General features: G+C 40.3%; 66 protein-coding genes and 1 tRNA gene (1 of these 67 running past the window's edge). 30 read left to right on the top strand and 37 right to left on the bottom strand.

Features of this window, described 5'->3' with window-relative positions:
• The 3 genes from DIU38_RS05860 to DIU38_RS05850 form a co-directional block, all read right to left on the bottom strand.
• Positions 1-619: the 5' portion of a hypothetical protein gene (locus tag DIU38_RS05860; protein ID WP_146752303.1), read on the bottom strand. It extends 29 nt beyond the left edge of the window; the window shows 619 of its 648 coding nt (coding positions 1-619); its start codon is at positions 617-619; the stop codon falls past the left edge of the window.
• A 25-nt stretch (positions 620-644) separates the two neighbouring features.
• A complete protein-coding gene (locus DIU38_RS05855) occupies positions 645-1,991 on the bottom strand; it encodes a hypothetical protein (protein ID WP_112658489.1) in 1,347 nt (448 codons plus the stop codon).
• A gap of 63 nt (positions 1,992-2,054) precedes the next feature.
• Positions 2,055-2,312, bottom strand: coding sequence for a hypothetical protein (locus tag DIU38_RS05850; RefSeq protein ID WP_112658491.1), 258 nt, complete (start codon positions 2,310-2,312; stop codon positions 2,055-2,057).
• A 147-nt stretch (positions 2,313-2,459) separates the two neighbouring features.
• On the opposite strand from DIU38_RS05850, the gene DIU38_RS05845 reads away from it, so the two are divergent.
• Complete coding sequence (locus DIU38_RS05845) at positions 2,460-2,876, top strand: helix-turn-helix domain-containing protein (RefSeq protein WP_112658493.1); 417 nt, start codon at positions 2,460-2,462, stop codon at positions 2,874-2,876.
• Between the two features lie 293 nt (positions 2,877-3,169).
• Here DIU38_RS05845 and DIU38_RS33810 read toward each other — a convergent pair whose 3' ends face one another.
• Positions 3,170-3,328, bottom strand: coding sequence for a helix-turn-helix domain-containing protein (locus DIU38_RS33810; protein WP_243770807.1), 159 nt, complete (start codon positions 3,326-3,328; stop codon positions 3,170-3,172).
• 252 nt (positions 3,329-3,580) lie between these two features.
• Between DIU38_RS33810 and DIU38_RS05835 the strand changes: the two genes are divergently transcribed.
• Positions 3,581-3,796 carry a hypothetical protein gene (locus DIU38_RS05835; protein WP_146752304.1) on the top strand — a complete coding sequence of 72 codons (216 nt, stop codon included), beginning with the start codon at positions 3,581-3,583 and terminating at the stop codon, positions 3,794-3,796.
• 350 nt (positions 3,797-4,146) lie between these two features.
• On the opposite strand, the gene DIU38_RS34800 is transcribed toward DIU38_RS05835, so the two are convergent.
• The 14 genes from DIU38_RS34800 to DIU38_RS05765 all read right to left on the bottom strand — a co-directional run bounded on the left by DIU38_RS34800 (position 4,147) and on the right by DIU38_RS05765 (position 12,700).
• Positions 4,147-4,296: an ATP-binding protein gene (locus DIU38_RS34800; protein WP_149354217.1), complete on the bottom strand. Its 150-nt coding sequence runs from the start codon at positions 4,294-4,296 to the stop codon at positions 4,147-4,149.
• Positions 4,245-5,207: a CBS domain-containing protein gene (locus tag DIU38_RS05825; protein ID WP_149354041.1), complete on the bottom strand. Its 963-nt coding sequence runs from the start codon at positions 5,205-5,207 to the stop codon at positions 4,245-4,247. Before DIU38_RS05825 ends, DIU38_RS34800 begins: the two co-directional genes overlap by 52 nt.
• A gap of 13 nt (positions 5,208-5,220) precedes the next feature.
• Positions 5,221-5,496, bottom strand: coding sequence for a hypothetical protein (locus DIU38_RS05820; RefSeq protein ID WP_112658503.1), 276 nt, complete (start codon positions 5,494-5,496; stop codon positions 5,221-5,223).
• Positions 5,497-5,728: 232 nt separating this feature from the next.
• A complete protein-coding gene (locus DIU38_RS05815; protein WP_112658505.1) occupies positions 5,729-6,352 on the bottom strand; it encodes a hypothetical protein in 624 nt (207 codons plus the stop codon).
• A 30-nt stretch (positions 6,353-6,382) separates the two neighbouring features.
• Positions 6,383-7,354 carry a relaxase/mobilization nuclease domain-containing protein gene (locus DIU38_RS05810; protein WP_112658507.1) on the bottom strand — a complete coding sequence of 324 codons (972 nt, stop codon included), beginning with the start codon at positions 7,352-7,354 and terminating at the stop codon, positions 6,383-6,385.
• Entirely contained in the window at positions 7,335-7,733 is a 399-nt protein-coding gene (locus DIU38_RS05805; protein ID WP_112658509.1) for a plasmid mobilization protein, read from the bottom strand. The genes DIU38_RS05810 and DIU38_RS05805 overlap by 20 nt, the downstream gene beginning before the upstream one ends.
• Before the next feature lie 292 nt (positions 7,734-8,025).
• Positions 8,026-8,286, bottom strand: coding sequence for a helix-turn-helix domain-containing protein (locus tag DIU38_RS05800; protein WP_112658511.1), 261 nt, complete (start codon positions 8,284-8,286; stop codon positions 8,026-8,028).
• Between the two features lie 13 nt (positions 8,287-8,299).
• The gene (locus DIU38_RS05795) at positions 8,300-8,566 is read right to left on the bottom strand and encodes a MerR family transcriptional regulator (RefSeq protein WP_112658513.1); all 267 of its coding nucleotides are present in this window, start codon (positions 8,564-8,566) and stop codon (positions 8,300-8,302) included.
• A 163-nt stretch (positions 8,567-8,729) separates the two neighbouring features.
• Positions 8,730-9,491: a hypothetical protein gene (locus tag DIU38_RS05790; protein WP_112658515.1), complete on the bottom strand. Its 762-nt coding sequence runs from the start codon at positions 9,489-9,491 to the stop codon at positions 8,730-8,732.
• Between the two features lie 237 nt (positions 9,492-9,728).
• A complete protein-coding gene (locus DIU38_RS05785; RefSeq protein WP_112658517.1) occupies positions 9,729-10,313 on the bottom strand; it encodes a cation transporter in 585 nt (194 codons plus the stop codon).
• Positions 10,314-10,394: 81 nt separating this feature from the next.
• The gene (locus tag DIU38_RS05780) at positions 10,395-10,697 is read right to left on the bottom strand and encodes a helix-turn-helix domain-containing protein (protein WP_112658519.1); all 303 of its coding nucleotides are present in this window, start codon (positions 10,695-10,697) and stop codon (positions 10,395-10,397) included.
• A complete protein-coding gene (locus DIU38_RS05775) occupies positions 10,681-11,031 on the bottom strand; it encodes a type II toxin-antitoxin system RelE/ParE family toxin (protein ID WP_112658521.1) in 351 nt (116 codons plus the stop codon). The genes DIU38_RS05780 and DIU38_RS05775 overlap by 17 nt, the downstream gene beginning before the upstream one ends.
• A gap of 78 nt (positions 11,032-11,109) precedes the next feature.
• The gene (locus tag DIU38_RS05770; protein ID WP_112658523.1) at positions 11,110-12,339 is read right to left on the bottom strand and encodes a site-specific integrase; all 1,230 of its coding nucleotides are present in this window, start codon (positions 12,337-12,339) and stop codon (positions 11,110-11,112) included.
• Between the two features lie 287 nt (positions 12,340-12,626).
• Positions 12,627-12,700 (bottom strand) — tRNA-Pro (locus DIU38_RS05765).
• 225 nt (positions 12,701-12,925) lie between these two features.
• Between DIU38_RS05765 and DIU38_RS05760 the strand changes: the two genes are divergently transcribed.
• The 4 genes from DIU38_RS05760 (at position 12,926) to DIU38_RS05745 (ending at position 15,712) form a co-directional block, all read left to right on the top strand.
• Positions 12,926-14,128 (top strand): NAD(P)/FAD-dependent oxidoreductase, encoded by a 1,203-nt coding sequence (locus DIU38_RS05760; protein WP_112658525.1) that lies wholly within the window; start codon positions 12,926-12,928, stop codon positions 14,126-14,128.
• A 39-nt stretch (positions 14,129-14,167) separates the two neighbouring features.
• Positions 14,168-14,605, top strand: a complete 438-nt coding sequence (locus tag DIU38_RS05755) for a helix-turn-helix domain-containing protein (RefSeq protein WP_112658527.1) — start codon at positions 14,168-14,170, stop codon at positions 14,603-14,605.
• 49 nt (positions 14,606-14,654) lie between these two features.
• Positions 14,655-15,068 (top strand): VOC family protein, encoded by a 414-nt coding sequence (locus DIU38_RS05750; protein ID WP_112658632.1) that lies wholly within the window; start codon positions 14,655-14,657, stop codon positions 15,066-15,068.
• A 107-nt stretch (positions 15,069-15,175) separates the two neighbouring features.
• Entirely contained in the window at positions 15,176-15,712 is a 537-nt protein-coding gene (locus DIU38_RS05745) for a DinB family protein (protein WP_112658529.1), read from the top strand.
• Here the strand turns inward: DIU38_RS05745 and DIU38_RS05740 are convergent.
• Positions 15,686-17,098, bottom strand: a complete 1,413-nt coding sequence (locus DIU38_RS05740) for an MFS transporter (RefSeq protein ID WP_112658531.1) — start codon at positions 17,096-17,098, stop codon at positions 15,686-15,688. The two genes, DIU38_RS05745 and DIU38_RS05740, sit on opposite strands and share 27 nt — an antisense overlap.
• Positions 17,099-17,223: 125 nt before the next feature.
• On the opposite strand from DIU38_RS05740, the gene DIU38_RS05735 reads away from it, so the two are divergent.
• Both DIU38_RS05735 and DIU38_RS05730 read left to right on the top strand, forming a co-directional pair.
• Complete coding sequence (locus DIU38_RS05735; protein WP_112658533.1) at positions 17,224-17,712, top strand: Lrp/AsnC family transcriptional regulator; 489 nt, start codon at positions 17,224-17,226, stop codon at positions 17,710-17,712.
• A 175-nt stretch (positions 17,713-17,887) separates the two neighbouring features.
• Positions 17,888-18,982: a pepsin/retropepsin-like aspartic protease family protein gene (locus DIU38_RS05730; protein WP_112658535.1), complete on the top strand. Its 1,095-nt coding sequence runs from the start codon at positions 17,888-17,890 to the stop codon at positions 18,980-18,982.
• Positions 18,983-19,132: 150 nt separating this feature from the next.
• Here DIU38_RS05730 and DIU38_RS05725 read toward each other — a convergent pair whose 3' ends face one another.
• Together DIU38_RS05725 and DIU38_RS05720 are read right to left on the bottom strand one after the other, a co-directional pair.
• Complete coding sequence (locus tag DIU38_RS05725; RefSeq protein WP_112658537.1) at positions 19,133-19,933, bottom strand: hypothetical protein; 801 nt, start codon at positions 19,931-19,933, stop codon at positions 19,133-19,135.
• A 49-nt stretch (positions 19,934-19,982) separates the two neighbouring features.
• Positions 19,983-20,585 (bottom strand): hypothetical protein, encoded by a 603-nt coding sequence (locus DIU38_RS05720; protein ID WP_112658539.1) that lies wholly within the window; start codon positions 20,583-20,585, stop codon positions 19,983-19,985.
• A 539-nt stretch (positions 20,586-21,124) separates the two neighbouring features.
• Here DIU38_RS05720 and DIU38_RS05715 point away from each other — a divergent pair.
• The 3 genes from DIU38_RS05715 to DIU38_RS05705 all read left to right on the top strand — a co-directional run bounded on the left by DIU38_RS05715 (position 21,125) and on the right by DIU38_RS05705 (position 23,184).
• The gene (locus DIU38_RS05715; protein WP_090526723.1) at positions 21,125-21,322 is read left to right on the top strand and encodes a hypothetical protein; all 198 of its coding nucleotides are present in this window, start codon (positions 21,125-21,127) and stop codon (positions 21,320-21,322) included.
• 90 nt (positions 21,323-21,412) lie between these two features.
• On the top strand, positions 21,413-22,090 hold the full coding sequence (locus DIU38_RS05710; RefSeq protein WP_149354040.1) for a tetratricopeptide repeat protein: 678 nt from the start codon (positions 21,413-21,415) through the stop codon (positions 22,088-22,090).
• A complete protein-coding gene (locus DIU38_RS05705) occupies positions 22,048-23,184 on the top strand; it encodes a sensor histidine kinase (RefSeq protein ID WP_149354039.1) in 1,137 nt (378 codons plus the stop codon). The genes DIU38_RS05710 and DIU38_RS05705 overlap by 43 nt, the downstream gene beginning before the upstream one ends.
• Here the strand turns inward: DIU38_RS05705 and DIU38_RS05700 are convergent.
• The gene (locus DIU38_RS05700) at positions 23,179-23,820 is read right to left on the bottom strand and encodes a response regulator transcription factor (RefSeq protein WP_112658543.1); all 642 of its coding nucleotides are present in this window, start codon (positions 23,818-23,820) and stop codon (positions 23,179-23,181) included. The genes DIU38_RS05705 and DIU38_RS05700 overlap by 6 nt on opposite strands.
• 209 nt (positions 23,821-24,029) lie before the next feature.
• Between DIU38_RS05700 and DIU38_RS05695 the strand changes: the two genes are divergently transcribed.
• The 4 genes from DIU38_RS05695 (at position 24,030) to DIU38_RS05680 (ending at position 30,799) form a co-directional block, all read left to right on the top strand.
• The gene (locus tag DIU38_RS05695; protein WP_146750281.1) at positions 24,030-24,449 is read left to right on the top strand and encodes a hypothetical protein; all 420 of its coding nucleotides are present in this window, start codon (positions 24,030-24,032) and stop codon (positions 24,447-24,449) included.
• A gap of 725 nt (positions 24,450-25,174) precedes the next feature.
• On the top strand, positions 25,175-28,414 hold the full coding sequence (locus DIU38_RS05690) for a SusC/RagA family TonB-linked outer membrane protein (protein WP_112658545.1): 3,240 nt from the start codon (positions 25,175-25,177) through the stop codon (positions 28,412-28,414).
• A gap of 29 nt (positions 28,415-28,443) precedes the next feature.
• Positions 28,444-29,883, top strand: a complete 1,440-nt coding sequence (locus tag DIU38_RS05685; protein WP_112658547.1) for a SusD/RagB family nutrient-binding outer membrane lipoprotein — start codon at positions 28,444-28,446, stop codon at positions 29,881-29,883.
• A 22-nt stretch (positions 29,884-29,905) separates the two neighbouring features.
• Positions 29,906-30,799, top strand: coding sequence for a BT_3987 domain-containing protein (locus tag DIU38_RS05680; protein WP_112658549.1), 894 nt, complete (start codon positions 29,906-29,908; stop codon positions 30,797-30,799).
• 322 nt (positions 30,800-31,121) lie between these two features.
• On the opposite strand, the gene DIU38_RS05675 is transcribed toward DIU38_RS05680, so the two are convergent.
• Complete coding sequence (locus tag DIU38_RS05675) at positions 31,122-32,345, bottom strand: CehA/McbA family metallohydrolase (protein WP_112658551.1); 1,224 nt, start codon at positions 32,343-32,345, stop codon at positions 31,122-31,124.
• A gap of 221 nt (positions 32,346-32,566) precedes the next feature.
• On the opposite strand from DIU38_RS05675, the gene DIU38_RS05670 reads away from it, so the two are divergent.
• Positions 32,567-33,502 (top strand): DUF5996 family protein, encoded by a 936-nt coding sequence (locus DIU38_RS05670; protein ID WP_112658553.1) that lies wholly within the window; start codon positions 32,567-32,569, stop codon positions 33,500-33,502.
• Between the two features lie 125 nt (positions 33,503-33,627).
• Complete coding sequence (locus DIU38_RS05665; RefSeq protein WP_112658555.1) at positions 33,628-33,876, top strand: hypothetical protein; 249 nt, start codon at positions 33,628-33,630, stop codon at positions 33,874-33,876.
• On the opposite strand, the gene DIU38_RS05660 is transcribed toward DIU38_RS05665, so the two are convergent.
• Together DIU38_RS05660 and DIU38_RS05655 are read right to left on the bottom strand one after the other, a co-directional pair.
• Entirely contained in the window at positions 33,877-34,431 is a 555-nt protein-coding gene (locus DIU38_RS05660) for a hypothetical protein (RefSeq protein WP_112658557.1), read from the bottom strand.
• 157 nt (positions 34,432-34,588) lie between these two features.
• Positions 34,589-35,137, bottom strand: a complete 549-nt coding sequence (locus DIU38_RS05655) for a fasciclin domain-containing protein (RefSeq protein WP_112658559.1) — start codon at positions 35,135-35,137, stop codon at positions 34,589-34,591.
• A gap of 226 nt (positions 35,138-35,363) precedes the next feature.
• Here DIU38_RS05655 and DIU38_RS05650 point away from each other — a divergent pair, with 226 nt between their 5' ends.
• Positions 35,364-35,594: a helix-turn-helix domain-containing protein gene (locus DIU38_RS05650; protein WP_112658560.1), complete on the top strand. Its 231-nt coding sequence runs from the start codon at positions 35,364-35,366 to the stop codon at positions 35,592-35,594.
• A gap of 282 nt (positions 35,595-35,876) precedes the next feature.
• Here the strand turns inward: DIU38_RS05650 and DIU38_RS05645 are convergent, their stop codons facing one another.
• The 5 genes from DIU38_RS05645 to DIU38_RS05625 form a co-directional block, all read right to left on the bottom strand.
• A complete protein-coding gene (locus DIU38_RS05645; RefSeq protein ID WP_167516089.1) occupies positions 35,877-36,488 on the bottom strand; it encodes a TetR/AcrR family transcriptional regulator in 612 nt (203 codons plus the stop codon).
• Between the two features lie 55 nt (positions 36,489-36,543).
• Positions 36,544-38,091, bottom strand: a complete 1,548-nt coding sequence (locus tag DIU38_RS05640; RefSeq protein ID WP_112658562.1) for a DHA2 family efflux MFS transporter permease subunit — start codon at positions 38,089-38,091, stop codon at positions 36,544-36,546.
• A gap of 586 nt (positions 38,092-38,677) precedes the next feature.
• Positions 38,678-39,049 (bottom strand): VOC family protein, encoded by a 372-nt coding sequence (locus DIU38_RS05635; protein WP_091162444.1) that lies wholly within the window; start codon positions 39,047-39,049, stop codon positions 38,678-38,680.
• 119 nt (positions 39,050-39,168) lie between these two features.
• The gene (locus tag DIU38_RS05630) at positions 39,169-41,733 is read right to left on the bottom strand and encodes a DUF7133 domain-containing protein (protein ID WP_208057577.1); all 2,565 of its coding nucleotides are present in this window, start codon (positions 41,731-41,733) and stop codon (positions 39,169-39,171) included.
• A 162-nt stretch (positions 41,734-41,895) separates the two neighbouring features.
• Positions 41,896-42,753, bottom strand: a complete 858-nt coding sequence (locus DIU38_RS05625) for a 3-keto-disaccharide hydrolase (RefSeq protein WP_112658564.1) — start codon at positions 42,751-42,753, stop codon at positions 41,896-41,898.
• 348 nt (positions 42,754-43,101) lie between these two features.
• Between DIU38_RS05625 and DIU38_RS05620 the strand changes: the two genes are divergently transcribed.
• On the top strand, positions 43,102-43,422 hold the full coding sequence (locus tag DIU38_RS05620; protein WP_112658566.1) for a two-component regulator propeller domain-containing protein: 321 nt from the start codon (positions 43,102-43,104) through the stop codon (positions 43,420-43,422).
• A 13-nt stretch (positions 43,423-43,435) separates the two neighbouring features.
• On the top strand, positions 43,436-44,269 hold the full coding sequence (locus tag DIU38_RS05615; RefSeq protein ID WP_112658568.1) for a glycoside hydrolase family 16 protein: 834 nt from the start codon (positions 43,436-43,438) through the stop codon (positions 44,267-44,269).
• 241 nt (positions 44,270-44,510) lie between these two features.
• Here the strand turns inward: DIU38_RS05615 and DIU38_RS05610 are convergent, their stop codons facing one another.
• The 3 genes from DIU38_RS05610 to DIU38_RS05600 all read right to left on the bottom strand — a co-directional run bounded on the left by DIU38_RS05610 (position 44,511) and on the right by DIU38_RS05600 (position 46,595).
• Complete coding sequence (locus DIU38_RS05610; RefSeq protein WP_167516088.1) at positions 44,511-44,894, bottom strand: GNAT family N-acetyltransferase; 384 nt, start codon at positions 44,892-44,894, stop codon at positions 44,511-44,513.
• A 503-nt stretch (positions 44,895-45,397) separates the two neighbouring features.
• Entirely contained in the window at positions 45,398-46,159 is a 762-nt protein-coding gene (locus DIU38_RS05605) for a tRNA(His) guanylyltransferase Thg1 family protein (RefSeq protein WP_112658572.1), read from the bottom strand.
• A complete protein-coding gene (locus DIU38_RS05600; RefSeq protein WP_112658574.1) occupies positions 46,149-46,595 on the bottom strand; it encodes an AAA family ATPase in 447 nt (148 codons plus the stop codon). Before DIU38_RS05600 ends, DIU38_RS05605 begins: the two co-directional genes overlap by 11 nt.
• Positions 46,596-47,023: 428 nt before the next feature.
• Between DIU38_RS05600 and DIU38_RS05595 the strand changes: the two genes are divergently transcribed.
• The 7 genes from DIU38_RS05595 (at position 47,024) to DIU38_RS34395 (ending at position 50,875) form a co-directional block, all read left to right on the top strand.
• A complete protein-coding gene (locus DIU38_RS05595) occupies positions 47,024-47,806 on the top strand; it encodes a hypothetical protein (RefSeq protein ID WP_112658576.1) in 783 nt (260 codons plus the stop codon).
• Positions 47,807-47,977: 171 nt separating this feature from the next.
• Entirely contained in the window at positions 47,978-48,244 is a 267-nt protein-coding gene (locus DIU38_RS05590; RefSeq protein ID WP_112658578.1) for a helix-turn-helix domain-containing protein, read from the top strand.
• A gap of 16 nt (positions 48,245-48,260) precedes the next feature.
• Positions 48,261-48,521, top strand: a complete 261-nt coding sequence (locus tag DIU38_RS05585) for a helix-turn-helix domain-containing protein (RefSeq protein ID WP_112658580.1) — start codon at positions 48,261-48,263, stop codon at positions 48,519-48,521.
• The gene (locus DIU38_RS05580) at positions 48,518-48,826 is read left to right on the top strand and encodes a hypothetical protein (protein ID WP_112658582.1); all 309 of its coding nucleotides are present in this window, start codon (positions 48,518-48,520) and stop codon (positions 48,824-48,826) included. Before DIU38_RS05585 ends, DIU38_RS05580 begins: the two co-directional genes overlap by 4 nt.
• A gap of 283 nt (positions 48,827-49,109) precedes the next feature.
• A complete protein-coding gene (locus DIU38_RS05575) occupies positions 49,110-49,676 on the top strand; it encodes a BfmA/BtgA family mobilization protein (protein WP_146750282.1) in 567 nt (188 codons plus the stop codon).
• A gap of 9 nt (positions 49,677-49,685) precedes the next feature.
• Positions 49,686-50,660 carry a DUF5712 family protein gene (locus DIU38_RS05570; protein ID WP_112658588.1) on the top strand — a complete coding sequence of 325 codons (975 nt, stop codon included), beginning with the start codon at positions 49,686-49,688 and terminating at the stop codon, positions 50,658-50,660.
• 86 nt (positions 50,661-50,746) lie between these two features.
• Positions 50,747-50,875, top strand: a complete 129-nt coding sequence (locus DIU38_RS34395; RefSeq protein WP_262714281.1) for a hypothetical protein — start codon at positions 50,747-50,749, stop codon at positions 50,873-50,875.
• A gap of 317 nt (positions 50,876-51,192) precedes the next feature.
• Here DIU38_RS34395 and DIU38_RS05565 read toward each other — a convergent pair whose 3' ends face one another.
• The 4 genes from DIU38_RS05565 to DIU38_RS05550 form a co-directional block, all read right to left on the bottom strand.
• Entirely contained in the window at positions 51,193-51,567 is a 375-nt protein-coding gene (locus DIU38_RS05565; RefSeq protein ID WP_112658634.1) for a response regulator, read from the bottom strand.
• A gap of 276 nt (positions 51,568-51,843) precedes the next feature.
• A complete protein-coding gene (locus tag DIU38_RS05560) occupies positions 51,844-52,707 on the bottom strand; it encodes a sigma-70 family RNA polymerase sigma factor (protein ID WP_112658592.1) in 864 nt (287 codons plus the stop codon).
• A complete protein-coding gene (locus tag DIU38_RS05555; protein ID WP_112658594.1) occupies positions 52,707-53,717 on the bottom strand; it encodes a fatty acid desaturase in 1,011 nt (336 codons plus the stop codon). Before DIU38_RS05555 ends, DIU38_RS05560 begins: the two co-directional genes overlap by 1 nt.
• 15 nt (positions 53,718-53,732) lie before the next feature.
• Positions 53,733-54,095 (bottom strand): hypothetical protein, encoded by a 363-nt coding sequence (locus DIU38_RS05550; RefSeq protein WP_112658596.1) that lies wholly within the window; start codon positions 54,093-54,095, stop codon positions 53,733-53,735.
• Positions 54,096-54,321: 226 nt separating this feature from the next.
• Between DIU38_RS05550 and DIU38_RS05545 the strand changes: the two genes are divergently transcribed.
• From DIU38_RS05545 to DIU38_RS05535, 3 genes are all read left to right on the top strand, one after another.
• Positions 54,322-54,516 (top strand): cold-shock protein, encoded by a 195-nt coding sequence (locus tag DIU38_RS05545; RefSeq protein ID WP_112658598.1) that lies wholly within the window; start codon positions 54,322-54,324, stop codon positions 54,514-54,516.
• A gap of 71 nt (positions 54,517-54,587) precedes the next feature.
• Positions 54,588-55,028, top strand: a complete 441-nt coding sequence (locus DIU38_RS05540; protein WP_112658600.1) for a cold-shock protein — start codon at positions 54,588-54,590, stop codon at positions 55,026-55,028.
• 14 nt (positions 55,029-55,042) lie between these two features.
• Complete coding sequence (locus DIU38_RS05535; RefSeq protein ID WP_146750283.1) at positions 55,043-55,516, top strand: hypothetical protein; 474 nt, start codon at positions 55,043-55,045, stop codon at positions 55,514-55,516.
• The last annotated feature ends 57 nt before the right edge of the window (positions 55,517-55,573 follow it).

Raw genomic sequence — 55,573 nt, 5'->3', positions numbered from 1 at the left:
AACAGCCGTAATCTTTGGTATTGATGCGTTTTAATTTCGGATAGCCCTTTTTTTTCGTCATATCCTGCAATGCAGTTTGTACGTGCATAGGATTAAGCGATGAACCGGAAATACTCTGGCAACGCAGATAGATGCTTAAAGGTGTTTCACGGCTTAAAAACAATGATCCCTCGAAAAGCAAGTTTAAAATCCCGACTGTTTCTTTAGTTGCTGTTTGATGTGAATTGGAGTATTTTATTTTTTTATACTCAGGGTTTTCCTCAAATAAATGAAATACAGGCTTTAATGTCTTATCCTGCTGAATTTCAAACATTTCATGATGTATGACTTCCTGTTCAGTCGTTTTCACAAGCTGATAGTCAGAAAATTCCTTTTTATTGAGATCACTGAAAATAATACCGGTCAGCCCGTCTACTTCGAGCGCATTGTGGTAACGCTGTATATCAGACATGGTGAATGCGGTACCAATAAGTTCCTCCCGGCTTTTGATGAAATCATCCGGGTATCCCATAAGAAATGATACATCGGCGGTACTATAGCCCTTTGCTATTCGTGCGACCATCAAACTGTAGAGGATACAAACATTTACTGCCGACATATTGGCCTTGAATGTTTCCATTGGGGATGTTTCGGAATTAGGCGAATTAAGCTCCATGATTTTTTGAATTGGTTTTTATAACATTATTAAACTCGTATGGAATTATCTTTTTAGTCCCGAAAGCTTGGTAGGCTACCGGGTAACATTCGCTTAGTGGTTTTAAGAACCTGTTATGGAAATCAACAAAATGTTCTGTTAATACAGTTGACATATTGGCGCGCCTATAAAAGAAATTAATTAGCTTCTCGTCTTGCAGCGAATTGACCAGGTGAAAAGTATTGTCTTCTTTATCTATTACAAATAAAGGTGCCTTGTTAAGATTGGTTATATCTTTTTCCCCTGCTTTAACAATAATTTCGAAAGTAAAATAATCGTTCCTGTCTTTAAGGATGAAGCTTATAGATAATTCTCCGGCAGACAATTGGCACTTTTCCGTGTCCATTTTTCTCGGTCTGTCGTTCATCGGGTTCAAACCATAGGAATTAGTACTAACCAGGTAACGTTGATTTTTAAGTACCGGGATGATCTGCTGCCATATTTCGAAAAGCTTAGGTCGGGCATTTATCCAATTCTCTGTATATTTACCATCAGCTTGCCTGCCAACCGATTTAGATAGCTTAAACATATCATTGTCAATTTCGTTGAGGTAGATTTGTTCTTCGGTTAAATTTTGATGATGATGAAAAGGTTTGTCGTTTCTCAAATAACGATGATAAGAGAAAATATCATCGCCGCCCAAGTTTGTTTTCCCTATAAATGGGATGATAAACGGCAAATGAACAGACCACAATGTTAACCATGTCCATACCATTGCGTATCCTAATATTTCCTGATTTCCGTAAGAGGGAATGATTTTTTGTTCTATTTTCTTTTCAAATGTGGGCGTTTCAAAGAAGTTGAAACCCAAGCCCAACCTGTATAAATTTCCATACTCCTTTTTAGGTTCAAAAGAAACATTATGACCGTTAACTGTAATATCTAAATAGGTGTTCTTATTTTTTTTCTGATGGTTAAAACCCGGCCAGTAGTAACGTTTCAGATCAATATCCCTATAATGCATTAACTTAAACAAACCGTAATAGGCATGTTGGCAAAGTAAGCCACCGGGCATACCGCACTCGCAAGAAACACTTATTTCATCCCTGCCTATATGAACCATCAGATTTTTACGCTGCTCATATCTCACAGTCACCTCAACTGTAAAAATATCATTGCCGTAAATAATCGAGCCTATCGTTGTGCGGTCTGTATGCCTTTTCGTTTTAAGTGGTGATTCAAAGTGTTTATACAGTACCTCCTTAGTTAGAATGAGGTCGTCGTTTTCAAAAGGGATGATATAAAAGAACGTATCAGGTGGTATGATCGTCTCCAACTGTATATTTTTAGCTGACATAGATTTTATTTTGATTTGTAAACAATTAATTTGGGCGCAAAAAATTTGATAGGCTATAAAAATCTATTCATTATTGCGTTTGTCTAAAAGCTCCTTTATTTCGAGTTCGTTTTGTAAAATGCGTTCTTCTAACTGCGCAATTAAAGGGTGGTCTTTATTATCACAGACAACAATATGGGGAATGAAGTCGTTTAAATCAGTTTCATTTGCTGCATGGCTATGCAAGTCGAAATTGTTACCACTGATATTTATTTTATTATCGTGGATATGATTTATTGTGACGTTGTTGTAAAAATTAATGGTGTTGATTATTATTTTCATGTCGCGACTACTTTACTGTTCAGTCAAATTTCAACCGATTATGCTGTCTATCGAAGTCAACAAGCGACTGTTTTACCCATTTAGGCGACTATTTTAGTAACAGTATATTTTGTATCTTTAGGGTTTGTAAACTTGTATATTTGATCTATGACAACATCTGAAAAACCCATTAACCAACATATAGGAAGAAAAATAGGCCGTATCCGTGAACTAAGAGGGATTAAGCAAGAGGATTTGGCTACGCAATTAGGCGTAAGTCAAAAAACGGTTTCCCGTATGGAGCAAAGCGAAGTGATTGAAGAAGACGTTTTAGAAAATGTAGCAAAAATATTAGGAGTTACGACCGATGCCATTAAAAATTTTACTGAAGAAGCTGTGGTAAACTATTTTAACAATTTCAATGACCATAGCTTTAGCAATAGCCTTGCAACCTTTCATGCAACACATTGTACTTTCAACCCAATAGACAAGTTGGTTGAATTATTTGAAGAGAATAAAAAGCTGTATGAACGTTTATTAGCCAGCGAAAAAGAAAAAATAGAGTTATTAAAAGATAAAAAATAGCATACCAAATAATGGTGATACTCCTGAAAGTATATGTTACAGAAGTGCTTGGCAACGGGAAAAGTGGTTTTCGCTTCCTACTTGGAAGCTCATATTGTCATGTTTAATCTTAAATGGGGATATAAAAAGCATAAGGATATTCACGGTAAGCGCATTAAACACCGTCAAGGCAAACCGGAACAAAAAAGGGCATATTTCTGTACTTATTGCAACGGTTACCATTTGACTAAATGGAATGCCAATGATTTTAATATTTATTCTGAAAGGTCGGTGAGTGGAGATTTATCTTAGTTTCAGGTGGATTGAGTATCGAACTTTCTGAAATCTAACAATTCCCTGGGTTCTACATCCAATGCTTTAGCAAGTTCGGCAAGTGAAAGGAGAGTAATATTTTGCTTCCCGGTTTCATAACGTTGAATATCTGCGTATTCCACATTGCATAATAAGGCCATTTTGCGCAAGGTCAGGTTTTTAGACTGTCTTAAAGATTTAAGACGTTTTCCGAATTGTATTAATATTCCTCTATCTAAATCACTAACCATTTTCGCTTTTAAATGATTAGGAAAATTGAAATAATAATATATAAAAATTGTTGTGGTAAGTCACAACAAAACCTAACTTTGATAGATGCGGTTAGAATAGGGTTGCTAAAGTGCTGATTTAAAAATCGATATTGTTTTAAAATGAGTAATGGGTTATCAGTTTTGGAAAGAAAAATAGAAGATTTGTTTAAGGAAGAACCGTTTGATCAGGTTGATGAAGAACTTTTTAAATGGTTAATATTCTCCTATTTTCAAAAAGGAAATGGGATAAAGAATTTGAATAGTTTGGATTTTGAAAGATTCAAAGAAAAGCTTGCGGTTTTGGTTGATGCAATTTATCAATGGCACCAGGAACGGAAGGACCTCGAAAAAACATAAAAAGGATACCCAAAACAAATCAGAATTGGCACATTTTTGGTAGGCTCATAGGTATTAATTAAACTGTGTAAGTTTAAAGTTTGAACCTTTCAGGCTTACAGCCTTTCCATATATCATCTACCTATGAAAAAAGCTTCCTTTTGGGAAGCTTTTTTGTCGTATAGGGATTTAATTAGGGGGAATGCAGTGTTTTTTTGCAATAAATATAAAATAATTCTGTATTTGTTATTCAATCTCAAGCTGTTTTTGTCCAAACCTGACGCTATGAATTTGAAGTGATATACAATTTTTTTAATGATTAAAGGTAAATATATTTTTTTAAAACTAATTATTAAATACCTTTTATTGACTTACAGGCTTATATAAAACTTTGTTCCTTTACCCTCTGTGCTTTTAAAAAAAATACTACCATTGTGCTGTTCTATACACTGTTTACTAAAACATAAACCTAAACCTGTTGAAGCTTCCCCTGGGTTCCGGGCCTTTGTGCTTTTGAAAATTTATTGAAAACTTCGGGTTGTAAATGTTCGGGGATACCTATACCTGCATCCACTATTTTTAAGACTAATTGATTCTCGACAAACTTACTTGAAATTTTGATAATGCTATCGGGATAGGAAAATTTCACAGCGTTGCCAATTACGTTTTGCACCGCCCTTTTAAAATGGCTGCGGTCAATATTTCTTATTATAGGTTCTGTAGATAGATCGGTTATAATTTGTATGTTTTTAAGCAGACTTAGGCCTTTTTGCTCATTGATGCACTGATTATAAAAATAGTTCATTTCTGTTTGTACCAGGCTTAATGGTTTGCTTTCATAGGCTTCCACCAATAGCAGATCTTCGAGTATATCAGTAGCATGTTTGCAGGAAAGGCTACATAAGCTTAAAAAATCCATCTTCTCCTGGACATCCGGCGTTTCATTCAATAACATGATCAAACCCTGTATATTAAATAGTGGGTTTCGTAGATCATGGACTGCCCGTTGATAGTTCAATTTCGTTTCAGCAATGGTTTTTACCAGTTCTCCCGTAACTGACATTAAAGAAATTACGCCTATAAATTTATCGTTTTCAAAGACCGGCAGGAAATCTGTCTTGGCTTCTTTCATCTGATTAAAAACTTCAAAGATGCTTTGATCGGGATTGACCTTTGGTTTCGAGAAATCACAATCTATAATAGTGATGCAATCGGGATTTGAATGCAAATCCCTTAAAGTAACAATTCCTTTGATTGTTAAATCTTCATTAATTATAGCAACATATTCACGGTCATTGAGCAATTTGGAAATATGGCTTATATCTTCTAAAACAGAAGCGGTAGAAAAGGTTCGGTTAACAAGATCATTTATTTTCATCCAGGATAATTTATTGATAACTGATTGCATTTGACACACTTGTAAAAAATGCACTTACAGAATAAGGTTATGAATACGATTTTGTTTTCAGCAGTACCAATTCCCCATAACTGATATTGAATTTCCGCCCAACAAATTCCAAATCTTCAATAGCTTCTACCAACTGCCGGACTTCAAAAAGATGCTTTGGCCATTCCTGCCCCTTTTTGCTGAATTTATAATATTTATCTTTTGTCTCATACCACGCTTCTGTGCGTTCTAATTCCAGTCGCATTGTATGAGCGGCTTTTTTAACATTCACAATGGCCTTGTGAAATTGGTTCAGGTTTTTAACTTGTGCCATTATAATAAAAAGATTTTAGCAGAGCAATATATAGTATGTTGTGGAATAATACAACAAAATTGTTACAAATAAAAGGATGCTTTTAACTAACAAAGAGGCTGGAAACAAGAAAAGCCAGGCATCGCGCCGAGCTTTTCTTACCTAAACCTTATCACAAAAGCACATAGATGTGCTTAGATTTTTAAATATACTTTAATTTATCAAAGTATCAATACATACTTTTAAGTCAGTATTATTTTTGTTTTTTTAAGGATTTTAGATGCTCCTGGGCTTCTTTAGCTTCCCGCTCTTTTTGGCTTGCCACATCCGCCGCTTCCGATCTTTCTTTAGCCTCGTTTTCCAAACGTATAGTTTCACTTTCTGCGGTGTCAGGGTTATTATAATAATGCTGCTCTGCCCAATTCGCTTGTATAGGATAAGTTTGCCGTATCATACGAAACTTAATATCATTGGCTTGTAAGCGGCTATTCTCCAACCATAAATGAGCATTTAACCCTGTACTAATAGCAGTTACAATCAGTAAAATAACCCCTGCGATAATCCAGCCTCTTGATTTGGGGTCAAAATAATGATCATGTTTGACGGTTTTGGGTATCCTTGCCATGATGGCTTTAACTTCATCAAGCTGAACTTGAATTTTTGTTGCGGGATATTCCAAATTATGTTGATTAACTGCTGCTTTCAGCTCATCAATCGGCTTATTGTAATCCGGTAAATGTTCTGCCAACCATTTTTTCAAATCCTCAAAGTATGGTGTATAGTCAGGAAACCTAATCTCCCGTTTATCAATCTCGTTTACTTTTATCACCAGTTGATCTATGATTTCATCATTGGTGCTTTTTTCTGAATGTTCCATTTTTGTTTATTCTTAATCGTTAAAAATTAATTAAATATGTGGCCCGTGATATTTTTCCTGTTCCTGCTTCTTTCTTTTTCTTTTATATAAATCGTCCGGTTCTGGCTCAGGTGTGATAGACAAAAGTTGTTCTGACAGACGTAAAGCTTCTTGCAGATAGTTGGTTTGCGGTTCATTTTTCAGATAGGTAGTTTGCGGCTTGCCTTGCTGCTCACTTATGGCTTGTCTTAATTGGTCGGCCAGGCTCTTAGGCTGTGTATTAATCTGCTGCTGTGCCTGCTGTTCTATTTGCTTGTTTAATCTACCATAACTTAAACTCCGGTCGATTTCCGACCCCTTAAACTTGTAGTCGCCTTTACTGAAACTAATACCTTGTTTCTCCAACGTGCCGCTTTTGTATTTGAACTGCATACCGATGCCCTGCTTTAACAATTCCTGTTTAAGCTCTGCCATACTGGTAACCTTTTGGCTTACCGACTTTATGGTATCGTATAATTCATATTTAAGCTTGTCGATACCCTTTAACTGCTGACGGTTAACCTTTTCCTTACCCTGCCCGATGTGCATACCATGTTTTAAGGTAAGCTCTTTGCTGATCTTAATATTTTTCAGGTGCTGAAAACTATCGGGAATGGTTTTGCCCTCGTTGTTGACCCTATTATAAACGATATGGATATGCGGGTGCGCCCGGTCTTTATGCTTAACAATCAGTAACTGCGTGTCCTGTATTTTCATTTTTTGCAGGTACTCTTTGGCAATGCTGATCATTTTTTCATCGTTCAACCTGTCTTTATCCTCCGGGCTCCAGCTTAACGAGATATGGCCTACTGCCTGACCTAATCCTGGGTTCATTTTGCGCTGCATATTAAAGTCGGCAATGATGTGCGCGGTCTTGTCGATGCGCACGCCATCCGCATAAAGTATGGCCGCCTCTTTTTTCAGGACGTTATACTCAATACAGCCACCAAAGCTTTTGCCGGGTTTAGGTATCTTGCCGATCATCGCTATTGAAATATTTTAAAGCCTGGTCAATTTCAATCATCAGTCCATCGCATTTACGGGCAACCGTTAAAAGACCGTCCCGGTGCGCCAGTTTGGTCAACTGGTTTAAGTTGTTTGCCATACCGGCCAACATCCGCATGATCTGTAAATCTTCCGGCTTTAGCCTGGCTATTACCCGTGCGGCTTTAGCCGCCTCCCTAAACCAATCGCTGATTTTCATGCCCGCACCTTTCGCTCTCGCGGCTATCATAAAATGCTCGGTGGCGGTTAGCCTGACCCTGATCTGCACCTCCCGCCTGACCTTAATTTTGGGCCTGCCTCCCTTATGTTTCGGCCTGCCTGTAACTGGCATTACCGTTGTTTTTACTACCGATTCCATACATTACTTTCTGTCATTATGAAGCTTATTTTCTTCTTTTTCTTTTTGCAACCAACGGGCGCAAAAAGCAAGTTTGCCGTTCAGCCGTAGGCTGCAACGGAGTTTTTGGGTACCAAAAACACAAACTTGCTTCTTATCGGCAAATGCCTTTTGTTAACGGCCTCCGGCCGGTATAGACAACTATACAGCTATACCGCAAGCGGTATGCTGCGCCGCTTTTTTTACCAAAGCCTCGCTTTGGTTTTCGCCCGTAGCTTTTTCCGATGCTTCGCATCAGAGCTGCCTTTTTCCCTCACTTGCTGTTGCCCTCCAATAGCTTTTCAATGTCTTCTAATTTGTAATAAAGCAGCCCGCCGATCTTGGTATAACGGAGCGTTCCGTTAACCCTTAAATTCTGTAAGGTGCCGGGCGAAATGTTTAGTAGCTTCCTGACCTCGTAGCTTTTCAGCCATTGTTTACTTTGTCCCTGACCGGGTTTTATAAGACCCTTGATCTCGCCTAACAAATTCTCTATCCTGCGTAAATCATCTTTGGTGATAAATTCGATGTTCATCTTCTCCTCCTTGTTAATTTTTAGTTTTTTGTTGCATGATTTTGAGCACCTCGCTCATTTTGAAATACACCCGTTTGTGCAGGCGCAAAAAGGGCAACCCTTTTTTCATCCAGTCCGTGAGCGTGACTAACGACACGCCTAATTCTTCGGACAGCTCTTGTTTGGATAATAGCCGTTCATCCCGAGGCGCGCTACCGCCTGTTTTAAAATGCTCTTGTAATTCTGCCCTGACTGCATCCCTGATACACCGGCTTAGGGCTTCGTGGTTGATTATTTCCATGCTGCAAATGAAAATAAAAAAGCAGCGCAGGCGTGACCACGCAGATTTGCGTGGTTAAATTGAGGTTGTTTATAGCAAGCTAAGACAAGCTTGTATATAATTGAAATTTAAGCTGTTATAGCTTGTCGAAGGATAGGATTAATAAGGTTAAGTTGTACAAGTTTCAACTTCGCTTTCTGGCGGGTGTTAGTTTAAATAACTTTAATTCCGGTGGAACTTTGGCGTATTTGATGCCTGGGTCTTTCTTGTTTCCCGGGAAATAGCGGCGTAAAGTTTCCAAACTGATCTCATTATTGCCCTCTCTAAAATACTTGGCAATCATCTTACTCCATACGATCTGCGTTTGAGAAAAAACGAGTTCTTTGCCAGTGTCCGGCAATAAGGCTTCCTGTGCTTGCAGGCAAATATCAATGAAGCTTAACAGGTAGCCGTCAGCTATATTGATAAACTCCTGGGTTTCCAGTTTCCTTGCTGCCTTTAAATCTTCCTTTAAGCCGTCAATTTGTAATTGTTGCTTCCTGATTTCTTCCTGCTGATCTGCAATGATTTCAGGTAGTGTCTTTTGGGTATTCCACTGGTCAATAGAACGGAGATACTTTTGAAAGGTAGTGAGTTTGGCAAGCAGTTCCATGTCGGTCGCATGGCTCGAATTAAACGGGTCTTTGGTTTCTATATACCTGATGCGTATTAAAACAATCTGCCAAACGAATGTAAAAAACTCCTGTTCGCCCTGTGGCTCCTTCCCTAAAAAATAGGATAAGTGGTACTGGTAATAATCGGGGTATTCCTGTTCAATTAGGGTAAATAATTTCTTGATGAAAAGATTATCTTCATAACCTTTCTTTAACCCGGTAAATATGCCAATATCATACTTATTGGGGTTACGATCAAAGCGTTCGTGTGGTTTGAAATATTTATTTGGCATGGCTTCGGGTTATTAATTCCTATTACATGCTACAACAGAATGATATTATTTTGGTTTTAGGTCGGGTAATGAGGTCTAAATAATTCTCTTCACCTAAAAACACTAAAATGGAAATTACTTAATTGTGATGGTTTGTATAAATCAAAATTTAATCAAAAAAGCCTCTCATGCTAACGTTTATATGAAATTAAGTAGTATCGTTGCTATACAAATGTAACGTTAAAAAATCTTCGCCAGCTAAATCCGGGATTCTTTCCAGGCGTGTATGGCTTCCCAAAAACAATAGCCCATTAAAAGAAATCCACCGGCAATATCTGCCCACCACCAGTTCAACCATAGGTTAAGAAGCATACTGATCAATACAATACCTGCCAATGCCGCATCCACCAAAGTTACCCGCCCCTCCGTCAGCAAAACCGGGTTGCTTAATAAATTACCTACCTGTTTTTTTTTAAGGGCCAAAATCACCATAACTATAAATGTCAATGTTAACCAGATCATTCCAAGCGAAGATGGACCGGAATGCGTGTGGTTTATTAAATTCCATAAGCTTTGAACAAGTATATATATACCTAAAATAAAAAACGCGATACTTAATAGTCGTAATCCTTTTCTTTGCCGGTTGCCGCCTGTTCCGTTTAACTCCCATATTACAATGGTAGAAGCACCAATCTCTAATAAAGTATCAAATCCAAAACCTATAAGCGCAACAGAATGAACAGCAGGTGCTGCCACCAGCAAAAGGACAATAACCCCAATTATATTCCACGTCAACGTAATGTATTCTAAAATTTTACCCTGACGTAATAATGAAGAAGCCATAAAACTTATTTACGTGCCGTAACGTATGAGATACGTTACGGCTAAGGTGTTCTTTGGTGAATAGTCCATAATTTCAACTTCTTACAATTTAATAGATAATTCAAGATGGCCTCCCAAACCCACCTCAATGATCTTTCTTAAAGTAGCTACCCGTACATCCTGTACATCATTTTCCACTTTAGATATATAAGCTTTGGTTGTCCCGCATTTATCAGCCAATTCGGTTTGTGTTAATCCTTTGGCCTTACGGGCTTCGTGAATTAATACACCTAATTTAAATTCTTCATAGCCTTGTTCAAATTCTTCCCGCTTAGGTGTTCCTTTGTGGCCGTACTCTTTAACAATAAAGTCGTCCAGTGTAATTAAATTATCGTTTTTCTTCATGATATAACTCTTTTATTTTTAATGCCTTTTCTATTTCCTGTTTGGGTGTCTTTTGTGTCTTTTTTTGAAACCCATTAGCCAGTACAATTAATTTCCCCTCGTCAAAGAAGCAAAATATCCTAAAAATATCATTGCCCGACTGCACCCTTATTTCAAACAATCCTGCTGTCCCCTCCAAATGCTTTAAATAAGTTTCAGGTACATGCTGCACTTCCTCGATCAGTTTAAATGTCCAAATGATCTTATCTTTAACTTTCTGCCGTTGTTTAGCTAAGAACTCCGGGAAATACTGTTTATAAATCGTTATGGTTCTAAATTTAATGCTTGCGTTCATAACTTATACAAATATAAATAAAGTTGCCATTTTAGGCAACTTTTGATTTAAAATTTAATTTTTTCTTTTAAATTGCAATTACTGGTTAGCCATTCGCTTTTTCAGATTTTGCATATCCTCACTAAGTTTTTGCTCCACCACTTTAGCATATACCTGTGTGGAGCGAATTGTAGTATGTCCAAGCATCTTACTTACCGATTCAATCGGCACACCATTGCTTAAAGTTACCGTAGTAGCGAATGTATGCCGTGCGATATGAAAGGTGATCGCTTTATTAATATTACACAAGTCGGCTATCTCTTTCAGATAAGCGTTCATCTTTTGGTTGGAGATTACCGGGAATAACGTGCCATAATTAACTGCTTTAGGATGGTTGTGATATTTTTTTATCAGTTCTTCGGCTTGCGGCAATAGCGGAATACGCACATCGGTATCGGTTTTCTGTCTGCTGGTGATTAGCCAGTCATTTCCGTCTATGCCTTTCACAATGTTTCCGGCGGTTAGGTTCATCGTATCTATGTAGGCCAAGCCGGTGTAACAGCTGAAAAGAAAAAGGTCTTTAACCGTCTGTAAACGCTCTATACTGAATTTTTTATTTTCGATGGCTGATAGTTCTTCTTTGGTGAGATAAAAACGCTCCACCTTATCAAAATGCTGTTTGTATTTGGCGAATGGGTCTTTTACAATCCAGTCCATTGTAACCGCCATATTAACCATTTTACATAGCCGTTCAATGTGCTTCATGATACCATTGTTATGTAATGGTTTCTGATGGTCTTTCGGTTGATGCTTACTTAGGAAAGTTTCAAAGTCCAGGATAAACTTGTAATTCAGTTCTGCAAGGCTAATGTCGTTCCTATGATATTTTTCCTTTAAAAACTTAGCGATATACTTTTGAGTGGTATAATAGTTTTTCATTGTACCCTCGGCCAGTTTGTCTTTCATTTCGGTGTTATGGTATTCGCCCAGCTTAATCAAAGTGATTTCATTATCATCTGCACCGAGGAACAGGGATTTAACGGCATCTACTGTGATAACCTTTTTCTGCTGTACTAACTCGTGATAACCATCGGCAATTAAAGTACGCACCCGCTCTATATGCTCGTTGAGTTTACGGGTTTCATCTTTTGTTCCCCGTGCCTTTCCTTTCGCCTCGTCCCAATTTTGCGGGTTGACTTTCTTTTTTAAAGAGATTTCACACCTCCTGCCGTTAACAGTAATACGGGCGAATACGGTGGCCTGATCGTTTTTTTGTTGTTTGGGTAGCCTAATTACAAACTGGATACCAAATGTGTTGCTGCTTCTCATATCAATCTATTTTATGTTAATTTGATAATCAATGATGCAGATGATGAATTTCGCTCACATAAACAGCGGTTAAAACGCACCAAAAAACATCAAAATAAACGATATAAATATTTGATATTCAATTACTTATATCGAATTGTGTGAGCGAATTTAAATAACTAAAATCACTCACGCAATTGCTCACATCTTCTTTGATATTGATTGGGGTTTCTTGGTATGATAAAAAACAAAAAACCCGCAAATCAGTGTGATTTGCGGGTTTTTATACCTATTTGACTGGTAATCAGTCGGGATGGCAGGATTCGAACCTGCGGCCTCCACATCCCAAATGTGGCGCGATACCGGGCTACGCTACATCCCGTCTCCCTGATTGGGTGTGCAAAAGTATGATTTTAAATTAAGTTGCAAAATTTTTTTTGAAAGATTTTGCAAGCCTTCCTATAATCTGCTCATTAACAAAATATTGCCTTAAATTAAATTCTTTATGGTTTCTCAAAATACTGAATAACCCTGTTATTACACTTGATTTCCCTCCAAAAAACTTAAAAAAGGATTGTATGTTGTTCTGCTATAGCTGTTCAAATCCATGAATTTATATGAACAACAGCCTTACTGGCTAATAAAAAATGGCATAATTGCATCCTACCCTTCTCTTCAAAAAGATTTGAAGCTGGATGTGGCCATTATTGGAGCCGGCATCAGCGCCGCTTTAACAGCCTGGCAGCTCCGCAACTCGGGTTTAAGTATAGCTGTTTTTGATAAGCGCCACGTTGGTATGGGCAGTACCGCGGCCAGCACTGCTTTCCTGCAATATGAAATTGATACGCCCCTTACATCTTTAAAACACCTGGTTGGCGAAGCTAATGCCGTAACAAGCTATCAACTTTGCCGCAAGGCTATTTATGACATTGCTGATTTATGTAAATCGCTTAAATCTGCCTTTGATTTTAGCTTGAGGCCAAGTTTGCAGTATGCCAGCTTCAAAACACATACAAATTCACTAAATCAGGAATATAACTTCCGTAAAAAGCATGGCTTTGAGGTACACTGGCTCGAAGCTGATGAAATTGAACAGAAATTCGGGTTTAAGGCTTCCGGGGCTATTTTCTCTGCAGATGGCGGGGAGGTTGATGCATATCTGCTTACCCATGCTTTACTTACAAATTTTGGCAAAGCCGGTCATAAAATATACAGTAATACCGATATTAAAACCATTGAGCATCATAAACAAGGCATAACGCTGCAAACCGCCAACGGCTCAGTTATCAAAGCTAAAAAGTTGATTATTGCATGCGGTTACGAAAGTTTAAAATACATTCCTAAAAAAATAGCCGAAATAAACTCAACTTACGCACTGGTTTCCGAGCCTTTACCCGATGTACGTTTCTGGTATAAGAACAGTTTGATTTGGGAAACTGCCGTACCCTACATGTATTTTAGGGCCGTAGGCGAAAACCGAATCCTGATTGGAGGCCGCGATGACCTGTTTCATCATCCGCATATACCGCCTTCCGTTATTAAACGAAAGGCGGACATGCTACAGCAGGCTTTTCTCAAAAAAATGCCGCACATCCCTTTAAAAGCTGATTTTAGCTGGGCCGGTGCTTTTGCAATCACTAAAGATGGCTTGCCTTACATTGGCTGCATTCCCGAAAGACCGAACACTTATTTTGCGCTTGGCTTTGGAGGTAATGGTATCACTTTTAGCGTAATTGCTGCCGAAATTATCCATGATCTTATCCTGGAGAGCAAGAACGAACATGTTCAATTGTTCAGTTTTAACAGGTAGCGCGTTTTCAAATAATAAAAGCCGATATTTAACCTTGAAATGACGGATCAATTACCCAAAATATACCTTTACCGCAGGCTTATACAGGCTAAGTTGTTCATTGATAAAAACTATCATGAACCGATCGACCTGAACGATATTGCCGACGAGGCGTATTTTTCCAAATATCATTTCATCAGGTTGTTTAAAAACATCTATGGTAAAACACCACACCAATACCTCACCCAGGTGCGGGTTGAAAACGCCCGGCTGCAATTAAAAAAAGGCCTTCCCATTGCTAATGTTTGTTATGCTGTAGGTTTTGACAGTGTTACTTCATTTTCTGCTTTATTTAAAAAGATCACCTCCCGTTCTCCGGCAAACTACCAGCAGACAGAACTTAAACGGCAGGCGGAGATGCAGCAATCGCCTCTCAAATTTATACCAGGTTGTTTTGCCCGTGAAAAAGAATGGTTGCGAAATCGCAATTTTCAATAAACCCGGTTCTTTTTTGATAACTACTTTTGGTTTATCAAACAACATTAACATGATAACCAAATTAAACCATGTAAGCGTATTTGTACTTGACCAGGACAGCGCTTATGATTTTTATGTAAACAAATTAGGCTTTACCGTAAATACAGATGCCGCCATGGGGCCGGGAATGCGCTGGCTTACTGTGTGTCCTCCCGGGCAACCCGAACTGGAAATATCACTCATGGCTATAACGGAGGGCATGATGTTCGATGCACAATCTGCACATCAAATGCGCGAATTGGTACAGCGCGGCACCTTTGGGTTCGGCGTTTTTGAATGTAACGACCTTATAGCCACTTACGAGGAGTTAAAAACAAAAGGCGTTGAATTTACCAAAGCACCTACCAAAGAGTTTTACGGCTTTGAAGCTTTATTCAAAGATGACTCGGGTAATTGGTTTTCATTGGGCGAAAAGAAAAGTTAAACGCCTGCACACACAATGGCGCAAAACCACCCCAATTATGGCACAAACGACAAGGTGTAAATTTTGATTTTGCATGGAGATTTGTATAAATCAATCTTCAAAACATCATGGAAAATCAAATAACCACCACCCTCCAAACCGATGCACGCATTGACTTACTGGCAGTATTTGAGGATACTGCCAGCAAACTTTTATCAACCATTGCTTTATTCAATGAGCAACAAATTAATATTGTACCACCCCACGGCGGATGGACAGCCGGACAGATAGCGGAGCATGTTTTTAAATCGGCTTTACAACTTGTTCCGGTACTTAACGGCTCCGACAAAGCAGCAGAAAGAGATCCGGCCGAAAAAGTCAAAATGATAAAAGACCTGTTTCTTGATTTTGAGGCTAAATTCAAATCAGCACCAAACATATTGCCATCAGACGGGCCTCACAATAAATCTGAGCTTATCGAATTATTACAAACAGTTATCATCCAGGTCAGAGAAGTAATTAATTCCAAAGATCTATATGCCATTAGTACTGACCTGGTAGTTCCTTTTTTTGGTGAGCTTACCCGGTTAGAATGGCTCTATCTTATTTGCTATCATACTCAGAAGCACATTCACCAGTTAAAAAACGTCGGGCAGCCTTTGTGATTCGTTTAATGATACCTGCATGTTCCTGGCTACCGAATTTGCAACGTAAATAATGAGCCACAGCAAACCGGTTAAAGCATACATACTAAGTATAACAAGCGATAAAGTGCTCACAGAAGCGCCTTCGTCGCTTTTTTGCATAAATAGTGTGAGTATAGACAAACCTACCCCGGCACCTAAAAAGTAAGCGGTAGTACCCAGGCTTGATGCCAACCCGTAGTGTTGCTTGGGGATGTTTTTTACAGCAAGTACCGACAAACTTGTAAAACAGATGGTCATACCTAAACCAGATATAAAAGCAGCAGATAACAGCAGTAAAGGGAGAGAGTAGCCTGTAAATACCGCATAAATTAAAACCAGCCCCCCGGTTAACATACAACTCATACCCAACAACCCGGTTTGTTCGGTTGTTAACCGTTTCATGATGCCTGGCAGCATAAACTTAGCCACCATGGCCGATAACAGGCTAAAAGGCACCAGTAACAGGCCAGATCGTGCTGCAGTATATTGCATGTCTTTTTGCAATAATTGGGATATAATGAACAGGTACCCGGTAAAAAATGCACCTAACAAAATGAATACACCATTTGCGGTAATAACTGATGACGCTTTAAAAACTGAAAGATCTATCAGCGGATTTGCACTTCGGGTTAAACGAACATATAACAGCCTCATGCAAACAACCACGCCTATGGCACAAATTATAATAAAAGTATATTGTTGTTTGATATCCGCAAGCTGGTGTACACCGTAGCTAAGCATCAGCAAACCCATCACCAATAAAATACCCGAAAACAGATCGGGAGACGACTGCCTTTGTTCAGGGGCATCATTAGCCAGGCACAGCCAGCCTATAACAATAATAAAAACCAGTATTGGCACATTAATCAAAAACACCCAATGCCAGCCTAAATAGGTGCTGATAATTCCGCCGATGGAAAGGCCGCTTCCTGAACCAACCGCCGCGAATGAGCTAAAGATTCCGATAGCCTTGCTCCGCTCCCGTTCTTCGGTAAAAGTATGCGTTACGATGGAAAGTGCCGATGGCATGATCAGCGCTGCAGCCAGGCCTTGTACGGCCCTCGATAAACTAAGAAACACAAAAGTACCTGATAAGCCGGCACCTAATGAAGTTGCCAGGAATAATACCGCACCGGTAATAAAGACCTTCTTTGGTCCGGCAACATCAGACAGCTTACCTCCTATAATCAGGAAACCGCCGTACAATAGCACGTAGAGTGTTTGAAGCCATTGAACCTGGTCGTTAGTGACCACAAACTGCTTTTGTATTGCCGGAATGGTGAGGTTAATGATGGCGATGTCAAGCGCTTCGACAAATATGGCCATAGAGGCTATGATCAGGACCTTGTTCTTTTTTAGTGCCATAATTTTGATTTTTGTCCTTTCAAAGCTATGCTAATAGAAATTAATAATGATATTTATTATAATTTTGGAACATAATTAAAAAATTAAGCATTTTAAAAGAACAAACGCGCAATTAACACACCGTTATGGCCCCACACACAGAACAAGAAAAAGCCGGCATCCAGCTCGATGAAAAAGATTACGAAATATTACGGCTGATTGAACGGAATGCCAAGCTTACCGTACGGGAAATTGCCGTTAAGATCAACCTAAGCCCTACGCCCGCACATGAACGCATTAAACGCCTCGAAAAAGCGGGGGTCATTAAAAGCTATACCGCCATTTTAGATAAGCGGATGCTGAACAAACGCATCATGGTTATTTGCATGGTAACCCTGCGCGAACATAGCCGCAAAGCAGGTGCCGATTTTATTAACGCTGTACTGGAATTTGACGAAGTGATAGAATGCTATAACATATCGGGCGATTTTGATTTTATGCTCAAAATTGTTTCTGAAAGTATGGATAGTTACCATTCGTTTTTTGTAAATAAGCTAAGCGAAGTAAAGGGTATTGGCCACTCAAAAAGCACTTTTGTAATGGATATTATCAAAGAAACCAATCATTTGCTTTAACTTACACAATAGCAGCGTGCTCCGTCCGTTTATATGTCCGGATAATTAATCGGTTCAACACCCCGTTTTATCGATTCATTAACCCGGTATATCAAATTGTTATCTTAATTTTAAGCTCAACTAAAACGGCACTTTTATCGTAATTATTACCAACCGGGTTTATATACAGACATATATGACTGCAAAACATTTACTTTTTACTTCCAAAATTATTGGTTGTTTATTAATAACGGTTGCCTTTTTTTCCTGTAAAAAAGATAAAACCGTAGCGCCTCAAACACAAGTAAGTCCTGTTACGCTTGGTTTATATGAATACGCCAGCGGGGTAAACAAACGGATCTTTTTACCCATTACGCTGGTAGGCACAAAAGCAGTGACTTATTATACCGTGTTTGATACAGGTTCATCAGGAATGACGCTTGATGCCGCAGGTATCCTGCCTGCATCAATGATCACATCGTCAGGCATCCAGTTTACCGGGGATTCGGTGGTTGTGAACGGTATTACGGTTACTAATACCAAGGGCACGATAAGCTTTGGCGACCAGTTAAGCTCCACGAAAGAATACGGCAATTTAGCCTACGCCAATATCACCATCGGCGACGCACAGGGCAACCTTACGTTAAAAAGGGTGCCATTTTTTTTATACTACAAAATAGTTGATGAAACTGGTGCGCAATTATCGGCCCATGCCAGCGATGTTTTTGGTGTTGGCCCCGGTACAAGCTATGTAACCAACCTGATTCAAAGCCCATTAAGGTCCTTTAGCACCGGCACCGACCTTACAAGCGGATTTAAGCTGGCCACGTTAAATAAAAGCTTATTTTCTACCAGTGGAACTTATGTTAGCAATCTGTTAACTATCGGCTTAAGCAACAGTGATCTTTCATCATCTGGATTCATTATGCACCCGCTTTCTTATTCAAACAGCGGCGGATACTCACCTAATATCCCTGCAACTATTACTTACAATGGCAAGACCATCTCCGGACAGATTTTGTTTGATACAGGAACCCCATCAACTACTGTAATTGAAGACAGGCTGGCAACCAACTCAATAGGCAGCCTTCCGGCAAATTCGACCGTAACTGTAACTACCAACAAGGGCTTTGTTTATACTTATACAACATCAAGCACCGGAAACCTAACAGAAGTGCAAAATCCCAATAATACGGGTGATTACCGTACCATTTTTAGTCTCGATTTTTTCATCAGTAATGAATACCTAACCGATTATGGCAACCACCAGATCGGGTTAAAAAATAACTAAACATTAATGCTTTACCGGCGATAACATTATTTTCAAAAACCCGGCCTTCATAATTTCTGCTCCTTTTTCATCCCCTGTCACGAGATGACTTTTTCAATGCACTACAAATTTACAGCGGCGCTTTTTAAATAAATCAAAGGAGATAAAAGTCTATTTTTTATTACAAATCTCCGTAACTGCAGTACGGCGGGTGGCGGTGTAAACTATTCCATTTACCATTTCATAGCCAGTAGAAACGCTTTGCGAATAGCGTTTTAAAATAACCCCGGTATTGTTATCTATGAGTATTGATCCGTTTATCCGGCTATTTAAGCTGCCGCCTAAAACCGAAGTTTTATAGGTAACAACAGTAGTTGTACTGCTTATTGCATAAACTGTATAGTTGGTTTCGGCCGATGAAGTAGTAACCTTCCATGAATAGCCCTTTTTAAGTGTGATGCCAACCGGAAAATCAACCATTAACTGTATTGTAGTCCCTGGCGACAGCCGTTCAGGCTGGATGCCGGCAAAAGATAAAAGTGTATCATTGGCAACAGCCGGGCGTTTTAAATTCAGGATCTCGCCTTTGTTGTTTACTGAAACTATCGATTGATTATTGAACATCTTTTGCAAACCAACCTGGATAACAGAATTTGGGTCGGCAGGTTTACCTGAGTTATATACCAGGTTCTGGTTCATTGCATTTATGGTATCGATAAGCTTGTTAGTAGTAATAGTAAAAGAGGCCCCCCTTTCAGAAGCATCGGTTACTTTGTACGTTTTAACAACAATTGAAACCGAACCAACCCGCAAAGTTTGGCTGCCGCGCTGTAAAACACAATTTGACTTTGTATTTACCTGCCTTTGAAACTCATCTCCCTGTTTAAATCTGCCCTGGGCATAGGTAACACCGCTCGCAAAAGCTAATATTATAACTAATATATATTTTAACTCAATTGGGGTACTTTTCATTTTGGTGTTCTTGTTATAATGCCTTTAATAATTTGACATTATGTCACAGTTAGTGTTTTTTCCTGTTTGATTGGGGTTTACCTTTTAACTTATCATCCTTCGTTCCCGCAGGCGATGCCATTTTAAAGCTCTCGCTTTCGGGAATTTCCGGGATAGACCAGGGTATAAGATTTTCGGAAGGCTGTAAAAGCAGTACCGTACTTGTTATATCGGGCATTATCGGAATGGGGCCTTTTATAATATTCACCTGGCCTGATACGGTTGGCTCAACAGGCGCTGGCGGTAATTCCGGCGATTCTGGCAAAGGGAGGTTCATAACCGCTGAAAACTGAAGGTCCTGCATTATTTGCTTTGGCAAATGCGGAGCTTTGGGCGCTTCAGGTGATGGAATTTCAGGTAACCCCGCAGTTGCACCATTAACATCGGGTTGGTCGGGTGCATCAACCACAGGTGGCGTTGAGCCAACTTCAGCCAGCACAGGCATTTGAGTTGCTGAAACAAAGGGCTGAGCAACTACCGGGATATCCGTAAGCGTAAGTACAATCGGCTTACCCGCCGAACCATTGCCATGAGTGTTTCCTTTGGTAATTGTACCAGGCGTTAACGGCGGCGGCACGTTCCAGTCCGACTGATTATTACGGCTCTGGGCCATGGTATTACTTAAGCCCCCCCAGGCAACTAATAACCAAATAAAGCATGGTATTAAGCTGTTGAGTCGCCGGTTTCTCTTCTTTTTTTGGACGATGTATGACATTTCCATTTAATTATCTTTATGCAGAAAGCGATTGCTTTCAATACAATCAGTCAGTTTTATTTGGTGAATAATAGCTTATTAATTTAATTTTTATTGATTGTTAATGAGCAATAATGATTTTAGGTATAGGTTAGAATTATATTGCAAAATCATTATTAAAGTTAGTCCTTTTTATCGATTACGGCACACGGCTTTCCAATATATGCTATCTGTATAATACTAAATAGTGTTTCTACATGATATACTTACCTCCAATATTTCATCTGTAAAAATAAGCTTTATGGTGTTACTCCAAAATACCAACTGCTTTGTATTGTGTGAATTTCGGCCTCTCCATAAAATTGTACTGTCAAGCACGATGGTGAAATAATATAAAACAAAGCCATAAATGGTTTTGAACAAATTAATTCATCGCGTTTCATCTAAATTAAAAAACCATGGAAAGTACTTTAAATTACCTCGCGGGCTTTGTTTCCCTAACTTTTATGGGATTATCGGCTATGTATAAATTTAAGCTCGACAAATTGCAGGGAACAGGCAAAATACCCAACATTATCAGTGCCAGGCAACGGCAAATTATGTTTTTCGTGTTAGCTGTATTATCTGCTTTAATAATATTCATCTCCAGATTTTAAAAACACATTAACCGGTAACAACCCCAAGCCCAACGGCTTTTGCTGATAAATATCAAATTGCTATCTTTAACCGGGACCAAAAACCCGAATATGAAATACCTTTTGTTTTTTCTGCTTATTTTGGCTGTAATTCCGTGTTGCGGTCAAAATATTGACAGTTTAGAAAAGGTTGTTTTCAGCAAATCACTTACACAAAAACGCTTAACCGCCGCTACTCAGATTGCCAACCATCCGGCTGAAAAAAATCCGGCTAAAATCATTATAGTTGCAAAAGAAGGATTGAACCTTGCGCATAAGCTAAACAATAAAAGAGCAATTACTTTACTATCGCAAACTTTAGGAGAAGCTTATTTCCAAACTAACCAATATGATTCCGCATCATATTATTACAATATTGCCGCGGTTGCACTCAACAAAATAAATCAACAGTACATTTTAACCGATAGTTATTACAGGTTAGCGAAAGCGTATGTAAAATTAAAAAATCATAAAAAAGCGCTTGAATTTTGCATGCTGGCAATTTCGTACGCCCCAAAAACCGGCGACCGTACAGAGTTGATAGAAGCTTTAAACCTGGCCGCGACGTTATATGAGGCAAAAAACAATTACCGGGAGGCCTTAAATTACTCCAGGCAGGCTTTCGACATAAATGACTCTTTAAACCTTGCCCGGCAAACCAATGAAAACACCTCTGAAGCATACAGCCATAAATTTATGGGGATGTTATGGGAAGCATTAAACCAAACGACTCAGAACAGGAAATTTTAAAAACCATCGATGTCAAAAAATCATTAAATGATACCCTTGCGCTTTCAATTAACTATTTTAACCTTGGCGTATTGTATAAAAACAAACGGTTATATCTGCAATCTCTCGATGCCTTAAAAAACAGCCTTCAGTTTGCCACACAAATAAATTATGCAGATATGCAAAGAAGCGCCACAAATGAAATAGCTGATTTGTATGAGCAATTGGGCAACTATAAGCAATCGCTGATTTACTTAAAAAAGCATGCAGCAATTAAAACCTCAGGCAACAGCACAATTGATGAACTACAGGCAAAATACGAAATAAAACAACGTGAGGATCAGGTGCTGCAACAGCAATTTGAAATAACAAAGCGTAATTACTGGATGGCGGGTATCTGTGTTTTTACACTTTTAATGTTCTTTACAGGCTTTTTTTACTATAAACAAAACAAGCTAAAACAACGCAATATGGCTATGCAGGCTATAATTGCGGCTGAAGAAAGTGAAAGGCAAAGAATTGCCAGGGATTTACATGATAGTGTTAGCCAAATAATATCGGCGGCAAAAATAAACCTGTCAGTTATAGGCAGTGAATTACTTTTTATAAATGAAGAGCAAAGAACCCGTTTTGAGAAAGCAATTAACCTTGTTGATTATGGATTTAAAGAGGTAAGAACGATATCACACAATATGATGCCCTGGGCACTTCATAAAACAGGGTTAGCAAAAGTAATTAAACAATTTATTGAGAATATTAAGAATAATAATATTGCAATAAACTTTTTTTGCCAGGGGTTTGATTCGCCGTTTGACGATACTATCGAGATCATTTTATACCGGGTATTACAGGAAAGTGTAAACAATGTAATGAAGCACGCTCATGCCGACAGGGTTGACATTTCACTTATAAGAAGCGATGAAAACATCAGCCTCACTATTGAAGATAATGGCATAGGCTTTGACACAACCAATCCTGATATTTTTAAAGGCATGGGCTTAAACAATCTAATGTCGCGGATAAATTTTTTAAAAGGCAGGGTTGAATTTGATTCGCATCCTAACAGGGGCACACTCGTTTCTATTTATATCCCACTCACCAATAAGCCTTTATAAATTATATTGCATTATAAACCGGTTAAGCTCAACCGGATTTTTCAGATTAAGCTTTTGCATAATATTTTTACGGTGTGTTTCGACAGTATAAATACTCAAGTGAAGATGATCGGCCATTTGCTGGTTGGTAAAATTCTGTTTTATAAATTGTAAAAGTTCAGTTTCCCGCTTAGTAAGCTGGAACTGCTTTAAAAAAGGATCCGGTTCATTAGGCATGGAATTAACAACCGGCTGTTTGCAGGGAAAACACAGTTGCCCTTGCGCTACGGAGCTCATTACCTGTAATAGTTCAGCCTTCCCGACATTTTTGAACAAGTAGCCGCTGGCACCTTCAGCCTTTGCTTTTTCAATCAGGTGCTCCTCATTATATGTGGAAAGCATGATTACCTTAATTTTAGGATAGTAATCCTTTATCCGCTTAAGTACGTCGAACCCGTTCATACCCGGCATATTGATATCAAGCAATATGAGGTTGGGTGTTTGGGTGTGTAACAAATGCAATAATTCCTTACCGTTTGCTGCAACGCTCATTACCTCTATATCTGGCTCTCCCTGCAACAACATGTGTAAGCCGTTTATAAATAAAGTATGGTCATCTGCTATTATTACTGATAGTTTTTCCACGGTGCTTTCCATATAATAAATTCACTGTAAATCTATATTTTATCTTTATTTCATAAAATACCAACTGATTTGTATTGTGCATCCCGGCCTCTGTTTATAAAATTGTTCTACCGAAACAAACTTAGATAAATGAAAAGCCATCGCACATCTTATTTATATGAATTACGCTTAGCCGGTTACTGTACCCAATATATACCGAAACCTATTAACAGAAAAAAGTGATGGAATACTTTATTAGCACATTTATAATAATGCTGATTTGCATAATCGCATTATTGCAGGATAAATCTTATGACAACGGGATAGTTTTACCAAGGCCTCAGAGCAAACTTCCAGACCGAAGAGATTACCGGTTACTTAAATATAACAAAGCCACTCACTTTGTTTCGGGGATATCCCCTCAATTACTTGTTAGTGAATATGAGCCTCAAACAGCTGCATTAGCGACATCATCAACAGTCAGGCTCATCAATCCTTCAAATTCCAACAGGACAATAGTAATACAAGGGAAGTCCAACCCAACTATTCATTCAAATGCCGAAAAAGATACAGGTGTCGCAAACACTTTTTGTTCACAATGCAATTTAAGCGTCTTTGCTCCTGCCTGCAACCATTACAAACAATCCTTTAAGGTTGCATAATCGGCAGATGACAACTTCATGGCGGCGGATATTTGCTATCTGGCAATTAATGAAGTAATTAAGCTGCATTGAAGTGCTAAGTGCCGCCCCCCATTTTTATTAAACCACAAAAAATGGCTGCAATCAAAATACCTTGCTATTACAGTTTGACAATTAAATTCCTTTTAAAACATTTTATTTAAAAATAGAATCTGACAAAAATAATAATATATCCAGAATACAAATAATTAAAAACCTAACAATCAATTAATTAAATATTCATAAAAGCAATTCGGGTATTACAAGCAAAAGCTTTCACCCATTAATTTTTTAATATTCAGTCATTTGTCACTTTCTTTTTACAAAAAATATTATTATTTTTAAAAAAGTAAACTAAAACGTTTTTCTCAAACGTATATTTAGTTTTTTAATTTAAAAAAGAACAAGCTTTTTCAATTATTACTTACATATCTCATTAATACTGGCTTTATAAAGTAATATTTCATGTCATTTTCCATAAACATCGTACCAACCGCCTTGAAAATTAAAATTCATATAAATTTTATATGAATTTCATATGAAGAATTCAAAAAAAACCACATTTCACCTATTTTGCATTAACGTTTTATCAATTTTTTTATAAATATTTTAATATATATAAAAAACTTTAAAAAATTTTTAACTTTTTTTTCATTTTATTACAAAAATTGTAGTTTTGGATATTAACTAAAACTGATTTTTTAACAATGAAAAAACTCCTACTCGCAAGCTGGTGTTTGTTCATGCTATTTATTAGTGTGGTACATGCACAAAACAAAACGGTTACCGGCCGGGTAACTTCAAAAGACGATGGACTACCGCTGCCAGGCGTGTCCGTAAGAGTTGTAGGTACCACGCTCGGTACGCAAACAAATGCAGATGGTAAATTTTCTTTATCTGTTCCTGCCTCTGCAAAATCTTTAGGCTTTAGCTTTATTGGCTTTACATCTCAAACAGTTGAAATCACTTCGACACCATTAGATGTTAAACTAACAAGCAGCGCTAATAAACTGTCAGAAGTGGTAATTACTGGTGCTTATGGCACCAAACAGTCATCACGATCGGCTTCATATGCAGCACAGGTAGTAAAGTCAGATGCATTGAACACTATCCGCCAGCCTAACGTTAACAACGCATTGGCAGGTAAGGTTGCAGGTGTTCAGGTACGTAGCCAGTCGGCTGCAGCTTTGGGCCGCAATACCAACATCAGGCTTCGTGGTGCTACGGGCTTTGGTAGCGGTAACAACCCTTTATATGTTGTTGACGGTACAATAATGCCAAACGCCGACGATTTGAGCAATGACGACATCGACAACATTAGTATTTTGAATGGTCCTGCAGCATCTGCTCAGTTCGGTTCACAGGGAGCTTATGGCGCTATCGTTATCTCAACTAAAAAGGGTAAAAAAACCAAGGGTGTTGGTGTTGAATTAAACCTTGGTGCCAATTTCGACAAGGCTTATATTCTGCCTAACTACCAAAACAGTTATGGTGGCGGTGCTTCTGCAGATTTCATTCAATACCATTGGAAAGACGGCGATCCTGAAGGATGGAAAGCTTTAGATGGCAAATATTACCCGGATTATACCGACGACAGTAGTTGGGGCCCTAAAATGGTTGGCCAGGAATATATTCCATGGTATGCATGGGCTGCTGGTACCAAATACTCTTTCAAAACTGCCAAATGGACCCCACAGCCAGATAACGCAAAGGATTTCTTCCGCACCGGTGTTTCTTTAAATAACAGTGTGGCATTTACTAAAGCAGCTGATGATTACAACATCAGGATGTCATACAATAACCAGCACACTACAGGTATAGTGCCTGAAACCTGGCTAAACAAAAACAACTTCACCTTAAACGCCAACTACGATCTTAACAAACACCTCACAGCAGGTGCAAGTATTAACTTTTCGGGTACACAACTTCACGGCCAGATCAGTGATGCTTACGCAAGCGCTTCAAGTGGCTCGTTCAACTCATGGTTCCACCGTGATTTGGACATGGGTATCATGAAAGAATTACAGGATCTAAAATCACCTGACGGCACCTATGTAAGCTGGAACCACCAAAACCCTAACTCATACGATCCATCAAACCCGGGCTCGTTTTATGCGGGTAACTATTGGTACAACCCTTATTTATGGCAAAAACAATGGCAAAACCTTAACACCCGCGACCGTTTGTACGGAAACATATACTTACAGTACAAGATCAATAATGATTTAAGCTTCAAGGTTACCTACCGCCGCAATCAAACCAACACCTGGAACGAAGGCAAAATTTCATCTGAAATACAGGCAAGCGGCACTCAAACAGGTCAAAAAGCAGGTTATGGCACTTCAACATCATACTCAAACCGCGAAAACTACGAAACCTTGCTTAACTATGATAAGCAGATCAAAGATTTCCACCTGAATGTTAATGCCGGTAGCGATTTTTACAACTGGAGTTACAAAGACAACGGTGCAAACACCAACAATGGTTTAAGCGTTCCGGATTTGTATACATTAGCAAACTCTGTCGATCCGATCAGTGCCAGCAATACCAGGATCCAGGAGCAATACCGAGCGGTATTTGCAAAAGCTTCTGCCAATTACAAAAGGATTGTATATGCTGATGCGACTTTACGTAACGACTGGTTTTCAACCATCTCTACTATAAACAACGCTAACTCAGTGTTGTCAAAATCATTTGGTGGGTCATTCGTATTCAGCGAGGTATTACCTGAATTTAAAGACTGGTTAAACTATGGTAAAGTAAGGGGATCATGGGGCCAGGTACCATTAGCCTTAGGTAACTCAACCGAAACATTTGGCGCATACAGGAACAATACGCTATACGGTATCGCTCCAAATAAATGGAATGGCGCCTTATTGCAAGGTGGCCCAACCCAATTTGTTGACCCTGCCTTACATGGCACAACCACTACTTCAAAAGAGATTGGTTTAGACTTAGGTTTCTTTAACGACCGTTTAACTTTTGGCGCTACTTACTGGGCTGCAGATGACAAAGACCTTCCATTGGGCTTAGCGGTTAACGCTGCCAGTGGTGTATCATCTATCCTGACCAACGTAGGTTTGATCAAACGGAGAGGTTTGGAGATAACTGCAAGCGGTACCCCTATCCGGTTACCAAACTTTAGCTGGACAGTTAATGCCAACTTTGCACAGTTATTGGATAATACAGTAGTAGAGATCAGCAATAAATACGGTGTTGACCGTGTGCAGGTTGCAGGTGTATGGGGTACAGACATGCCTTACCTGATCAATCAAAAAGGCAAATGGTGGGGCCAAATTTACGGTAACGGTATCAAACGCAATGCTGCCGGGGTCCCAATTCTTACTTCATCCGGCGCTTACATCAATGATCCTAACGTATATTTCGGCAGTGCGTTGCCTAAATATACCGGTGGTATACAAAATACATTCACTTTATTTAAAGAATTTGTGTTGAGCGCAAATATCGACTATCAGTTTGGTGGCAAATTCGCTTCATTATCAAACCGTTGGGGTCAATATAGCGGTTTAACGGCTAATACGGCGGCACTTAACGATAAAGGCATGTCGGTACGTGACCCTGTTGCTGATGGTGGCGGTGTTAAAGTTACCGGTGTTGATGCCGACAATAAAGCCGTGACCTATTACGTCGACGCAAAATCATACTATCAGGGTTTAACAAACAATAAAACTTACGATCCCTACATCTACGACTTGACTTTCATCAAGCTTCGTGAGGTTGCTGTAGGTTACAACCTGCCGATTAAAAGATGGGGTTTAGGAAATGTATTCCAATCGGCAAGGATTGATTTAACCGGCCGTAACTTATTGTTGATATACGCTAAATCTAAGGATTTCGATCCGTCAGAGATCACCGCGACAGAAGGTGAAACTGCCCAATACCCAGGCACGAGGGGTTTTGGTTTCAACCTAAAAGTAACATTCTAAGCGAACAAGGATTATTAGACTAAGAAAAAATGAAAAAGATATATCTATATACATTAGCGGGCGCGTTTACCTTTTTAGGCGCGGGTTGCAATAAGCTAAAGGATTTTGGCGACGTAAACAACAATCCTGCAGCAACAGTAACGCCGATACCTTCGGCCTTGTTATCAAACGTTGAAGCAGGCTTAGGCGGTTATGCTTCAACCGGCACCGAAGCGATAAGCGGAGGCCAGTACGCTCAATATTTTACCGAAACGCAGTATTCAGGTACTTCATTGTACAACCTGCCCCAAAACGGGTTTACAGGCAATTATGCAGGTAATCTTAATAACCTGCAGCTTATCATTAACCAAAACCCAAGTAAAAACATGGTTAATGTGGCTAAAATACTGCAGCAATATATTTTCTGGATAGTAACGGATTCGTGGGGCGATGTTCCTTACAGCGACGCACTCAAAGGGGCGGCTAACATATTGCCTAAATATGATTCCCAGGAAACCATTTATAAGGGCATACTTACCACGCTGACTACGGCTATAAATTCGTTTGATTCATCGCCAATAAGCGGTGACATCATTTATGGTGGTGATGTGGCATCATGGAAAAGAATGGCAAACTCCCTTAAATTGCTTGTTGCAATTCAAATGTCAAAGGTAACCGCTTCTTCTTCCATCGCATCTGCGGCAACCAACGAAGCTATTACCCCAGCTAATGGAGGAGTAATAACTACTACCGATCAAAACTTCAAACTTCAATATCCTGGAGGTAATTACAAAAGCGCATGGTGGAACTTGTATAACGGACGTAAGGACTTTGCCGAATCAAAAACCCTTACCGATTATACCGCGAGCACCAGCGATCCGCGCCAGGCAGCTTTTGGCGGCGAGAGTGAGCAGGCGGGTAACGTTACGACATCAAATATTGGCGTTCCATACGGCTTAGCGCGTTTAGCGGTGACCTCTTTTACCGATGCTAACCCAAAATGGGCACGTGTTTTACGCGGCGACTTCAGGCTTGAAAACGGATCAGTAACCCTGATCACAGCTGCAGAGGTGTGGCTGGCAAGGGCCGAAGCTGTAAACCTGGGCTGGATCACTCCAACAACATCTGAAACAGTAGCCATCGATTTCCAAAATGGTATAGGTGAATCGTTCGTACAGTGGGGGCTAACGTCTGCTGCGGGTAAAACTTTCGCACAAGGCTTAGGCACACCTAACATTCAGCTAATTTCAACTCAGCGTTGGGTGGCAAGTTACCCTGACGGCCATATGGCCTGGGATATCTGGAGGAAAAGTGGATACCCAGTACTTACGCCTGCTCCTGATGCTACAAACGCATCAAAGCAAATTGTAAGGAGGTTTGTGTATGCTACTTCAGAGTACAATACAAACGGCGCAAACGTTAGCGCGGCAGTTACACGCATGGGCGGCGATACTCAGGATACAAGAGTTTGGTGGGATGGTGGTAAATAATCATTTTAAAAATTGACACAACATGAAAAAGAACTTATTCAATAAATATTTGCTTGTTGCCTGTATCGGATCTGCGATTGCTTTTTCAGGCTGCCGGAAAGAAACCATTGCTGATAAGGTTGGCGGGCAGGCTATGGACAATGGCAAGTCGTTTGTCGGCTTTCCAGACGGTCTTGAACAACAGCATTTCTTTGATCCATTCACAAACATTAAAACTGTTGATGTATTTTCTATCAAACGCGACGCAAAAAGCGCTGCTGATTTGCAAAAAGATCAAACTGTGGTCTTAAAAGCAATTCCAGACGCAATTGATAAATACAACGAAAATAACGATACGGAGTATGAATTACTGCCAACAAGTCTGTATACGATAAGCAGCACCAAAGTTACTGCCGGAACTTCGGGAAACCTAAATGCTAAATTTGCTCCTGGCGACTTCCAGAACTATTTTACCATCAAATTAAATGGAAGTAAATTTGATCTGACAAAAAAATACGCGCTTGCTTATATAATCAGTGACGCTGCCGGTTTAACCGTCCATGCTGAAAGCAAGGACACGCTATACACCTTCTTCGCTATCAAAAACAAGTATGATGGTGAATACCACTCAACTGGTACTTTCCACCACCCTACAGCGGGCGATCGCGCTATTGACAGGGATAAGACCCTTACCACAGCGGGCGCTACTTCCGTAAGTACAGAGATTGGTGATATTGGTGGATCAATGACCCTGACTGTAAATGAAGCTACGAACGAGGTAACTGTTTCTGGTAATGTTAGTGCAACTCAACCTTTACTTCCGGTTCCGGGCCTTACAAGTACTTATGATCCAGCCACCAAAAGTTTCATATTAAACTACCGGTACTTAGGTGGCGGTGGTTACCGAGTGGTTGAAGAAACAATTAAGCACAAATAATCGGTAATGATCAAGGAGAGGCTATATTGTTCTCTCCTTGATTTTATCAGCGAAACCAATTATTAAGGTTTCCGGGCACAGGCGGTTCTTGCAGCAATCAGCTAAAGCCTGTAATCAGGTCCGTTAACGCATGCCATGCAGCGCCACAGGGATCACAATGCTTTATTATTTTGTTTTTCCTCTAAGGTGTAATGTGCCAATTCAGAACCTACACCATTAAACTACATAATTAACACTGCAGCTTCGTTCTTTTAGTTAATAGTTACAACAAGAAACCGTACACAGTAAGCTCGTGTACGGTTTTCCCTATTATATTCGGTTGTCAGAAATTCGGATCAAAATTAAAACAGATCGGGTTTGACAATCCTACCATATTACCGCTCAGTGCTGCTGATTGCGGCACCTGAGGGTAAGGTGTAGACGGCCCTTCAACCGTAACCCGGTAATAAGTACGGCCGGCTATTGCCGGGGTATCGGTAAATTCAATCATGGGCATTTTGCCTTCCATTTTAAAAGTACCAAACGGGTTGCCGTTTTTTACCACATTGATAGTGTAAGTGGTATCCTTTATACTGTTTCCGGTTAACTGAACCTTAAATTTAACCGGCTTACCGGTTGCCTTTACATTATCCCCCATCATCATATCCATTTTATCGTCGCCATTTAAATCAGCATAAAACTCAACACGAGGAGCATATGGGTTTGAACTTATGGATACCCGTCCGTTGGTTAAGGCGTCAATAACAGCTTGCTTAGTACGTGCAGTTGCAAATACCCAGGTAGTAGGCGTTCCTGCATAATTAGCTTTAGCCTGGTAAGTATTAGGGCCTGGTTTTTCATCCCCTGCAGGCACGCCATGATGCGCATCGCTCCCTCCTCTGCCGGTTAGCTTTCGGCCCGATGAAAGCATATCATCCCAGATCATGATCGCATTGGCATTTTTTGACCAGACGGCCGAATTCCATACCTCGATAGAATTAACCATATCATACGAATACCCAAAATGATCTTTACCGCTGGGATGGTTTGCCGACAGGTGAATACCAAGTTTATTCTTTATGCGCCCAACAACAGTATCACGCTGGTCGCGCACATCGTATAACTGCTGATGATCATAAGGTTTAGCCGAAAAAGCGTTACCATGGCCGCGGGTAGTTGTCCACTCGGCAGCGTAAAGCAGCAACACCGAATCCGATTTAAATTCCGGATCAGCCCAGGTATTGTGTGCTACGTCGCCTTCTACATGATTATCGTGATCGGTAATAGCCAGGAAATCGATCCCTACCAACCTGCAAAAAGTGATGATCTTGCTGATTGAATTATTTGACGACTCCTTGCTATGCCTGGAGTGCATGTGCAGCTCGCCTTTAAGCCAGACACCCTGACTGAGACTGGCCGGTGGCGGCAGTGTGCCCAGCGGTTTGGGAGCCCAGGGGTTTACATGGGCCGATTGCCCCAATACCGAACCGCTGATGCAGCCCGCAACCATAATTATTAAACCGGTTTTAATTAACAGTCCAATGTTCCTGTTAGTGCTTAGTACCATAAGTAATTTTGTCGATCTTTTTATTTTGTAATACTTTCGGCAGCTAACTTAGCCCACTTATGTTAGCTCACCGTTAACAGGAACAAATGATATAAAAAAGTGACAGTGAAGCAAAAATTGAGGTGTCCGCTTTAATTTTTATTTGACTGAAAATTAAAGCTAACATCCCGCAAAACATTTGTAATTTAGGATTAAGCGATTTAACTCAACAAATTATACCTATGAGCAACCCGACAACAACACGCTGGCCCAGGCTCGATTACCATGATCTTAAAGATACCCTTGCAAGTGTTCATATGTGGACTCAAATCATTGGTAAGGTAAGACTAAAACAAATGCCCTGGATCAATCATTCATGGCAGGTCACCCTTTATGTAAGTTCAACCGGTCTAACTACCGGAAGTATGCCATTTGAGGGCGGCGTTTTCCAGATAGATCTTGATTTTATCAGTCATACCCTGAATATATCCACCAGTACCGGAGAAAAACGATCGTTTGAGCTCGGTACCGGAAGTGTGTCCGTCTTTTACAGTTCCCTGATGAATAGCATTGCTTCAGTTAATGCAGGTGTAGAAATATATGCAGTGCCGAATGAAGTGGAACCGGCTATTCCTTTTGCCGAAAATCATACGCCGTGTAATTATAACGCTTCCATTATGCATGATTACTGGCAGGCGCTGGTAAGGATCCACAATGTTTTCACAGAGTTCAGGGCCGGGTTTCAAGGAAAAAATAGCCCGGTACATTTCTTTTGGGGAGGATTTGACCTGGCGGTCACCCGCTTTTCGGGCAGGCCTGCACCAAAACATCAGGGGAGCGTTCCCAATATGCCCGCGATAGTGATGCAGGAAGCCTATTCGCAGGAAGTAAGCTCATGCGGCTTTTGGCCGGGCTCAGATGCTTTCCCTCATCCCGTTTTTTACGCATATTGCTACCCAACTCCTGAAGATTTTGCCAAACAGCAGGTATCGCCTCCCGAAGCATTTTACAGCGGGGAAATGGGTGAGTTTTTATTGACCTACGAAGTTGTTTCCCGATCAGCCGACCCGGAAAGGACTTTGCTTCAATTTTTGCAATCCACCTATGACGCCGCGGCTAAAACGGGAAATTGGGATAAAGATCTGCAATGCGATTTGTCGGCGTTAAAAAACGCGTGAGGTAAAATATTAAGAGGACTCTTTCGACAGGCCCTAAGGAAGCTGTTCTAAAAACCTGGAAATATATTTCAATTTGGTATTATGCAAATTATAATTTAACTTTATTTAGCAATAATTATTTGATTATGAGCCAATTTCCAGATCCGGACGAAACTCCTGCTCCTGAAGAAGACAGTGGAAATATCCCTGATATCTGGGATATCAAAACATCAGGCAAGGGCCGTGTGGGCAGGTCAGATATTAACCTGGATGAGGCCATGCCTTGTGCCGAAGACAGCGAGCCTTATTTGGAAGGGGATATAGATACCCCCGGTTTATGGGATGATAACGACCTGTCATCGTCTGACCAGGCGGATTATCTGGGAGCGGAGTAGTCAGGAAGCTATAGTTGCAATAGCAAAAGCTATCCCCATAACTATAGGCGAAAAAAATATTGCCCGTAAACAAAGTACGTAAATATTCCATCTGTAATCGTTTTTCTTTGTGTTTTGCTCAATCCGTTCCTGATAATTGATGATCTCAACTTTGTAAAACCTCAGGATCCTTTCATCATCAGCAATATCCTTATGGAAAAATGCCTTATCAAAGTATACTTTGGGATTTGTACCTGGCAAAAGATATTCACTCGGGGTTAAACCTTGCAGCACAAACATTAAACCTACTATCAAGAAATAAAAGACCCCTACAATTGCCGTAAATAACAAACTATCCAGGTGAGGTGTATCCTTCCATTTTCCGATAGCATAGGCTACAAGACCAATTAAAATACCTGAAACCAGGGTTAATAACCCGTTTGATCGCTCGTAAATACCCTTTGCCGTTTCTATGGTGTAGTTATATGATTTTTCGGCCTGTTCAAATATGAACTTTGCATCTTCCAGGGTCAATTTATTGAGCCATTCCTTTTTTTCCTGCCAGAAGTTTTCCATATGGATACTTTTAACCTAATTTAAACTAAATCTGGCGTAATTCATACAAAATCAATTAAATACAATTTAATTCGCCTCATGCATTGGCGTACCACAATAAAAAAGCCCGGCGCTTTTTTAAGCAACAGGGCTTCGTTCTTTTATATTGGGGCTTCTATTAGTTAGGCATCAGCACAGTATTAACTACATGGATAACACCATTTTTTTGAAACACATCGGCAATGGTGACCCATGACTTATCACCTTTTTCGTCGACAAGGTATAGTTTTTTGCCTTTTGCCATAACGGTAAGTGTACCGCCCGCTACAGTTTTTAGTTCGGCTTTCCCCATACCAGCCTTAACTTTAGTCCATAAATCTGCCGAGCTTAAACGGCCCGCTACTACGTGATAAGTTAGGATCTTGGTCAGCATTGCTTTATTCTCTGGTTTTAATAAAGTTGGAACGGTCTCTTTCGGCAGTTTACTAAATGCTTCATTAGTTGGCGCAAAAACGGTGAACGGGCCCTCGCCCTTCAGGGTTTCAACCAGGCCTGCTGCCTTAACCGCGGCAACAAGTGTAGTGTGATCTTTTGAATTTACAGCATTATCAATAATATCTTTGGTGGGGTACATAGCCGCGCCGCCTACCATTTTGGTTTGAGCGTTGACTTTAGGGACTACTGCAAAAGCTACTAATGCAAAGGCCGCGATGATCATTTTTTTCATAAATTATTATTTCAATTAGTTTGGAAGAAACTACGATTCAAGGCAGCTAACGGATTTACAATCAATCAAAAACACGCACAAAAACCTAATTATCAACAAGTTAATAATACCCTATTTTAGAGTAAAGCTAAGTTTTCGGCATAATAAACAACTCACCTGTTTATTACATGCATTTCCAATCCGGGGCGTTCACAATTACGTTTATAATTGAAACCAGTAACAACAAATGCTCACCGAAAAACTTATAGCCAACAGGATCCGTGCAATAAGGCAAGAAAAAAATTACACTCAGTTTTACGTTGCCTACAAGCTTAACGTATCACAAAACACGTTCAGTAAAATTGAATTAGGAAATGTTAAACTGACCCTTGCCAGACTCATTGATATAGCAAAGGTTTTGGAAGTTGATTTGCATGACTTTTTAAAAGAAGAGCATTTGCATATTATCGCGAGGTAATACTTTCCCTGGAGTTATTGGGCTCTCCAAGTTGCTTATTTCTATTTTCCAGGAAGATCAATCATACATTTTCGGGATATGACTTTGACCGCGGAATCTTCAATAAATTAAGCCTGGTTATTAACACTTCATGAAAAACACAACATTGATTTACCGTGTACTGCCCGGCTCGCTTTATCTGATATTCGGCCTCAATTACTTTTTACATTTCATAACCTATCAATCGCTTCACTCAGGCAAAGCAGGGGTTTTCATAGCAGGCCTAAAAGGCAAGGGATATTCCTACACACCCTTTAAAGCCTGTGCTATCCAAATAGGAATTAGCTTCTTTCTTTCCTTTATCATCGTTGTAAATTCGGCGGCATCAAAATAGCCTGCCTCCAATTGCCTCGGTCGCACAAGAAAAGGGAAAACAATCATACCGGCAATATTCCACATCAGGTTAATGGGATGAAATTTCATGACGCCATCGGCCTGCAATGCATAAAGCTGCCTGGCAAAAACAGAATCGGTTAATGTCTTAATTTTTTCGACCATGGGCAAGGTGGTGTGCCCTGCAAGCACTTCGTTTACCATAAAAAATGGAAAATCAGGATTTTCTAAAAGCTGGTCGATATAATACCCTACGCAAATCTCTATCTTTTCAATAGCTGTGGAAGACTCGTCGTTTAAAACCGGTTCAATTTTATCAAAAAGCTTTTTTATGGTTTCGTCCATGATAAACTCAAAAAGATTTTCCTTACTGCGGAAATAATAGTTAACCGATGCCACGTTGGTATTGGCTTCGGTAGCTATGTCCCGTACAGTAGTTGCCAGGAAGCCCTTTTTAGTGAAGATGCTCCTTGCAGCATTCAGTATTTTTTCTTCGGTTGTTGTTTCGGCTATTGTAGTCATGGATGATATATGTTTCAAATTTAGTGATTCAAAAACATATATCATCCGGAGCTGATTAATGTGTATCAGCCACAGCCTTTTGCCCTTTTACAATCGGCGCTAAAAATATCAGCGGAATGGCTGCCAGCATCACCCAACCAACCACAATGTAAGCGTCGTTATAACTTAGCAGTGTGCTTTGCTTGTTTACAGTACCGTCAATAGCGGCATAGGCCATTTTTGAAGCATCAAAAAACGATTTCCCTTTAGCCATAAACCCGTGCAAAAGTGAGTTATACCTATCGGTAAAATAGTTATTATACGTATTGATATTACTCAACAAGTTATTGCGGTGCGTTGCCACGCGGATATGGATCAGCGTATTTAGCCCGGCAATACCAAACGAACCGCCAAGCTGACGCATCATATTATTTAAGCCGGTTCCCTGCCCTATCTCAGCCCCCTTTAAGCCACCGATGGCAATAGTAGTAAGCGGAACAAAAAGGAGTGACAAACCGATCCCCCTGATAGCCAAAGGCCAAAAGAAATCGCCGGTACCTGATACCAGCGTCGAGCCGCTCATAAACCAGGAGAAAATGAAGAACAATATCATGCCCCCCACAGCCATAAACTGTGCAGGTAAACCTTTATTAAGCATAATACCAACAAAAGGCATCATCATAATGGTGAACAAACCACCCGGCAGCAGGATCTCGCCGGTTTGCTGTGCCGAAAACCCCAGCAGGTTTTGACAAAAAACCGGAAAAACGAACTGCGACCCATACAAGCCAACACCAAGTATAAAGGAAGTAACCATCCCGGCCGAAAAGCTGCGGTGCCGCATGATCTTAAAATTAACAATAGGATGATCGGTGCTTAACTCGCGCCACAAGAAAAGCAGCAGGCCGATAACCGCTGTACAGCTGAGTACAATAATATAAGTAGTGGCAAACCAGTCTTCATCCTCTCCCTTCTCTAATATGGTTTGTAAACTTCCTACCGTAATCGCTAACAAAGCAATCCCCCACCAGTCAATAGGTTTGTCCTTGCCATCGCGGGATGTCACTTTTACGTACATTACCGTAAATATCGATGCAAGGATGCCTACAGGGATATTCACGTAAAAGATCCAACGCCATGCCGCATGGTCTGTTATGTAACCACCAATTGTAGGGCCTATGGTTGGCCCTACTACTGCGCCCAATCCAAATAAAGCTGTTGCAGTGCCTAACTGTTCTGCCGGCCATGTTTCAATCAGGATAGCCTGTGATGTTGAAAGCAAACCGCCACCTGCTAAGCCCTGTAAAATCCGGAAAGCAACAAGCTCCGTAAGACTGCTCGCATTGCCGCATAAAAACGAGGCAATGGTAAATACAATGATGGACGTTAAAAAATAGTTTTTACGACCGAAAAAACTACTCAACCAGCCCGACATGGGCAAAATGATAACGTTTGCTACGCTGTAACCCGTAACTACCCACGCAGCATCAGTTATGGTGGCCCCAAGGTTACCCTGAATTTGAGGAATGGAAACGTTAACGATGGTGGTATCTATTAATTCTAACAATGAAGCAATGATTACCGTGATGGTAATGATCCACTTTTTAAATCCTGACTCGGCCATTTGATAATTTTTTTGTCTTAAATAATGGCACAAAATTAATCAATCGTTTGATTAAAACATTTGTTTTAAATATTTGTACAAATTATTACTATGCAGTGACATGATAATTAATATTAGATAGAAAGGCAGGGAATAGTTGGATTCTTTTGGATAAATAGATTGAGGCTGTATAAAAATTAAACAGACCGTCCTTACCAAAGAATTGAAATCTAATCGATAATATTTATTCAAAAGGGGGTTAACATGTTTCCGGACAAAACACGCAATTACATAATTATTAATTATATATGCAAAACAACCCTAAATTGTGTTAACCCTGTTAACCCCTTCTGTTAGTACAGTCAATCCAAAACTATATATCGCTTAAGAATCTGAGTAAGGCAAAAAAAGAAGAGGCTGATCATGATTTATGATACAGTCAGTACTCACCGGAGATTTCATTGATTTTTTACATCATCTGCTACAAGCATAGCATGTTGTTCTCGTACGAATACATCGATCCAGAGTATCAAAAATCACTGAAAGCTTTGCCCGAAATTGGGATGTGGTGGGACCATAATTTCCGGCTTTAGGCCACAGAAAAGAATTAAGGCTTGTTAAAAAATTCACCAAAATGCCAGAGGATTCCGGAGGGGTCATGTAAAAAACATTCCCTACCCCATTGCTCTACACGGATGGGGGTTAATCTTACTCCGGCATATTTTGCAGGCAGATCAAGAGCCAGCAACTCGTTCCAGTAGCGGGCAACATCATCAACTTCCAGAAACAACATGGTGTTATCAACCCAATCTTTAACGTAAGCGTTCTGAAGATAAAATGCCAGCTGACCTGTTTTGAACACCGACATATTGGCATCCAGTACAACCTCTTCAAATCCCAGGTCGCGATAAAAACTTCGCGATATTTCAAAATCTTTAGCGCCGATGAATGGCCTAAGCGATATAGCTTTGTGTTGCATAGTGTAATTTAAATTTGAGTCGGCAACCTGCTAAATAAGAAGCAAGTTGCCAACTAATTAAACACGAAGATACTTTATGACCGCTGGTTTTCAAGCAGCTTCAGACTTCTTCCTCATCTTTAATTTTTTTGCTGAGATAGAAAAGTAACCAGTGAGGCAAATTCATCATATGATAATGCATTGGCAAGCCCTACAGGCATCATAGATGTTTTCAGTTCCTTCCTTGTAATCACATCGCTGGATTTAATGGTAAATACCTCTCCGGTAATGTTTCTCATCACTATTTTTTGGGCAGACTCATCTGTAATAAATCCCATATAATTTTTATTTCCTTTAGCTGTGATCATCACCGTGGCAAATCCCTGCGAAATAGAAGCGCTGGGTTTTAGGATGGATTCGGCAATTTGCTGGCGGTTCATAATAGACCCTATCTGTCCCATAAACGGGCCTTTTAATTTTTCGCCACGGGTAAGGCTATGGCAGGCTACACAACCTTGCTGCGTAAAGAGTGCCTTTCCTTTCTTTGGATCTCCTTTAACTTTGGCTAACATCAACATCACATCTTCAATAGATGAATTACCGATCTGCCCTTTTTTGTTCAGGATCTTTGACAAATCTACTTTAACCTCTTTTGTTGGAACACTTTTTTCCTCACCGCCAAAAGCCGTGATCCCCATTTGGTGGCGCTCATTCAGGTCAGCATAAAATTGCTTGCCGGCAGCGCCTGCTTTGCTTCGTTCAAGCGTCAGGAACTTCTCGATACGAGCCGAGCCACCCCAGGTTATACCCTTATAAATTGGGCCATGTGAATCGGGCCGGGTTCCCCACCACCAGGATGCATCATAGGGAGCTTCCTGCTTATAAAGGCGTGCCAGGGTTACCAATATTTGTTTCTTTGTTTTTACATCTTTGATTTTGGGATAAGCGGCAATCAAACCGTCTACCGCTTTAGTATCGTACATATACCGCAATGCCCATAATGCTAATGTCGAATTGGTAGTTCCAATTGCACCAACGCACGCATCAACCGCATTCATGCTCACAAGTGCCCTCACAGCCAGGTGGGGCAGTATTATGGCCGAATTTGGCGTGGCGTGCGGTCCTTCGGTATTTTTAGCAGGCGCTGCAAAACTTGCAGGAACTTGCGTTTTAAGTAATTCAGAAGCTGCTTCTAAACGGCCAAGACGACCCAAACCTATAATTGCCGCAGCCTTCACGCGCGGAGACGGATCTTTCAGCCCGTTCAAAAACGGAGCTATTGGCACTTGTGCTATTCCTTCTTTCCTGTCAGTTAAGGCTCGTAATGCAAATTCCCTCAGAGCATTATCCTCCGTAAGTTGTACAAGGTTAGCTATTCCGCTCTCCCGGGCAATTTGTCCGTAAGTAAAAAGAGCAGCCACCCGTGCATATAAAGCAACACTTGCATCTGATGCTATGGCAAAAGCTGCCTTGCTGCTTTCGTCAGCCGGTCTTATAATAAGTTCCTGTGAAGCATTTAATCTCGCCACTGCGCTTTCTGATTTTAACATATTGGCCAAATCAGCTACGGCCAGCGCTTTAACATCAGGAAATGCTTTATAGTTCCATCCATTAGGTATGGCCCTGATAACATAGCCCTTTGATGCACTGCCCGAATATCCCGCGCCATCCCAGGCTGAAAGATAGAGCCGCCCCGAACCATCAACATCCAGATCCGTGATCTGGGGTAGTTCAATAAACGGTTCCTCAGTTTGTTTAAAACTGGCACCATCTGGTTTTACCCTATTAATATAAAGTTCGCTCCGTCCCCAGTCGGCCGTCATAGGTACATGGTTATATTTTTCGGGCCAGGTAGGTTCATCCATAAACAGCGAACCTGTGCCTGAGCCGCCGCCCAAATCAACCAGGGCGGGCAGAATCTCATCTGTAAAATGCTGAAATAATAAGGGGTAACCATATTCGCCCGATTGAATATGATGCGAAAAACGGATGTTCCAGCCGCCGCCATCATTGGTATTATCGCGGGTAAATACATTCATGTACGGATCTATGGCAACATCATAAATATTGCGTGTGCCGTGTGTATAAACCTCCATTTCTTTGCCATTAGGCCTTACCCTTATAATGCCGCCACCAAGCATAGTCAGTTTTTTACCATTGCGGTCGGTAGCATCATGAAAGCCGAAATCGCCAACAGCTATGTAGATCCATCCATCAATCCCCATACGGATGCCATTAGTAGCATGGTCTGTTCCGCGTTCAACCAGCATGTGAGCATTACTCAGGTGCTCGACGAGTGGTTTTGGCGGCCCGTCGGCTATGCCATCATGATCTTTATCTTCAAAAACTTCAAGGATCATACCGGTTGCCTTAAGAGTTTCTTTTGAAAAAACTGTATGAAGCACAAAAACCTGATCGCCCATGATGAGTATACCGCGCGGATCATCAACATCAGCAAAATCTGTATGTTTATCTAACTTACCATCATTATCGCTATCGATAAGTTTAATTATCCGCCCTTTCCCGGGGTCTTTACCCAGCGAACCAATCATATCAACGCCAACAAACACCTCGCCTGTGGCAGCCACAGCTAAACAAGCCGGACTTGGTGTAAGCTCAGGTCCGGCAAACCTGGTGATTGTAAAGCCAGCTGGCCAATGGAGCGAATCGCTCTTAGAATGACTTTGCCCTCGTATTGAAGCCAAAGTATTTGGTTTAGTGGGTCCCGATTGGTTACTGCGGGTATTTGCAAAATATTTGAACGTCAAAAAGAAAGATAAGCAGAAGAATAGGGTTAAGGAAAACTTTAACATTGTTATTTTTAATTATACAGGTAAAAGGCAGTCAAATTAGTCTTTTTATTTTATTTATTGTTTAGGAATCCGTTTCTCAGCAATTAACTGCTTAACTACGTCGGCCAATTTCTGACGATCATGCGCGTATTTTTCAAGATCAACAATTTCAACTTTCCTAAACTCAACAGGATGACTTTCGCTTTGCAGAGAAATTGTACCACTTTTTAACAATGCACCCTCCTCTGTACTGCCAACGGGATCTAATTGCGGACGCTGATAACGTAACACTTCTTCTCCATTTACATAATGTATCACCAGCGAATCGCCTAAAACAAGAGCTTCTACCCTAACCCACTGATCGCCATGAAAGGTTTCCGATTTTGAATCCAGACAATGACTTTTAACAACTGAGTTATTTAAAACATACTGTGTACCGGGGGTGCACACGTTTGCGGTCGGCCGTTTATCTTTACCATTGCCGCCCAATAACTGAACCTCAATGGATATTGGAAAATCCTGGTCAACCTTCATAGTTTTAGGATCCTGCCCATGTATCATAATTCCGCTGTTGCGGAACGCCCATCCGGGGCCACCTTTTACCTGGTTACCTATGAAACGATACTCCACACCTATAAGATAATAAGAAAAAGGCTTTTTGTAAAACAAATGCCCAAACTGGTCATCAAATTTTTCATATTGATCATAATTTACCTGGATCTTATGATCAACAACCCTGAAGGTGTTACCAAAATTTTCATTTAATTGATGTTTCCTGATTTTAACAATCCAATCCGTTAAATCCTTTCCGTTAAAAAGCTGTTCCCACTTAACTTTCAATTTTGGGTCCGGGCTTTTCAACGCCAGCAATATGGGCAGGCTTATTAAAAATAAAACATTCAGTATTGAAAAAGTGAGTCCACGCTTTATCATGACATATTTTTTTATTATCTAACTATTAGTCTATTGCCCGAAAAATAAAAAAGCAGATTGCTATATAGGTTTAACCGGCTGCTGATCAAAAATGCAATAATAGAATTAGAAAAGAAGGGGTAAAGCCCTAAATTTAAGGGGATAAAATAAATTGCATGTAAAAATCAAGATACAGAAACCTATCTGGTAGTATAGAAGCAATTAGCTCATAGATATATACTCAAAACAGCACCCTGAACACTACCCCTGCCCTTGCTTTGTAATATTATTACTTGGATTAAAAAACAAGACTCTTTTGTAAATCATTTTGATATTTTTACTTACCAGTTATTAACTAATAATTTAATAATGCATAGTAGGATAAATAACATCTTAAATCCGAAAATATACTTTAGTTTCCTGTTCCTTTTCGTTTACCTAAATGTTTTTGATTTCACAGCCGGGCAGCCCGTGCGGTATCTTGGTATCGAAAACGGACTATCTAATAATGCGGTTACCTCTCTCTACCAGGATCAATATAGTTTTATGTGGATGGGCACTTATGATGGCTTAAACCGGTATGACAGCGATGAATTTAAGGTCTACAGAAACGAGTGGAACAACAACAAACCCCTCCCCTACAATTATATAAGTGCCTTAAACATAATTTTCTGCCCTTTAATTTTATAATTATTTCATTATTATGATTACTAAAATAATTACTGCCATGTTGCTTATAGCAATTCCGATTGCCGGTAAATGTCAGCAGGATACTGTGGGTGGATATAAATTGGTTTGGGCAGATGAGTTTGACGAGTACGGCTCTCCTAATCCGGATAATTGGGCATTTGAATCCGGTTTTGTACGGAATAATGAAGATCAATGGTATCAGGAGCAAAATGCATTTTGCCGCCACGGCAAATTGATAATCGAAGCGCGGACGGTACACCTGACAAATCCAGGGTACGTACCTAACAGCACCATCTGGAAACAGAAAAGACAATTTATAAATTATACATCGTCAAGCATCAATACAAGGGGCAAGCACAGCTTCCAATACGGCCGCTTTATTATGCGCGGCCGTATAAGTACCGATGCCGGCCTATGGCCCGCTTTTTGGACCTTAGGTATAGAAAAGCCCTGGCCCGCCAACGGAGAAATTGACATTATGGAATATTACCAGAATAAGCTTTTGGCTAATATTGCCTGCGGTACGGCGATCCCTTATAAAGCAAAATGGCATAGTAACACCAAAGCCCTCCATACTTTCAAAGCCAACTGGAGTAAGAAATTCCATACTTGGCGTATGGACTGGGATCAAAACGCAATAAACTTATATGTAGATGATCTGTTACTTAACCATGTGGACCTAAAAGATCTGATTAACCAAGACGGCACTCAATTTAATCCTTTTATGCAGCCTCATTATATATTGCTTAACCTTGCAATAGGGGGCGACAATGGTGGCGATCCATCTGCCACAAAATTTCCTAAACGGTTTGAAGTTGATTACGTTAGGGTGTATCAAAAAAATTAAAGCGCCGGATCAGTGCATTTTGTTTGCTGCCTTTTAAAATTGTCATTTACATTATTTCTCCACAAAAACAGGGACATAAGACCGTTTTATTTTAAAAACGTTGCATAAAATGGATTTTATCCCTTTTTTTGGCCCTTTCAGCTATAATATCAAAGAGCCGCTTTTCTACATTTTAAAGAACGTTTCGAAGTGAAAGCAACAACTAATTTTCAATGCAAATGATCAGGATTATTTGAGCAAACTATAGCTGTTTTTCAAACACCATATATACATCGTTATTACCCACATATGTAAAGCCTAACCTTTTACAAATATTTACTGCTTTAATGTTGTCAGCATTCACTTCGGTGCGGCATTTTTCAAATCCCTTCATTGTTAAATCTTTTAATGCAAATTCAACAAGCCTTCGGCCATACCCCATCCGTTTTGTTGAAGGATCAATGATCAGCATGGAAATAAACCCAACTTTATTTTCATAATCGTTGGCATAATAAGCCAAAAAACCCTGTAAAGCATCTTGTGCCATAATAGTTATGATACATGCTTTTTCAATTAACTTATCAATGTAACCATCCAAATCGCCTACTTCAAACAACCCGCTTTCGTCGTTAATCATCAGGTTCATTAAATCATAAATTTTCGATTTTAGGTAAGAGCCCTGTTCAATCATAATTGGTTTAAAATTTATTTCACTTAATTAAAATCGGTTATATCAGCCAGGTAGGTGACAAGTAACAGAGCGGATTAATACATATTAATCCTTTATCAAAAATCAAATAATTCCGGTATAAAAGTGACTGATATTAAGATTACAGAACCAATTTATAGGTATGTTTTTAAAGAAACAACAAGAGTAAAATAATGGTACAAAATTGTGTATGACTGCGCATAGCGTTTACACCAGTTGTAAATCGTTTTTTAGAGTTCTATCAATAGTCCTTTATGATGCGAATTAATGGAAATTTTGAGTATTTGACATAAAAATAAAAGCCTGCAATTATTTTATTTACAAACTTTTAAATAGCCCCACATCAATATCAGCGGAGTGAATGGAAACCTGTTAGAACACCTGGAAGGGATTTTGGAAATTGTAAAAAGTATTAAGAAAGTGTAAACTCAGTCGTGCTTTTAGTACTTGCCTACCAGATCGTGTATAAATTTATTGTATTCATCCCGCATGGGCAATTCCATGTTTATATAAAGTGTACGTCGGTTAATTAACACGTGTTCATCGGTCTTCGGATTAAACCCTTCCTTTTTTAAATCCTTCCAATACAAACCTATTCCTCTTTTTTGCCAAGCGGGAAGATTGTTGAAATTTACGCCATACTGAAATAATAATTCATTTTTATTAGCAATGCTCATCCCCTCGATTTTTGAAGTAGCCTCATTCATGGTAAAACCATCTTGTCTTAGCCGCCAGTAACAATGTGCATTTAAGGCGTTTCTGTGTGCATCTTCATTACGCCATCTAAAATAATCTTCCACTAAATTTCTATTGGGAAGCTCTGAGAGGCGGCAGTCAAAAGCTGCCACGCTGCCCAGCGATGCGGAGAATTTGGCGCTGGCTTCGCTTGCTAATATGGAAATGTATTTTCTGGTCTTTCGGCCAAAAAGATTTTCGTTTGGATGCAGGAGCAGTGATATTTCGTCACTTTCGGTATAACCATATATCACATTGAAACCGCAATTCATCAGGTGTTTTACTGTTTCAACCATCAAGTCCCGAAATTTTTCGTCAAAAGGTGCTTCGAATTTGTGTGTTTCTTTTGTAAGTCTGGTGAAACTTCGTCCATCAATTCTGGCTACAATGTACATATCAGGGAGTACGCAGCGGTCTTGTGAAGTTTCATATATCCTCATTTTTTCATCTAAATCATCAAACTTCATCTAACCATTTGTTTACTGTAAATGTATTATTTTCCGCTACTACATAATAAAGTTCATCAAAACCTTCTGCTATCTGCGGTAAGACAAGACGCTTAAAAGTTCCCCGTATGCCAATTTCAGGGATATTTTCTTTGCCAACACGTTGATTATTCCGCTTTATGGCATCAGTTATCTTAGATTGAAAATAATATCCAATCACTTTAAAGTTATTTGCTTTCGCGATAGTTATATATTTTGCTCTTTCTTCCAGGGAAGAATTAGTGTTATCTATTACAAAAGGATGGGATGTTTGGATGCAAGTTTCTATAAACCTCAATTCTCTATTTCTTGTGTTTAGCTGGTCTAAGGAAATACGCATGTGGGTGTTAAAAAAACTCTCTTTAAAGAAAGTAGTTTTACCTGTCGCCTGAATTCCGCAAAATATTATAGCTTCCATTTGTGCAAATGTAAGCGTTTAATGGATGTAAGTAAACAGTGTCGGCTTTTATGACGGGACCTATAGCAACAAAAAAGGACCGCAACTTGCGATCCTCTTGCGAAGCGGAGAGAGAGGGTTTTGTAACACCTCTAAATGAGTTTGATAACCAATGTCTTACGGGTGAGATGACGGTTTACGCACCGAATTACGCACCACTTTCTTGCTATAGTTTGATCGCAAATCTTATAACATAAAGATACAGTTTTTCAGGCTAATAAACCAACAAATAATAATGGAAGATTGCCGACGACTGATAAGTTGTTAAGGTTTAATAATGCTATTATCCGAAACAATATTGATTACTGAATACGGACGCCCTGTTAAAGTGGTTTTGCGGAAAAACATGCCGTTATCCGTAACTTTGATTTAACCAGATCATTACACCTATGAAAGAATATTTTAAGCCACGCTACCGTTTTGATTTTGCAGCCGATACCCTTGACATCGGCAACCCGTTAACTTGGGATCGCCAGCCATTTTTAAAACACCTTTTTAAAAGGATATTCGCCATTCCTGAAGATAAGATCGAAGAATTTTACCATCGTCACCTGAATTATTATTTAGCAAGCCATGCCGATGGCAAGGAAGAAATATTCTTTAAATATTTATGGGGAGTGATCGAAAGGCAGCTAAATGTGTTACTCGGGAAGAATATTTACGATAAAGACCATATTCAAAACGAGCGACAGATAGTAAGGCTTAAAAAGTTTACAGAAGTCCTTATCCCTTTAGACCGCTGGAATGTTCACAAATCGAATGATGCGGTAATCGCGCAGCAGGAGTTTGAGATTCAAACGCTCAAGCAGCAAATAGCGAGTTTAGAAGCTGAAAGAAAAGAAAATAGCCTATGGGATACAAATGATTATATCATTATCAGGGATGGCCAGGCACTGGCTATCCTCGACCTCTGCCTGCAAATGCAGGAGCTGAAAGCCCCGGACGGTAAAGAGCTGCTGATCACTCCCGCGCAGATCGCCTGGGCGAAGATGATCAGCAAATATTTCCGGGAGGACGACCCTCAAAACAAAGGTCAGACTAAAGAAATCAAAATAGACCGCTTGCGGTATTATTTACGTGGCATCGACCCGAAAGACCCGAAAAAGCGGGAGAACGAAATCCCCGAAAAGCACCAGCTTTACACCATAACGCCGGTAAAGAAACGCAAATAACCCTATGTCCTGATAGCAGAACCTGCAAACGCCGTATTACAGCATCAAGCTGGTATCGAAGCTGTTATGTATTTTATTTTGCTTTATCCAAACTGCCTCAAATTTACCACGCAAACGCCGTGGTAACAAAAAGCCCGTTCCATAGCATTCTTTTGTCCCAAAACAAAGGCTATGGAAATTATCAGCAATGAAGCCCTCAGCCGCTGCATCCGGGATGCAGTGAGGGCAGAATTACAGGAACATTTTAAAACAGGCGGTAGCACTGGCAACGTTAGCCGGGAACGGCTATTGTCCAAACAGGAACTGGCCGCCGAATTAGGCGTGTCGCTGGTGACACTGACCGAGTGGATGAAAAAGGGACTGCCCTTTTTCCGCCTGCATAAGCGGGTCTATTTCAGAATGAGCGAAGTGCTCGAAACCATGCAACAAAAAATTTAAGATTTAGGAGGGAAAGATGAACATCGAATTTATCACCAAAGATGATTTAAGGAAGATTGAAAATTTATTAGGGGAAATCAAAGGGCTGCTTAAACCCGAACAAGGCCAAAGCAAACAATGGCTAAAAAGTGCAGAGGTGCGCAAACTATTAAACATCTCACCGGGTACCCTGCAAAACCTGCGGATCAACGGAACGCTGCGTTACACGAAGATCGGCGGGATGCTGTACTACAAGCTGGAAGACATCACCAAGCTATTGGAAGGAGGCCAGCAATGACCCACACAAGTGTTCAAAAAGAAGCGGCTGACTATGGCAAATGGATCAGGCGCATGAGCGCAGACAGCCGGATACTCGCCACTCATGTAAGCCTGTGCACAGGCATGTTCGTTTGCTGGCAGCGGAGTGGCTTTCAAAATCCATTCTCCGTTAACCGGAAAACACTGATGGCATACAGCCGAATCGCATCGATTGCGACCTATCATAAATGCATCCGGGAACTGGATGAATTCGGATACATCCGTTATCAGCCGTCTTATCATCCGAGGCTTGGAAGCCTCGTTTATTGGCCGGGCTATAATTAATGAAAACGTATATACAGACACTTAACGAGGCCAAAGGCTTGTCAAACTCAAATGGTTTCGACATGGCGGAAACAGCTGTCCTTTTCTTGCAAAAGAAAAGGAGCAAGCGGAAGTTGGGCAGAGCCCTACTTTGCTTGCTTTTTGCGCTGCAAAAAGGGTTTGGCGTATCCTCCGGGGATACTTAAGGGCGTTTTCGCTGGTGAAAGAAAAGAAAAAAGGATACTTGGCAGTATCCCATATAAACAAATAAAGGCATAGCTGTATAAATGGCCTTGCCGGTGAAATGAAAGGATTTATGATGGAAGATATTAATGTTAGATCGGTCAGGTACCCGGTGCCGGTCGATGATAAATTAGTAAAGATCGCCCTGAAACTGGGCCGGACAAAGCGCCAGGTCTTTATCCAGATGGTCGATTATTTCTACAAGAGCAAAAAAGATCCGCTTGACCTGAATGACGAACTGTTAAAAAACGCGCTGATGAAGAACCACAAAGATTACATTGGCTTTATCCGAAAACAGGAAGATATGCTGCTCATCCCGATCAAGACGGAAATGGACAGGATGGTCGCTTCACAGATCAAGATCATTGACCGCTTTAACAGCGAAGTGTTGAAACACAATGTGGATGTGCTTAACAAGCAAAACGTGCATGAACAGAAGTTAAACGCAATCGGGACGGTGATGGAAGTGATGCAAAAGACACATAAGAGTAGGGAGCAGCTAAAGGCACAGTTCTTATATATTCTGGACAGTTATATCAGGTCAAGAGACGCCTTTGGCCTGATGACATCCGGGAAGGAAAAAGAGGAATTGATCTCAACAACGAAAGCGCAGGTCAGCTTGCTTTAGGAGGGCTATATGTTTATCAATATTACCGACAATAAAGAGGCCGCCAACAAAGGCAGCAGCGCAGGGCTGATACATTATCTGGAAAAGGAGAACCGGCTCGATCATAAACAAGAGCCGGAGTACTGGTTCAACGGCCAGCAGGTCAGGATTGAGCCTTACGAGGTCATGCGGAAGATCGACGGTAATGTCCGAAAACTGGGTAATAACGATGCCAAATTTTTCCTAATCAATATCAGCCCCAGCCAGAAGGAGATCGCTTTTCTAAAGGAGCAATACGGCGAGACTGGTGCCAGGGAACAAATGAAAGGGTTTGCCGTCCGTGCAATGGATGCCTATGCTCAAAATTTTAAACGCGAAGGCATCAACAGTCATATAGACCTGGTATGGTTCGCCAAACTGGAAAACTACCGTTACTATAGCCACAAAGACCCGGAGGTAAAACAAGGACTTAAAAAACGCGGCGAACGAAAGGATGGCGAACAGATGCATGTACAGGTGATTGTCAGCCGCAAGGATGCAACCAACAGCATCAAGCTTAGCCCGATGAACACTTCGCGGGGAAGTAATGCCGAGCATTCTAAAAAAATGGGGCAGTTTGACCGCGTGGCATTCAAGCAGAGTGGGGAAACCCTGTTTGATAGCTTGTTTTCGTTTGACAGGCAACTAAAAGATACCCTGGCTTATGCGAATGTTCAAAAGAATGGTGAACTGCCTCAACGGGAACAAATGGGCCTGCTTACCGAGGGGTCTTCGCAAAATTATCAGAGCAAAGCTATCGCTAACGAGCTTGCTCAGGGAGTTGCGGAGAGTTTGTTCAAAACTACGGGCGATATGCTGGCAGCTGCTGGTAAAACAGCAGCGGGTTTCCTGGAAGTACTGATGGAACCGGTCTACACGGTAGGTGCAAATATCGCCCTGGAAAGCGAGGCCGAGCAAAAGAAAAGACGAAAGAAGCGGTCACAAAGTCAGCAGATCACGCGCTGATGCGTACCTTTGCCATACCAGAGGTTAGCCGAGGTGGCAAAGACCATTTACTATAGCCCGTTATATGGGCTATAGTAAAAACAAGGATGCCGAATAAACTTAAGGCTACCAATGAGCCGGGCTATAATCCTGCCCGTTTTTATAAAGCGTATAGATCAGTACAAGCAGTTTCTTTCCAGGACAACTATACCATTACTCTTAAGCCGGTTAAATAAATCTTCTGGGGGTTTTTTATGGATGACAGGACTAACCGCAGCCATATAAAGCCTGGCCCTGATATAGGCATCCCCGTTTGAATATCTGAGCAAGATTAGCCTGCCCGACTCTTTCATAATCACATCCAACCCGCATAGCTGAAAACTGCCGCCGGTAAGTGCCAACATCGTGAATGAAGACAGCCTGCTATTAAGTTTAAGTTCCGAGCTAATGCATGATAGTCCAGCAAAAGTTAGACGTCTCAAAAGTATAAATGATGCAGTCAATTGGGTGGTTGGAGGCGACCATTGTTTATGCTATCATTAACGGAAATAGATTACTTGGATAAGTTAAGATTAACTCGAGAAATCAGGTTATCAATATCAAATGGCTTGCTTATATAATCGTCTGCACCACAAAGCTCTTCTAAAAGGAGTTTTGGGCCGTGCGTGGCAGATATTATAATAATAGGTATATCCTGTGTATTGGGTTGTTTTTTAAGATTTTGACAAATCTGGCGTCCGTCCATGTCACCAAGCATTACATCTAATAAAATCAATTGGGGCTTAAAGGAAAGTATTGTTTCGTCCACAAAGTGTCCATTATCTAACACATCGACCTTAAAACCTTCCAGTTCTAAAATCAATCGGATAATATCGCGTATGTCACGATCATCGTCTATGACCAATATTCTTTCGTTTCTTGCTGTCATCGATTTGTGTTTTAAATCGACTTGACCGGAAACCATGACGACAGCGTATCTATTACAATAAAGGTGCCATGATTATCGTAATCATGGCACCGGATTAATTAAAGGCGTAATTAAATTAGGGTAGTGTCCACCATTTAATGCTACTATAACCCAGACAAAATATTTATTCTTTAGAAATATTAGCGAAATAATTAATGTTGTCCGACCCGATTTTCAATAATGCAGGCATTCTTGCGGTATACATCAATTATAGCAGCGCTCATGGGTTAAGCGTATTTAGCTATTCATTGATTTTAATAATTCGTAACGGTGCGTTTGCTGTCTTAAGTTATGCAGAGCTTTGTCCTTGATCTGCCGTACCCGTTCACGTGTGAGGCTAAAATGGTCGCCTATTTCTTCTAAAGTATAAGGCTGCGAATAACCGATACCGAAAAATAATGTCAGGACGGATCTTTCGCGCTCGGGCAAGGTGCTTAAAACATTTTTGATAGTCACTGAAACAGATTCTTTTAACAATGCGTCGTCGGTTGTGCTTACACCAGAAGCGATGGTATCCAGTAAAGAATTCTCGCTTTCATTGCCAAAGGGTGCATCAAGTGAAGCCGTTCGCCTGGAGATGCTCATTACATCGGCAATTCTGTCTACGGTTTTTTCCATGGCTTCTGCCAATTCTTCGACAGATGGTTCACGTTCAAATTCCTGTTCAAGCCTGGAATAGGTTTTATTGATACCTGAAATTGAACCGATCTGGTTTAGCGGAAGCCTTATGATACGGGATTTTTCGGCAATAGCCTGCAATATGCCCTGCCGTATCCACCATACTGCATAAGAAATAAATTTAAAACCCTTGGTTTCGTCGAAGCGGTAAGCGGCTTTTATTAATCCCAAGTTACCTTCACTGATCAGATCATTAAGTGGTAAACCCTGGTTTTGGAATTTTTTAGAAACGGATACCACAAAGCGCAGGTTGGCACGTGTTAATTTATGCAGGGCCGCCTCATCCCCTCCGCGAATAAGCCGGGTTAGGGTCACCTCTTCGTCAGGCGTTACCATGCCGATCTTACTGATGTCATTCAGATATTGATCAAGCGAGTGGCTATCCCGGTTGGTTATTGATGGAGTGATCTTTAGTTGCCTCATTAACGAAGATATTTTGCTGCAAATACGGCTTTGTCATCCCGGTAGCTGCTCACAGCGCCCACCCGGTATAAAAATTTGATGTATATCCAGGCCAGGTCTAATTGGTAAGATTTAAAACCGCTTCGTGCACTTTTAGGATACAAATGATGATTATTATGCCATTCGCCCGCTACGATGCCCGGCCACAGCTGGTTGATCGATCTGTCGTTGCGGTTGTAATCAATTCCGTCACGCTGTTTGTCTTTACCATGCCCATGCCCGTCGTAATTAAAAGTACGTACGCCAACCGCCCAGATACCGGCTGCGGCAAACAATGTACAGGCCAGGGCATGCCCGCCCATTAGGTAAAAAGCCGCATACCAAAACACCCAATTCAGCAACCATGCCGCTATTGCGCGAAAAGGATTAACATAAGACCCCCAATATTGATATTGCCGGTAGGTGTTTGCCCGTACACCGGTATGAGCCATCAGGCGCTTAACACGCGCATAATCATTTTCACACAAATTTTTGGCGATGGGCTGATGATTAACATCCGCCAAAAAGCAGTACCAAAATCCACCCTGTGCATTATAAGGATCACCCGGCTGATCAGATTTGGCATGATGCACATGGTGAGAAATAACATAAATTTCTTCTGGAATGATGTTAATGGTTAGATTTTGGGTAATAAAGCGCCAAAACCGATTTTTAAAACGGTAAGCGCCATGCGTACAAAACCGATGGTGCCAGATGGTGCCGTGCGATCCCATGATGATCATCCCATAAAGAAAGGCTGCGCTAAACATCCATAAGGTAAAGAACTTGAAAACAAATAGTGCGACGAAAGGGACCAGGCAGAGTACCTTTAGCCAACTGAAAAACGGCAGCCAGTTTTTGCGGTCTTTAAACACGTTAAGCCTTCGGGCAAATTCTTTTAAAATAGCGGATATCCGAGGTTTAGCTAACGCTCCCTGCTCGTCGCTCCAACCGTAACTGGGCTGTTGTAGCACATGATCTAAGAATGCCATAAACTGATATTCTAATTATTTACGGTTATGTTTGGAAGAGAATGCGGCAAGATGCTTTTTCTCATTCCTGGCAATATCATTTTCGGTCAATGCAAGGTCGCTGCTGCTAAGTGTTTGCTGTAGTCTTTGTTTTACCACTTGAAATACTTCCAGCAATGCTGCCGGCTTTAGACGGCTTGAGATCACCGGATAATATTGTCTTTTCAAACCTGCGATTTCTTCATCCGTTGACAATTGCAAAGTCCAGGATTCATCGGCTTTAAAGCCATGTTCGCTGGCTTCATTCTTCAAATCAAATAAAAAAAGATCAGCCGTACCTGCTGTAGAATGTTGTTGCGTGTTAACGCGGCCCGAAACGGGCGATTGTTGATGGCTCATAAATACTTAAACTGATCCGGATTAATAAATTAAAGCTTAAAGATCACCTGAATCAGTTGAGGGTAAAGTCTAAGTAATGACGAGCTGTAGGTATATAGTGCAAGGTAAGCATTATTTTGACAGTGGCAGCATGTTAGGTAATTTAAATATATTTTAACTTTTTTAACGAAAGGTAAAATAATGTCAATTATTAAGTCTACCTTGCCCCCTCATTAAAAATAATAAAATGCAAAAAGAAGGAACCGTGAAATTTTTCAATAACCAGAAAGGTTTTGGATTTATTTCACAAACTGATACAAGAACAGATGTTTTTGTACATTCAACAGGCCTGATCGACCAGATCCGCGAGAACGACCAAGTGAGTTTTGACGTGGAGAGTGGCAAGAAAGGCTTGAACGCAGTAAACGTAAAGGTCATTTAATTATCACTATATCTTACTCGTAACACCTGCTCAACCGGCAGGTGTTTTTTTTTAATCATTTTCTTATACGTATGGCAAAATCAAACGAAACATTCAATAAAAAGGAAAAAGAGAAGAAGCGGCAAAAAAAACTTCAAGACAAAAAAGAAAAGGCAGCGGAGCGAAAAGCCAATTCAGGTAAAGGAAAAGGATTGGAAGACATGATGGCTTATGTTGATGAAAATGGAAACATTACCTCATCGCAACCAAAATCAACACAGCCAAAAATGATTGAACTGTCAGATGTGGCCATAGCAACTCCGAAAAAAGTCGAAGATGCCGAAGACCCGTTAAAGTCTGGGGTAATTAGCTTTTATAATACAAGTAAAGGCTTTGGATTCATCCGCAATGCTAAAATTTTCTTTCACGTCAATCAGTTGAGCTATCCCGCTAAAGAAAATGACAAGGTTAATTATCTGACGGAAAAAGGCCCCAAAGGGCTGATTGCTATAAACGTGAATAAGATAGTTTAAATCGTTGTTGTGATTTGCTTTCATTCTTTGAACAGCAAAATGATTTGGTTTATCTTCCTGAAAATACAGATGATCATGTTTTAAGTTTGAATAAAGATGAATTTAAAACATGGTTAAAGGATATTGAAAATAAAAGGAAATTCAGTAAACGGATTTACAAGGTCGTAATGTTTACTGGAACGGATTGTAAATTTATCCCTCACAATTATGCTAATGCAATCACTATCCCCAAAGATTTAACTCAAGAACAAAAGGAGCTGCTGAGAAAGAAACACGAAGGGAAAAAGAGTATCCCTAAAAATGAGTTAAACTTTGTTGAGTTTGGTTCTTACAGAGATTGTTCACCTTATGAAGTAGGAGAAACATTTATTAGAAGTTTGACTACAGATAAAACAGAAAAAAAATCAATACCGAAGCCATTGAAAATTCAAGATAGTTGTATTAAACTTCAAATTGATTGGTTGGGAGACGTTTCAAAAGCCAATTAGGATATAAATGATAGATAACTTAGTTTCAAGATAATTAAGTTTTTTACATCACTTAAA

This window comes from Mucilaginibacter metallidurans (genome assembly GCF_003286435.2).
In the GTDB taxonomy this organism is placed as follows: Bacteria; Bacteroidota; Bacteroidia; order Sphingobacteriales; family Sphingobacteriaceae; genus Mucilaginibacter; species Mucilaginibacter gossypii.
The sequence above is the reverse complement of the archived record's forward strand: the minus strand, read 5'-3'. Positions and strand labels throughout refer to the sequence as shown.

Excerpts from the sequence above, each read along its gene's own strand:
- DIU38_RS05640 (WP_112658562.1), bottom strand. The coding sequence starts at position 38,091 with ATGGCCGAGTCAGGATTTAAAAAGTGGATCATTACCATCACGGTAATC.
- DIU38_RS05810 (WP_112658507.1), bottom strand. The coding sequence starts at position 7,354 with ATGATCGGCAAGATACCTAAACCCGGCAAAAGCTTTGGTGGCTGTATT.
- DIU38_RS05795 (WP_112658513.1), bottom strand. The coding sequence starts at position 8,566 with ATGGAAATAATCAACCACGAAGCCCTAAGCCGGTGTATCAGGGATGCA.
- DIU38_RS05580 (WP_112658582.1), top strand. The coding sequence starts at position 48,518 with ATGACCCACACAAGTGTTCAAAAAGAAGCGGCTGACTATGGCAAATGG.
- DIU38_RS05855 (WP_112658489.1), bottom strand. The coding sequence starts at position 1,991 with ATGTCAGCTAAAAATATACAGTTGGAGACGATCATACCACCTGATACG.
- DIU38_RS05565 (WP_112658634.1), bottom strand. The coding sequence starts at position 51,567 with ATGACAGCAAGAAACGAAAGAATATTGGTCATAGACGATGATCGTGAC.
- DIU38_RS05615 (WP_112658568.1), top strand. The coding sequence starts at position 43,436 with ATGATTACTAAAATAATTACTGCCATGTTGCTTATAGCAATTCCGATT.
- DIU38_RS05815 (WP_112658505.1), bottom strand. The coding sequence starts at position 6,352 with ATGGAACATTCAGAAAAAAGCACCAATGATGAAATCATAGATCAACTG.
- DIU38_RS05790 (WP_112658515.1), bottom strand. The coding sequence starts at position 9,491 with ATGCCAAATAAATATTTCAAACCACACGAACGCTTTGATCGTAACCCC.
- DIU38_RS05730 (WP_112658535.1), top strand. The coding sequence starts at position 17,888 with ATGACTGCAAAACATTTACTTTTTACTTCCAAAATTATTGGTTGTTTA.
- DIU38_RS05805 (WP_112658509.1), bottom strand. The coding sequence starts at position 7,733 with ATGGAATCGGTAGTAAAAACAACGGTAATGCCAGTTACAGGCAGGCCG.
- DIU38_RS05725 (WP_112658537.1), bottom strand. The coding sequence starts at position 19,933 with ATGAAAAGTACCCCAATTGAGTTAAAATATATATTAGTTATAATATTA.
- DIU38_RS05605 (WP_112658572.1), bottom strand. The coding sequence starts at position 46,159 with ATGAAGTTTGATGATTTAGATGAAAAAATGAGGATATATGAAACTTCA.
- DIU38_RS05675 (WP_112658551.1), bottom strand. The coding sequence starts at position 32,345 with ATGGTACTAAGCACTAACAGGAACATTGGACTGTTAATTAAAACCGGT.
- DIU38_RS05705 (WP_149354039.1), top strand. The coding sequence starts at position 22,048 with ATGGGAAGCATTAAACCAAACGACTCAGAACAGGAAATTTTAAAAACC.
- DIU38_RS05785 (WP_112658517.1), bottom strand. The coding sequence starts at position 10,313 with ATGGCTTCTTCATTATTACGTCAGGGTAAAATTTTAGAATACATTACG.
- DIU38_RS05585 (WP_112658580.1), top strand. The coding sequence starts at position 48,261 with ATGAACATCGAATTTATCACCAAAGATGATTTAAGGAAGATTGAAAAT.
- DIU38_RS05680 (WP_112658549.1), top strand. The coding sequence starts at position 29,906 with ATGAAAAAGAACTTATTCAATAAATATTTGCTTGTTGCCTGTATCGGA.
- DIU38_RS05745 (WP_112658529.1), top strand. The coding sequence starts at position 15,176 with ATGGAAAATCAAATAACCACCACCCTCCAAACCGATGCACGCATTGAC.
- DIU38_RS05670 (WP_112658553.1), top strand. The coding sequence starts at position 32,567 with ATGAGCAACCCGACAACAACACGCTGGCCCAGGCTCGATTACCATGAT.
- DIU38_RS05720 (WP_112658539.1), bottom strand. The coding sequence starts at position 20,585 with ATGGCCCAGAGCCGTAATAATCAGTCGGACTGGAACGTGCCGCCGCCG.
- DIU38_RS05755 (WP_112658527.1), top strand. The coding sequence starts at position 14,168 with ATGACGGATCAATTACCCAAAATATACCTTTACCGCAGGCTTATACAG.
- DIU38_RS05700 (WP_112658543.1), bottom strand. The coding sequence starts at position 23,820 with ATGGAAAGCACCGTGGAAAAACTATCAGTAATAATAGCAGATGACCAT.
- DIU38_RS05735 (WP_112658533.1), top strand. The coding sequence starts at position 17,224 with ATGGCCCCACACACAGAACAAGAAAAAGCCGGCATCCAGCTCGATGAA.
- DIU38_RS05555 (WP_112658594.1), bottom strand. The coding sequence starts at position 53,717 with ATGGCATTCTTAGATCATGTGCTACAACAGCCCAGTTACGGTTGGAGC.
- DIU38_RS05775 (WP_112658521.1), bottom strand. The coding sequence starts at position 11,031 with ATGAACGCAAGCATTAAATTTAGAACCATAACGATTTATAAACAGTAT.
- DIU38_RS05690 (WP_112658545.1), top strand. The coding sequence starts at position 25,175 with ATGAAAAAACTCCTACTCGCAAGCTGGTGTTTGTTCATGCTATTTATT.
- DIU38_RS05620 (WP_112658566.1), top strand. The coding sequence starts at position 43,102 with ATGCATAGTAGGATAAATAACATCTTAAATCCGAAAATATACTTTAGT.
- DIU38_RS05545 (WP_112658598.1), top strand. The coding sequence starts at position 54,322 with ATGCAAAAAGAAGGAACCGTGAAATTTTTCAATAACCAGAAAGGTTTT.
- DIU38_RS05645 (WP_167516089.1), bottom strand. The coding sequence starts at position 36,488 with ATGACTACAATAGCCGAAACAACAACCGAAGAAAAAATACTGAATGCT.
- DIU38_RS05625 (WP_112658564.1), bottom strand. The coding sequence starts at position 42,753 with ATGATAAAGCGTGGACTCACTTTTTCAATACTGAATGTTTTATTTTTA.
- DIU38_RS05780 (WP_112658519.1), bottom strand. The coding sequence starts at position 10,697 with ATGAAGAAAAACGATAATTTAATTACACTGGACGACTTTATTGTTAAA.
- DIU38_RS05595 (WP_112658576.1), top strand. The coding sequence starts at position 47,024 with ATGAAAGAATATTTTAAGCCACGCTACCGTTTTGATTTTGCAGCCGAT.
- DIU38_RS05590 (WP_112658578.1), top strand. The coding sequence starts at position 47,978 with ATGGAAATTATCAGCAATGAAGCCCTCAGCCGCTGCATCCGGGATGCA.
- DIU38_RS05715 (WP_090526723.1), top strand. The coding sequence starts at position 21,125 with ATGGAAAGTACTTTAAATTACCTCGCGGGCTTTGTTTCCCTAACTTTT.
- DIU38_RS05650 (WP_112658560.1), top strand. The coding sequence starts at position 35,364 with ATGCTCACCGAAAAACTTATAGCCAACAGGATCCGTGCAATAAGGCAA.
- DIU38_RS05770 (WP_112658523.1), bottom strand. The coding sequence starts at position 12,339 with ATGAGAAGCAGCAACACATTTGGTATCCAGTTTGTAATTAGGCTACCC.
- DIU38_RS05550 (WP_112658596.1), bottom strand. The coding sequence starts at position 54,095 with ATGAGCCATCAACAATCGCCCGTTTCGGGCCGCGTTAACACGCAACAA.
- DIU38_RS05800 (WP_112658511.1), bottom strand. The coding sequence starts at position 8,286 with ATGAACATCGAATTTATCACCAAAGATGATTTACGCAGGATAGAGAAT.
- DIU38_RS05575 (WP_146750282.1), top strand. The coding sequence starts at position 49,110 with ATGAAAGGATTTATGATGGAAGATATTAATGTTAGATCGGTCAGGTAC.
- DIU38_RS05570 (WP_112658588.1), top strand. The coding sequence starts at position 49,686 with ATGTTTATCAATATTACCGACAATAAAGAGGCCGCCAACAAAGGCAGC.
- DIU38_RS05610 (WP_167516088.1), bottom strand. The coding sequence starts at position 44,894 with ATGAACCTGATGATTAACGACGAAAGCGGGTTGTTTGAAGTAGGCGAT.
- DIU38_RS05685 (WP_112658547.1), top strand. The coding sequence starts at position 28,444 with ATGAAAAAGATATATCTATATACATTAGCGGGCGCGTTTACCTTTTTA.
- DIU38_RS05665 (WP_112658555.1), top strand. The coding sequence starts at position 33,628 with ATGAGCCAATTTCCAGATCCGGACGAAACTCCTGCTCCTGAAGAAGAC.
- DIU38_RS05655 (WP_112658559.1), bottom strand. The coding sequence starts at position 35,137 with ATGAAAAAAATGATCATCGCGGCCTTTGCATTAGTAGCTTTTGCAGTA.
- DIU38_RS05850 (WP_112658491.1), bottom strand. The coding sequence starts at position 2,312 with ATGAAAATAATAATCAACACCATTAATTTTTACAACAACGTCACAATA.
- DIU38_RS05845 (WP_112658493.1), top strand. The coding sequence starts at position 2,460 with ATGACAACATCTGAAAAACCCATTAACCAACATATAGGAAGAAAAATA.
- DIU38_RS05660 (WP_112658557.1), bottom strand. The coding sequence starts at position 34,431 with ATGGAAAACTTCTGGCAGGAAAAAAAGGAATGGCTCAATAAATTGACC.
- DIU38_RS34395 (WP_262714281.1), top strand. The coding sequence starts at position 50,747 with ATGCCGAATAAACTTAAGGCTACCAATGAGCCGGGCTATAATCCTGCC.
- DIU38_RS05540 (WP_112658600.1), top strand. The coding sequence starts at position 54,588 with ATGGCAAAATCAAACGAAACATTCAATAAAAAGGAAAAAGAGAAGAAG.
- DIU38_RS05600 (WP_112658574.1), bottom strand. The coding sequence starts at position 46,595 with ATGGAAGCTATAATATTTTGCGGAATTCAGGCGACAGGTAAAACTACT.
- DIU38_RS05740 (WP_112658531.1), bottom strand. The coding sequence starts at position 17,098 with ATGGCACTAAAAAAGAACAAGGTCCTGATCATAGCCTCTATGGCCATA.
- DIU38_RS05710 (WP_149354040.1), top strand. The coding sequence starts at position 21,413 with ATGAAATACCTTTTGTTTTTTCTGCTTATTTTGGCTGTAATTCCGTGT.
- DIU38_RS05695 (WP_146750281.1), top strand. The coding sequence starts at position 24,030 with ATGGAATACTTTATTAGCACATTTATAATAATGCTGATTTGCATAATC.
- DIU38_RS05750 (WP_112658632.1), top strand. The coding sequence starts at position 14,655 with ATGATAACCAAATTAAACCATGTAAGCGTATTTGTACTTGACCAGGAC.
- DIU38_RS33810 (WP_243770807.1), bottom strand. The coding sequence starts at position 3,328 with ATGGCCTTATTATGCAATGTGGAATACGCAGATATTCAACGTTATGAA.
- DIU38_RS05820 (WP_112658503.1), bottom strand. The coding sequence starts at position 5,496 with ATGGCACAAGTTAAAAACCTGAACCAATTTCACAAGGCCATTGTGAAT.
- DIU38_RS05635 (WP_091162444.1), bottom strand. The coding sequence starts at position 39,049 with ATGCAACACAAAGCTATATCGCTTAGGCCATTCATCGGCGCTAAAGAT.
- DIU38_RS05760 (WP_112658525.1), top strand. The coding sequence starts at position 12,926 with ATGAATTTATATGAACAACAGCCTTACTGGCTAATAAAAAATGGCATA.
- DIU38_RS05560 (WP_112658592.1), bottom strand. The coding sequence starts at position 52,707 with ATGAGGCAACTAAAGATCACTCCATCAATAACCAACCGGGATAGCCAC.